The sequence below is a fragment of the Ensifer sp. MJa1 genome (assembly GCF_037026475.1).
GTDB lineage: Bacteria > Pseudomonadota > Alphaproteobacteria > Rhizobiales > Rhizobiaceae > Ensifer.
Genome location: NZ_JAKUMO010000027.1, coordinates 1 through 57671 on the forward strand (window position 1 = coordinate 1; position 57671 = coordinate 57671).

Sequence of the window (57671 nt, forward strand, 5' to 3'; positions counted from 1 at the left end):
GGCGTAAGCCAAGGCCCCCTTCTTTCTCTCCGACAAAACAACCCGAACAAAAATGCCTGCCCCAAAAACAAAAAACCGCCGAAAATATCGACGGGTTTGTCAGCGGTCTGAGGCCGGGACATGATGTCCCGGCCTCTTTCTGTTTGGGCTGTCTTGAGCTCAGGCGAGCAAAATCGGTCCTAACGAGCGATTGCGACCTGTGCGGCCTCTTCGGCCTCATCCTTGCGTTTACGGATCTCGTCCGTCCTGTCGACCAGCTTGCCGACGATGTCATAGAGGGCATCGAGTTCTTCGTCGTCGAGCGCCGAGAAAATCTCTTCGAGCAGTTGCTTGCGTGGGTGCTCCGCAGCCTCGAGCACGATGCGACCCGTTTCGGTAATCGAGACGATCTTGGCGCGTCTGTCTTCGGGATCCGGCTTGCGCATGACCAGGCGGTCACGTTCAAGGCCATCGATGGCTTCAGTGACCGTGCGCGGCGCAAAGTTGAGCGCGCAGGCGATATCGGTCGAGCGACAGGGACCGAGCTTGCTCAGGAAGAAGAGGAACTTGCTGCGGGCAAGCGATACGCCTTCCTCTGTCATCGACTCGTTCACCAGCCGGTGAACCCGGTGGTAAAGCTCGAACAGTCTATCGGAAACTTCGAATGTCTTCTTCATGATCGTCGTTGGAATTTCATGAGGTGCCATGTGAAATGGCAGTAACATTAGTGATAGTTACAATTACCACATTTGTCGACAGAAACCTCGGGCGTTTCACGGTAAGCCCGGTGCCAACAAAGAAACGGCCGCCATTTCTGACGGCCGTTCTCATAGATAATCTCAGATTTTTCTAGCCCGGCGGCGTGCCGGTTGACGTGTCAGGCCGCCCAACGCGACGAGCCCGACGGCGCGTAGCCCTGCCCAGCAGTCTCGACCAGTGTGAAGCGGGCGATCAGTTCGCGCAGACGGCCGGCTTCCTGAGCGAGCGTTGCACTTGCCGCATTGGCTTCCTCGACCATCGCCGCGTTCTGCTGGGTCACCTGGTCCATCTGGTTGACGGCGGTGTTGACCTCGGAAAGCCCGGCGGATTGTTCCTGTGCCGAAACCGCGATCGCGTCCATGTGCTGGTTGATCGTGACGATGAAGCCTTCGATCGTGCGAAGCGCTTCGCCGGTTTCGCGCACGAGCCGCACGCCGCTTTCGACTTCGACGGCGGAGTTGCGGATCAGATCCTTGATCTCCTTGGCCGCATTGGCCGAGCGCTGGGCCAGTTCGCGTACTTCCTGAGCGACGACGGCGAAGCCCTTGCCGGCATCGCCGGCGCGAGCGGCCTCAACGCCGGCATTGAGTGCCAGAAGGTTGGTCTGGAAGGCAATCTCGTCGATGACGCCGATGATGTTCGAGATCTGGTTCGACGAATGCTCGATCCGGCCCATGGCGTCGACGGCACCCGACACGATCGCGCCGGATTTGCGCGCGCTTTCGTTTGCCTGGCCGGCGACGACGCGGGCCTCGTTGGTGCGCTTCGAGGAGTTGCCGACATTGACGGTGATCTGGTCGAGCGCGGCTGCCGTCTCTTCGAGCGACGCTGCCTGCTGCTCGGTCCGACGCGACAGGTCGTCGGCGCTCTGGCTGACTTCGCGGGCGCCGCTGTCGATGCTGCCGGAGCTCGCCGAAACGGCAGCAAGCGTGTCGGCGAGCTGGGCGACGGCCTGGTTGAGGTCGTGGCGAAGCTCCTCGAAATCGAGCGCGAAAGGCTCGTGGAGCTGAAAGGCGAGATCGCCGGAGGCAAGTCGGCGAAGGCCGCCGGCAAGACCCGCCGTCGCCTGTTGGAGGCGACGCTGGGCCGCAGCTTCCGCTTCCTCGGTAACGCGCACGCGCTCGGCTTCCGCCCTGGCGCGCTGCGCCTCGGCATCGGCTTCGAGGTGCTGGTTGGAGATCGCCGCCTGGCGGAAGACTTCGACCGCGCGCGCCATCTCGCCGATTTCGTCCTTGCGGGCACCATAGGGGATGCTGCTGTCGGTGTCGCCTTCGGCAAGCCGGGCCATCGAGCGGGTGATCACCTGGATCGGGCGCGCGATACCACGAACGGCATAGAGGATGGCGCCGAGCACGATGACGGCGGCAAGCGCAATCACGCCAATCTCGATCATGCGGATCTGGTGATGTGTTGCCGAGCTTGCGGCAACGGCTGCGTCCGCACCCGCGACGTTGATCGCGCGCATTTCCTTGATCGCCTCGTCGACTTTCTGCTCGGTCTCGCGCATCTCGACCTTGAAGACGCTCTGTGCCTTCATGTTCTCGAGATTGTTGGAAAGCTTGACCATGCCGTCGGCGACGGAGAGATAGGCTTGATATGTGGCCTGTACCTTTTCCAGCGCCGCCTTGTCGGCATCGGTGACCATCAGGGCCGAATACTCGTCCGCCAGCTTGTTGAAGCCGGCCACGGTATCGCCGATGACCTTTTCCGCCGCCTTCTTCTCGAACGGTGTCAGCGAGATCAGGTGCCGCGCAAACGCCATGCGCGTGTCGGAGAGCTGCGTTTCGAGCGCGCGCGAAAGCGAAACCCTGGGCAGCCAGGTGGTCGCGATCTCGTTGTTGCGCTCGTTCATCATCTTGATGCCGCCGAGCGAGGCGACGGCGAGTGCGGTGACGATGGCAGCCACCACGAGGAAAAGGGCAATGAGCGTGTGCGATATCTTGAGCCGTGACATAGGTTCCCCCCGGAAGGACGGCCGTCCGTAAAACAATACTTGATTGAAGTCGTTCCGGCTCTTGATCGTCATGAAGGAGCGGACGCCGAAGCAGGAATCATTCCGGTGCCTGGATGCGCGTGGAACGCAGCCGGCGAAAACCTAGCGAACAAGATGTTACAAAAGCCCTAATCGATTAAAATGAGTATAATCTGATATTTGCAGGTACTTGAGCGCTCGCGGCGACGACATGATTTCCGAAGTCTCCTTGAGATTTTCTGTATTAGGCTGCGCTTTACTTGCGCGGACTTAAATAACCGGCGGTGTGAAGAGTGCATCCGCACGTGGACGAAGGTCGGTCGCAGATTGACGAGCGGCGATTCGCCGGGCCATGGTCGGCCATGCCTTTCCGCTTCGTCCACACCGCAGACCTTCATCTCGATTCGCCCCTCCGCAGCCTTGCCCTCAGAAATGCCGATCTGGCCGAGATCGTGCGTGGTGCTTCGCGACGTGCCCTGGTCAAGATCGTCGATCTCTGCCTGTCCGAGCAGGTGGACGCGCTGTTGATTGCCGGTGATCTCTATGATGGCAGCCAGACGTCGATGAACACGGCGCTGTTTCTCGGGCGGGAACTGCGCCGGCTCGACGAGGCCGGAATCCGGGTCTTCATCATTCGTGGTAATCACGACGCCCAGTCACAGGTCACCAATGAACTGACGCTGCCACCCTCGGCACATGTCTTCAAGGGCAGGGCCAAGCCGGTTCTCGCCAAGCTGCTCCCAAGCGGTCGTGAGGTCTATGTGCACGGCGTCAGCTTCGCGCAGCCGCACGCGCCGGAAAGCCTGCTGTCTGCCTTCCAGCCGCCCATATTGAGTGCCGTGAACATCGGCATGTTGCATACGAGCCTTGCCGGTGCTTCCGGCCATGATCTCTACGCACCCTGCAGCGTCGCCGACCTTGGCGCGCACGGCTTCGACTATTGGGCACTCGGCCACATCCATCAGCGGCAGGTTCATGCGCTAAGGCCCCTCATTGTCATGCCGGGCATGCCACAGGGGCGCGACATCAACGAAGCTGGCGTCAAGGGTGTCACGCTCGTAACCGTCGAAGACGACGGCCGGATCGGCATTGCCGAGCAACCGATCGGGATTGCCAGCTTCGAGCGCCTCGATGTCGAGCTTTCGGCCTGGTCCGAGTGGCGCGATATGCTCGACGGCGTGAAGCAGGCACTTCTTCGGGTCTGTGATGTGGCGCCTGCCGAAAACGTCATATTCCGCCTGACGCTCAGCGGCGCAACACCGCTCGCCTGGCGCCTGCGCCGCGATGCGGACCTGCTGCGCGGTGAACTCGACAATATCGCGGCCGGCATCGCCGGCTGTTGGATCGAGAAGGTTGAACTCGCCTGCCGGGTGCCGGAGGCGGAACGATCTGGCGCCCTTGATCCAGTCGATGAACTCGCAGCTTTGGTCCAGTCCGACGTCCTGACGGCCCATGGTTTTCGCCAGGAGGTCCGGGCGGCGGTTGAAGATCTGCTGCAGCAATTGCCGCCTGAATTGCGCCAACTGCTTGCACCGGACGAAGAGGCGGTCGAGCGACTGTCCTTCGACGCCGGCGCTTCGGGCAGCGCCGATGTGCTCGCCCATCTCCATGGCGGCGAGGGGACGCATTGATGCGCCTGCGCGTGCTTGACCTCGTTCGCTACGGCAAGTTCACCGACCGTCGCCTCGATTTTGGTGACGCTGTCGCGGGCTTCCCCGATTTGCATATCGTCTACGGGCCGAATGAGGCCGGCAAGTCGACATTGTTTTCGGGCTTCCTCGATTTGCTGTTCGGCATCGAGCATTCGAGCCCCTACGGCTTCCTGCATCCCTACCAGACGATGCGGGTCGGCGGCACGATCGAGGCGGCCGGACGGTCGCATCGGGCGTTCCGGATCAAGCGCAAGACGAACGCCCTCGTTGGCATCGATGAGCAGGTTCTGCCGGACAACCTCTTTTCCGGCGCGCTTGGGGCAATCGATCGCGATACCTACCAGATGATGTTCTCGCTCGATGACGAGAGCATCGAGAAAGGCGGCGAGGCGATCCTGAAAAGTGAGGGTGAGCTCGGGTCGCTCCTGTTTTCCGCAAGCTCGGGCCTCCCGGACAGCGCCGCCATCCTTTCAGGCTTGCGTGCCCAGGCTGACACCTTCTATCGGCCCCAGGCGCGCAAACACCAGCTCGCCGAACTCAAGGCAGAACTGGACGGCCTGAGAGCGCAACGCAATGCGCTCGACGTCAATGCGCGCGAGTACGCTCAACTGCGCAAGACGTGGACGCAGGCGCGTGAACGCCACGAGGAAGCAATTTCGCGCCGGGTCGCGCTCAGGGTCGCGCGCGACCGCTTGCGAGCCGAGATCGAAGCACTACCACACTATGGGCGGCTCAAGGTTCAGCGGGCAGAGCTTGCGAGCGCACCGGCTCTGCCGGCGGCGCCCGACGAATGGATGACAGAGCTGCCGGCGCTGCAACGCCGTGAAGCGGAAATCGAAGTCCGGCTGCGGCAAATCGAGAGCGAGATTGCCCATTGCCGCGATGCGCTGGAAGAGGTGCCGCTCGACAGCGAGGCGCTGTGCCTGGCGGAGCGTTTGGCGGCGCTGCAGGAAAAAGCGCTCGATGCCCGCTACGTCACGGCGGCGCGTGACATGCCATCCAGGCTGGAGGAACTGGCGAGAACGACAACCGAACTGACCGTCTGCCTCTTGCGCCTTGGCGAACCGACTGACCGTGACCCTGTCTCATTGTTGCTGCCGGCGGCGACCGCCGCGCGACTGCAGGACTTGGCCCGGCGGCATTCGGCGCTTGACGAGCGACTGGCGTCGGCACGGCAGGAGGCAGAGCGTGCAGCCGAGGCACGCCGTGAGGCCGAGCGCGAACTGGCGCGTCTGCAGGGGGAAGGCGATGGCGCGGATATTTCCGGGCTTGCCGATCTGCTGCCTCTGCTGCGGCGGAGCGATTGCCTTGTGCGCCAGCAGGCGACCCGCCAGTCGATCGAACGGCTGGAGGCGGATCTAGCCGATAGGCTGCTGCTCCTGAGGCCCTTTGCTGGCAGCGCCGATGATCTCGTTCGGCTTTGCGTTCCGGCGCCCGGCACGCTCGAAGCCTGGCGCAAGACGATCGCGGCCAACGAGGAGCGACAGTCGCGCGTGGCTGACCGCATCGCCAGCGAGAGAGAGCTGCTGGCCGCAGAAGAGGCACGGCTGGCTGAACAAACGCTCGCGGGCAGCGCGCCGGACGACGCGGCGTCGGCAACGTTTCGCCGTCGTCGCGACGAGGCCTGGCTCGAGCACAAACGCCACCTGGACGCTCAGACCGCATCTGCCTTTGAAGCGGCAATGGGCGAAGACGACAGGGCCTCCGCCCTTCGCCTTGCCGACACGGCGCGGCTGGCCGACATGCGTGGCCTGTCCCTTGCGATCGCCGAACGGCGTGCCCGTCTGGAAGTGCTGCGGCAGCAGGAAAGCCAGTGCAACGCCGATGCGTCGAAACAGGCGCAGGCTCTGGAGGCTGCGGCTACGGCGTGCGGCTTACCTAACGTGATGACCTTGCCGCCGCTGGAAGCATGGCTTGCCGCCCGTGTCGTTGCCCTCGATCTTCGCGCACAGTTGCGCAGCCTGCGCCAGGAGTTCGTGCGGGCGCGTGCCGACGAGGCTGAAGCGGTTGATCGACTGCGCGATGAACTGGCCGGCATCGGTGCTCAGGAAAGGCTGCCGGACCGCCTCGACCGCCTTCTGATCGTCGCCGAGCACGCTCTCGCCCAGGCCCAGGCCAATCGCGGTGCGCGCGACGCCGCGGTCGATGTGGCGAAGCGGGCCTCCGTTGTTCTCGAAAGCCGGCGCACGGCCCTGGAGGCAGCCGAGGGTGAAATGACCCTTTGGCAGGCGCAATGGCAGGATCTACTGTCGCGGAGTTGGTTTGGTCAACGTGATGCGGTGTTGGTGCCGGAGCAGGTGGGACCGATGTTGGCCGTGCTGCAGGACCTCGACAAGCTCGCTCAGCGCAAGGCTGACCTCGACTATCGCATCGCCGGCATGCGCAAGGATCAGGCGGCGTTCGAGCAAGCTATTGGAGATCTCGCCGTGGCATCGGCGACGACCGATACACTTGCAATCTTCGCCGCGCTGAGGGCCCGTGTCGAGACGGCGGAGCGACAGGCCGATCGTCGGGCGACTTTCGCCTCGGAGCTTGCGCGCCTGGAGGAAGAGCAGCGCACCGTAAGTGCAGAGCAGGAACGTCACCTGGCGCGACGCCGTCTTGTGATCGAGTTTTTCGCTTGCGAAACGCTCGACGAAGCCATCCGGCAGTTCGAGGTGGCCCGCGAACAGCAACGCCTGCGGCAGAGGATTTCCGAATCGGAGTTGGATCTGGCCGCCCGGCTTGGCCTCGCCGAAATCGGCCACGCAGAAGCCTTGTTAGCGGCGCTCGACGAGGCGGCAGCACGGTTGGAGCTCGCGCGGCTTGAAGCGTCGCTCGAAGAAAGCGACAGCGACGTCAGTGAACTGCATTCGGATATGCGGGAGAAGGAGCGTGCACTCGACGATGTCGAAGGCGAGGACGTCGTCGCCGAGCTTGATCAAAAGCGGCGAACATTGTTGCTCGACATCGAAAGCAGGGCGCTTTCCTATCTCCGGCTGCGCGCCGGTGTGATCGCTGCCGAGACAGCCCTTCGGCTCTTTCGCGAGCGGCACCGCAGCGCCATGATGCGCCGCGCCTCAGAAACGTTCAGCCGGATCAGCGGCGGGGAGTATTCCGGCCTTTCGGCACAAGCGGACAAGGGGCAGGAATTCCTGATTGCCAATGCCGCAGCCGGTGGCTCCAAGCTTGCCAGGGACCTTTCGAAAGGCACGCGTTTCCAGCTTTATCTGGCGCTGAGGATCGCCGGCTATCACGAAATTGCCGCGGCACGCGAATCGCTGCCCTTCATCGCCGATGACATCATGGAGACATTCGACGACGGCCGTGCGGGCCGGGCTTTCGAGCAGATGGCGGAGATGGCCCGCGTCGGCCAAGTGATCTATCTCACCCACCATGAACATCTCTTGGACATTGCCCGCGCTGCCTGCCCGAATGTAATGATCCACAGGCTATGATGGGGCGCGGGGGCGATTGACGGTCTGCCGTTGCCGTCAACGGGCCGTCGAATAGAACCGGAGGAACGAGAGATGGACATCATACCCAGTGGATCGAGACCGTCGATGCGCGCGCCGGCTGAGTACTTCACCGGTTCGGTTCGACAGGATCCGGTGATCGAGGCGGCCGATCCGGCGCGGATCCGTGCTGTCAGCGTCACCTTCGAGCCTGGCGCCCGCACGGCCTGGCATACACATCCGCTTGGCCAGACGCTGATTGTGACTGCCGGGCGGGGCCTGGCCCAAAGCTGGGGCGGCCCGGTGCGTGAGATTCGCGTGGGCGATGTCGTCTGGTTCCCGCCTGGGGAAAAACACTGGCATGGCGCGGCACCGGATACGGCGATGGTTCATCTCGCCATCCAGGAGGCGCTCGACGGCAAGGCCGTGGACTGGCTGGAACACGTCAGCGACGAACAGTATCGCGGCGCCTAGGACACCGGACAGAATCATGCCGACGGCAAATGCGATCGGTTCTTGGTGGAGAAGGCTGGTTGCTGATGCCGGGGTAGAGGAGCCGCTGCCTGCGCGCGACTCGTGCACTGTCAGTGAGGAATGACCTTCGGCAGAGCTGCGAGCTGTTCTCGGGCCAATTCCTGTGGTTGCCGCAAACGCAAAGCGGCTCCGGCGATATGAAGTCGCCATTCTTCAGGATCGATTGAAAGGAGAAGGAAAATGGTGGGCGATGAGAGACTCGAACTCCCGACATCCTCGGTGTAAACGAGGCGCTCTACCAACTGAGCTAATCGCCCTTCCGCGTTTGGACCGGATCAGTCCGCCGCGTCGGTGGCCGTGATCTAGGCGTAACCGAAAAAAACCGCAAGAGCATTTGTATCGTTTTTATGATTTTTTTTGTTGGCCGTCGCGCGACGGCCTGAATTGCCGGGGTTTTGCGCTTGTGGACAAAATGAGCGGATCGCAGGCCGGTGCGGACCGGTGGGGGAGGGAGGGCAAAAGAGATCGGGAATCGGGATGCGTGTACGCGCGCTGGAGATAGGCGTCGATCGGGAAAGGGGAGGTCGAGGTGGTGACGGGGTCGTTGCTCTATTCCGATTTCGATCGTTTTATTTGCCCTGTGGATCAATTTTCATTCCGTCACGGATTTGTCTTCAAACACGCTTGACACCCCAATCCGAACCGCTTAGTTAGCCGCTCATCGAACGGCGCTGCTGCTCGATGCGGGGCGGAAACGCCTCAACCAAGTCAAGATGATGCGGGTGTAGCTCAGTCGGTTAGAGTGCCGGCCTGTCACGCCGGAGGTCGCGGGTTCGAGCCCCGTCACTCGCGCCACTCTTGATCTGGTACTGCCAAGGCATTCTCAATGGAGGCCGATGGTGGTAAAAATGACCATTCGTGGTCAAGATGCGCGGGTGTAGCTCAGTCGGTTAGAGTGCCGGCCTGTCACGCCGGAGGTCGCGGGTTCGAGCCCCGTCACTCGCGCCATTTTCTCTTTTCCTCCTTCTGTTCGTCTGCGATCCGGTGGGTCGCATTGTGCGCTGCGGCAATCTGTCTCGTACCGCATTGTTTTACGGTAAAGTCCACGCCGGCCGGCAAATCCGCGCTTTGTCGTCACCCTCCGTTTGATCCTGCGTCGTGAACCGGTTTAAATGGCCCTTGAAGGCTTGCGCGCGGGCGCGGGCTGCGCTAACCACTCCGGCGTTGCAACATATTTTTCGGCCTGCGAGATTTGTTGTTCTGGCGCTCTCCCATGCGCCCTCCGCAGGCAGGGACGGATAACAATGACTGAACTTCTCGGTTCCTACGTTCCGATCGCGATTTTCATTGGAATCGCATTGGTGATCGGTCTGGCGCTTCTGATTGCTCCCTTCGCCGTCGCCTTCAAGGCACCTGATTCGGAAAAGCTGTCGGCCTACGAGTGCGGCTTCAATGCGTTCGACGATGCCCGCATGAAGTTCGACATCCGCTTCTATCTCGTGTCGATCCTCTTCATCATCTTCGATCTAGAAGTTGCCTTCCTCTTCCCGTGGGCGGTCTCGTTCCATGAACTGGGCTGGTTCGGCTTCTGGTCGATGATGGTCTTCCTCGGCGTGCTGACGATCGGCTTTATCTATGAATGGAAGAAGGGAGCGCTGGAATGGAACTAGCAGCATCCGGCACCACGCTCGTTGCGCCCAAGGCCAAGGGGATCATCGATCCCTCGACCGGCAAGCCGATTGGCAGCAATGACGCATTCTTCGGCGAGATCAACAATGAGCTCGCCGACAAGGGTTTTCTGGTCACCTCGACCGACGAACTCATCAACTGGGCCCGTACTGGCTCGCTGATGTGGATGACCTTCGGTCTCGCCTGTTGCGCGGTCGAAATGATGCAGATGTCGATGCCGCGCTACGACGTGGAGCGCTTCGGCTTTGCGCCGCGCGCCTCACCGCGTCAGTCCGACGTCATGATCGTCGCCGGCACGCTGACCAACAAGATGGCGCCCGCACTCCGCAAGGTCTATGACCAGATGCCCGAGCCGCGCTACGTCATCTCGATGGGCTCCTGCGCCAATGGTGGCGGCTACTACCACTATTCCTATTCGGTTGTTCGCGGCTGTGACCGCGTCGTTCCCGTCGACATCTACGTGCCAGGCTGTCCTCCCACGGCAGAAGCGCTGCTTTACGGCGTGCTTCTGCTGCAGAAGAAGATCCGCCGGACCGGCACGATCGAGCGCTAAGGGCAGGGGGTCTTTGATATGAGTGAAGCCCTGAACGAGCTTGCGTCCTACCTGCGCGAAACGCGCGGTGCGCTGATCTCCGACGCATCACTGAACTATGGCGAACTGACGCTGACGACCACGTCTGCGAACCTCATCGCGCTGCTCACGTTCCTGCGCGACGACGTACAATGCGCCTTCGTCAACTTCGTCGACGTCTGCGGCGTCGACTGGCCGCAGCGGCCGGACCGCTTTGATGTGGTCTACCACCTGCTCTCGCCGCGCCAGAACCTGCGCGTTCGCGTCAAGGTCTCGACCGGCGAGAACGAGCCGGTTCCGTCGGCAACGCCGGTCTATCCGGGCGCCGATTGGTTCGAGCGCGAAGCCTACGACATGTATGGCATCCTGTTTACCGGCCATCCGGACCTGCGTCGCATCCTGACGGACTACGGTTTCGAAGGATACCCGCTACGCAAGGACTTCCCGGTCACCGGTTTCGTTGAGGTGCGTTACGACGACGAAGCCAAGCGCGTCGTCTACGAGCCCGTCGAACTGAAGCAGGAATTCCGCAACTTCGACTTCCTCTCTCCCTGGGAAGGTACGGATTACGTCCTGCCCGGCGACGAGAAAGCGAAAGCACGCTGAGACTTAGTGGCCCGCGGTAGCCGCCCCGAGCGGCTGCCGTCCGGCCTGGAGCAATCGGTATGACCGAACATAACGTCCGCAATTTCAACATCAACTTTGGCCCGCAGCATCCGGCGGCGCACGGCGTTCTTCGTCTGGTGCTCGAGCTTGATGGTGAAATCGTTGAGCGTGTCGATCCGCATATCGGCCTGCTGCATCGCGGCACCGAAAAGCTGATCGAGACCAAGACCTATCTGCAGGCCGTGCCCTATTTCGACCGCCTCGACTACGTGGCGCCGATGAACCAGGAGCATGCCTACGCGCTCGCGATCGAGAAGCTGACGGCAACAGAGGTGCCGATCCGCGGCCAGCTCATCCGCGTTCTTTACTCGGAGATCGGCCGTATCCTGTCGCACCTCCTCAACGTCACCACCCAGGCCATGGACGTCGGCGCGCTGACGCCGCCGCTCTGGGGCTTCGAAGAGCGCGAAAAGCTGATGGTGTTTTATGAGCGTGCCTGTGGCGCGCGCATGCACTCGGCCTATTTCCGTCCGGGCGGCGTCCACCAGGACCTGCCGCATGAACTGGTCGAAGATATCGGCAAGTGGATCGATCCGTTCCTGAAGACCGTCGACGACATCGACGAACTGCTCACCGGCAACCGCATTTTCAAGCAGCGCAACGTCGACATCGGCGTCGTCAAGCTCGACGACGCCTGGGCCTGGGGCTTCTCGGGCGTCATGGTGCGTGGCTCGGGCGCTGCGTGGGACCTGCGTCGCTCGCAGCCCTACGAGTGCTACTCGGATCTCGAATTCGACATTCCGATCGGCAAGAACGGCGACTGCTTCGACCGCTACCTGATCCGCATGATCGAGATGCGCCAGTCGGCGCGCATCATGCGCCAGTGCGTCGATCGCCTGCTCGGCGATGCCAAGGTTGGCCCGGTTTCGTCGCTCGACGGCAAGATCGTGCCGCCGAAGCGTGGCGAGATGAAGCGTTCGATGGAAGCGCTCATCCACCACTTCAAGCTCTACACCGAAGGCTATCACGTGCCGGCCGGCGAAGTGTACGCCGCCGTCGAAGCGCCGAAGGGCGAGTTCGGCGTCTATCTCGTCTCCGACGGCACCAACAAGCCCTATCGCTGCAAGATCCGTGCGCCGGGTTACGCACACCTCCAGGCGATGGATTTCCTCTGTCGGGGACACCAGCTTGCCGACGTCTCGGCCGTGCTGGGCTCCCTCGATATCGTGTTCGGTGAGGTGGATCGCTGATGCGCCTCGCGCCCCTGGCCACGCTCGCCTTCATCGCGCTTGCCTCCACCGCGTCCGCGCAGGAATCGGTCGATAGCAGCACGACGTCGGGCGGTATGCGCGGGGGCTCGATGGCCGAGCTTGTGGCCAAGGGCTACGAGATCAAGGCCGCGGTCGCCAATGGCACGCGCTACATCGTATTTTTGCAGAAAGACCAGTCAGCCTATGCCTGCGAATTCGTCTCGGTGACGAAATCGCGGTGCGGTTCGATTAACTGATAAGGTGTCCACTAGAATGTCCGTTCGTCGACTAGCCGAAGACACTGTCCAGCCGCCAAGCTTTGCCTTCAGCAAGGACAACGCCGCCTGGGCGAAGGAAACGATCAAGAAATACCCCAAGGGCCGTGAGCAGTCCGCTGTCATCCCGTTGTTGATGCGCGCTCAGGACCAGGACGGTTGGGTCACGAAGGCCGCCATCGAGTCGATCGCCGACATGCTCGGCATGCCCTATATCCGCGTGCTCGAAGTCGCGACCTTCTACACCCAGTTCCAGCTGAAGCCGGTTGGCACCCGTGCGCACGTTCAGGTCTGCGGCACGACGCCCTGCATGCTGCGCGGCGCCGAGGACCTGATCAAGGTCTGCAAGAAGAAGATCGCCCACGATCCCTTCACCCTCAACGAGGGCGGCACGCTCTCCTGGGAAGAAGTCGAATGTCAGGGCGCCTGCGTCAATGCGCCGATGGTCATGATCTTCAAGGATACCTTCGAAGACCTGACGCCCGAGCAGCTCGAGCAGATCATCGACCGTTTCGAGGCAGGCAAGGGTGCCGAAGTCACGCCGGGTCCGCAGATCGATCGCATCTATTCCGCACCGGAAGGTGGCCCGACGACGCTCATGATGGCTGATGCGGCACCGGCAAAGACGGCCGCGACGCCAAAGAAGGCGAGCGCCGAGCCGGCCGTTTCCGTTCCGCCGTCGAATGCCGGCCGGGTCAAGACCGCTGCGACCGAGACCAATGCGTCTTTGAAGACGCCGGTGACGGCGAAGGCCGAGGCTGCCGCCAACGCTAAGGTCGAAGGCGACACAGTCGACAAGTCCAAGCCCGCCAAGGCGGCCGCCGTATCCGGCAAGCCGTCGCTCGAGGACAAGAACCGTCCGGCAGGCATCGAGAAGCCGGCAGCTGCCGATGACCTCAAGCTGATCTCCGGCGTCGGTCCGAAGATCGAGGGCACGCTGAACGATCTGGGCATCTACACCTACGCGCAAGTTGCTTCGTGGAAGAAGGCGGAGCGCGAGTGGGTCGACGGATACCTGAATTTCAAGGGCCGCATTGAACGCGACGACTGGGTCAAGCAGGCCAAGGCGCTCGCCAAGGGCGGCGAAGCCGAATACATCAAGGTCTTCGGCAAGAAGCCGCGGTAAAGAGGTGAATTATGCTCAGAGATGAAGATCGCATCTTTACCAACATTTATGGCCTCAAGGACAAGTCCCTGAAGGGCGCCATGGCGCGTGGCCACTGGGACGGCACCAAGCAACTGCTCGAAAAGGGCCGTGACTGGATCGTCAACGAAGTGAAGGCCTCCGGCCTTCGCGGCCGCGGCGGCGCCGGCTTCCCGACGGGCCTCAAGTGGTCCTTCATGCCGAAGGAAAGCGACGGCCGTCCGCACTACCTCGTCGTCAACGCCGACGAGTCCGAACCCGGCACCTGCAAGGACCGTGACATCATGCGTCACGATCCGCACACGCTGATCGAAGGCTGCGTCGTTGCCAGCTTCGCCATGGGCGCGCATGTCGCCTATATCTACGTTCGCGGCGAGTTCATCCGCGAGCGCGAGGCGCTGCAGGCGGCAATCGATGAGTGCTACGAATACGGCCTGCTCGGCAAGAACAACAAGCTCGGCTACGACATCGACATCTACGTGCACCATGGCGCCGGCGCCTACATCTGCGGCGAAGAGACGGCCCTGCTCGAAAGCCTCGAGGGCAAGAAGGGCCAGCCGCGCCTGAAGCCGCCGTTCCCGGCCAACATGGGCCTCTATGGCTGCCCGACGACCGTCAACAACGTCGAGTCGATCGCGGTCACCCCGACCATCCTGCGCCGCGGCGCCGGCTGGTACACGAGCTTCGGCCGCCCGAACAACCACGGCACCAAGCTCTATTCGGTTTCCGGTCACGTCAATCGCCCGTGCACGGTCGAAGACGCGATGTCGATCCCGTTCCATGAGCTGATCGAGAAGCACTGTGGCGGCATCCGTGGCGGCTGGGACAACCTGCTCGCCGTCATCCCCGGTGGTTCGTCCGTTCCTTGCGTGCCCGGCGCGCAGATGAAGGACGCGATCATGGATTTCGACGGGCTGCGCGAGGTCGGTTCCAGCCTTGGAACCGCCGCCGTCATCGTCATGGACAGGTCGACGGACATCATCAAGGCGATCTGGCGTCTCTCGGCCTTCTACAAGCATGAGAGCTGCGGCCAGTGCACACCGTGCCGCGAAGGCACCGGCTGGATGATGCGCGTGATGGAACGCATGGTTCAGGGCCGCGCCCAGAAGCGCGAGATCGACATGCTGTTCGACGTGACGAAGCAGGTGGAAGGCCACACGATCTGCGCGCTTGGCGACGCAGCCGCCTGGCCGATCCAGGGCCTGATCAAGCATTTCCGTCCGGAAATGGAAGCGCGCATCGACGAATACACGCGCAATGCCTCGTCGCATGGCGCGGTTCTGGAAGCTGCGGAGTAACAGGCGATGGCCGGTACGCGCGAGGAGGGACAGATGAAGGGGCAGGCCGAAGCAGGCATTCCATTCGCACGTCCGCTTGGCGGCGATCCGGCCGATCCGTTCGGCATGGCCGCGTGGATGAAGAGCTTGCCGCAGGTGCCGCTGCATCCGCTGATGGCTCATCCGGCGGCCGCCGTTGCTGCGGCAACGGCGATCGGCTTTGGCCTCACCAGCCACTTTGCCGGCGCCATGTTCGGTGCGATGCAGGGAGCGGTCGAGGCCGCGCAGAAGCGGGCCGAACCCGTAGAGCATGCTACGCCGGTTGCGGCAGAAAATGCGCCGCAGGCAGAAGCAGCGGTGCAAACCGCAGTCAAGCCGGCGACGCCGGCAAGGCGCATTGCCTCGAAGCCGGTTGTCGAGAAGGCCGCAATCAGGAAGGTTGCGAAGGTCCGCGCTGGCGCCAAGGCGAAAGCCGCCGACGACCTCAAGCTGATCTCCGGCATCGGACCGAAGCTCGAGCAGGTGCTGAACACCAAGGGCGTTCGCGGCTTTGCCGATATCGCCGCCTGGAGCGAAGCCGACGTTGCCCGTTTCGACGATGAGCTCGGTTTCGGCGGTCGGATCAAGCGGGACGATTGGGTTGGACAGGCCAGGGCGCTGAAAGGCGCGTGAGACAATAGGGGCGGGACCTTAAGACGGTCATCGCCCGCAAGCAGCAAGGCTGTGTTGGAATTGTCTGTCGCCTAAAGGGTCGACGGACGGAAGACAGGATTGAGTACGAAGATGGCAAAGCTGAAAGTCGACGGAAAAGAGATCGAGGTACCGGATCATTTCACGCTGCTTCAGGCGTGCGAAGAGGCCGGAGCCGAGGTTCCGCGCTTCTGTTTCCATGAGCGGCTTTCGGTCGCCGGCAACTGCCGTATGTGTCTGATCGAGGTGAAGGGAGGGCCGCCCAAGCCCGCTGCTTCCTGCGCCATGGGTGTGCGCGACCTTCGTCCGGGCCCGAACGGCGAAGCGCCGGAAGTCTTCACGACCACGCCGATGGTCAAGAAGGCGCGCGAAGGCGTGATGGAATTCCTGCTGATCAACCATCCGCTCGATTGCCCGATCTGCGATCAGGGCGGCGAATGCGACCTGCAGGACCAGGCGATGGCCTTCGGCATCGACTCGTCTCGCTACCAGGAAAACAAGCGCGCCGTCGAAGACAAGTATATCGGCCCGCTGGTCAAGACCGTGATGAACCGCTGCATTCACTGCACGCGCTGCGTCCGCTTCACCACTGAAGTTGCGGGTATCGCCGAGCTCGGCCTGATCGGCCGCGGCGAAGACGCAGAGATCACCACCTATCTCGAACAGGCAATGACGTCGGAATTGCAGGGCAATGTCGTCGACCTCTGCCCGGTCGGCGCACTGACCTCGAAGCCCTTCGCGTTTACCGCCCGTCCGTGGGAACTGAACAAGACCGAATCCATCGACGTGATGGACGCAGTCGGTTCGGCGATCCGCGTCGACACCCGTGGCCGCGAAGTCATGCGCATCATGCCGCGCGTCAACGAAGAGATCAACGAAGAGTGGATCTCCGACAAGAGCCGCTTCATCTGGGACGGCCTGAAGACGCAGCGCCTCGATCGTCCTTACGTCAAGAAGGACGGCCGCTTGCTGCCGGCGACCTGGGGCGAAGCCTTCCAAGCCGTCAAGGCGGCCGTTGCCAAGACCTCCGGCGACAAGATCGGCGCGATTGCCGGCGACCTCGCTTCGGTTGAGGAAATGTACGCGCTGAAGGAGCTGATCGCAGCGCTCGGCTCAGAGAGCATCGACTGCCGCCAGGACGGCGCCGCGCTCAACCCCGCATTCGGTCGCGCCAGCTATATATTCAACCCGACGATTTCGGGCATCGAAAGCGCCGACGCGCTGCTGATCATCGGCTCCAATCCGCGCTTCGAGGCTTCGGTTCTCAACGCTCGCATTCGCAAGCGCTACCGCATGGGCAACTTCCCGATCGCCGTGATCGGCGAACAGGGCGAGCTGCGCTACGAGTACGAATATCTGGGTGCCGGCACCGAAACGCTTGCCGAGCTCGTTTCCGGCAAGGGTAAGTTTGCAGCGACCTTGAAGAAGGCGCAGCGCCCGATGATCATCATCGGCCAGGGTGCTGTTGCAGGGGAGGGCGGTCAAGCCGTTCTTTCCGCCGCCGCCAAGCTGGCTGCTGCTGTCGGTGCGGTGACTGCCGAGTGGAACGGCTTTGCCGTGCTGCACACAGCGGCGTCCCGCGTTGGTGGTCTCGATCTCGGCTTTGTTCCGGGCGCGAACGGCAAGTCGGCAGCCGAGATGGTTGCAGGCTCCGACGTTCTCTTCCTGCTCGGCGCCGACGAACTCGACTTCGCGGCCCGCAAGTCTGGCTTCACGGTCTACATCGGTTCGCACGGCGACAACGGCGCCCATGTTGCCGACGTCATCCTGCCGGGCGCGACCTACACGGAAAAGTCCGGCACCTGGGTCAACACCGAAGGCCGTGTTCAGATCGGCAACCGCGCCGGCTTCGCACCGGGCGATGCACGCGAAGACTGGGCGATCATCCGCGCACTCTCCGACGTTCTCGGCAAGAAGCTGCCCTTTGATTCGCTTGGCGAATTGCGCGCGAAGCTCTATGCCGCACACCCGCATTTCGCTGACGTTGATGCAATCGCGACCGGCAACGGCGACGAAATTGCCGCACTTGGCCAAAAAGCCGGTGAGATGGGCAAATCCGTATTTGCGTCTCCGGTCAAAGACTTCTATTTGACGAACCCGATAGCGCGCGCATCCGCCGTCATGGCCGAATGCTCGGCTTTGGCACGCAACAACTTCAAAGCTGCGGCGGAATGAGCGCGAGGGAATAGAGTATCATGGACGCTTTCGTTTCGACCTATGTCTGGCCCGCGATCATTATGGTCGCCCAGTCGCTGCTGCTCCTGGTCGCGCTGCTGCTTTTTATCGCCTACATTCTGCTCGCCGACCGCAAGATCTGGGCTGCCGTCCAGCTGCGCCGTGGTCCGAATGTGGTGGGTCCCTGGGGACTTTTCCAGTCCTTCGCCGACCTTTTGAAGTTCGTCTTCAAGGAGCCGGTCATCCCGGCCGGCGCCAACAAGGCGATCTTCCTGCTCGCCCCGCTCGTTTCCGTGACGCTGGCGCTCGCCGCCTGGGCGGTGATCCCGCTCAACGCCGGATGGGTGATTGCCAACATCAACGTCGGCATTCTCTTCGTCTTCGCTATATCTTCGCTTGAGGTTTATGGCATCATCATGGGCGGCTGGGCGTCGAACTCCAAATATCCGTTCCTCGGTGCACTTCGCTCCGCCGCACAGATGGTTTCCTACGAAGTCTCGATCGGCTTCGTCATCGTGACAGTTCTTCTCTGCGTCGGCTCGCTCAACCTGACGGATATCGTCAACGCGCAGTCGACCGGTATCGGCACCAACCTCGGTCTGCCGGCATCCTTCCTCGACTGGCACTGGCTGGCGCTGTTCCCGATGTTCGTCGTGTTCTTCATTTCGGCGCTCGCCGAAACGAACCGCCCGCCCTTCGATCTGCCGGAAGCAGAATCCGAACTGGTCGCCGGCTTCATGGTCGAGTACGGCTCCACGCCTTACATGATGTTCATGCTCGGCGAATATGCCGCCATCTGCCTGATGTGCGCGCTGACGACGATCCTGTTCCTCGGCGGCTGGCTGCCTCCGGTCGACGTCTGGTTCCTCAATTGGGTTCCCGGCATCATCTGGTTCGTTCTGAAGGCATCCTTCGTATTCTTCATGTTCGCGATGGTGAAGGCTTTCGTGCCGCGTTACCGCTACGACCAGCTGATGCGTCTCGGCTGGAAGGTCTTCCTGCCGATCTCTCTCGCAATGGTCGTGATCACTGCATTCGTTCTCAAGCTGACGGGAGCCGCATGATGATGGCTTACGTTTGGCAGCATACCGCCGGCCGCTCCCAGGCCGGCAACTCTGGAGGTAAATGATGGCCGGTCTGTCGCAAGCCGTCAGCTCGCTGTTCCTGAAGGAATTCGTCGGCGCGTTCTTTCTGTCGATGCGCTACTTCTTCAAGCCGAAGGCGACCTTGAACTACCCTTTCGAAAAGGGACCGGTCAGCCCGCGTTTCCGTGGTGAGCATGCGCTGCGCCGTTATCCGAACGGTGAAGAGCGCTGCATCGCCTGCAAGCTGTGTGAGGCGATCTGTCCTGCACAGGCGATCACCATCGAAGCCGGCCCCCGCCGCAACGACGGCACCCGCCGCACGGTGCGTTACGACATCGACATGGTGAAGTGCATCTATTGCGGTTTCTGCCAGGAAGCTTGTCCGGTCGACGCGATCGTCGAGGGCCCGAACTTCGAGTTCGCCACCGAAACGCGCGAAGAGCTCTATTACGACAAGGACAAGCTCCTTGCGAATGGCGACCGCTGGGAACGCGAAATCGCACGCAACATCGCAATGGACTCGCCCTATCGCTGAGGCCAAAGCGTAGTACCGCCCCGGGGAGGGCGGTGCATGTGACATAGGTTTGGGCAACGGCCGGACGCCTGTCCGGCTTTGCCTGTGGAGTGGGGCCAAGAGCGCTTCACGCCGTGCAAGACGAAGAAGGCACCGATCATGGGTCTGCAGGTTCTTTTTTTCTATCTCTTTGCCTTCATCGCGGTGGCGTCGGCATTTATGGTCATTGCGGCCAGGAACCCGGTTTATTCGGTTCTGTTCCTGATCCTGACCTTCTTTAATTCGGCGGGCCTGTTCCTGCTGACGGGCGCCGAATTCCTCGCGATGATCCTGCTGGTCGTCTATGTCGGTGCGGTCGCGGTGCTCTTCCTGTTCGTCGTCATGATGCTCGACATCGACTTCGCCGAACTGCGCGCCGGTGTGCTCGAATATGCGCCTATCGGTGCGCTGATCGGTCTGATCCTGGCAGCCGAGCTCATCATTGTCGTCGGTGGCGCAACGTTCTCGCCGGAAATCGCCAAGTCGATCTCGATGCCGATCCCGGCCGTTGCCGACCGCACGAACACGGCCGCCCTCGGCGACGTGCTCTACACCCACTACGTCTACTTCTTCCAGATCGCTGGCCTGGTCCTCTTGGTTGCCATGATCGGCGCCATCGTGCTGACGCTGCGCCACCGCGAAAACATCAAGCGCCAGAGCATCCCGCAACAGGTCGCCCGCACGCCCGAGACTGCCGTCGAGGTGGTCACGGTCAAGCCCGGCCAGGGCATCTAATTCGGACGCGAGGTCGAGGAACAAAAAAATGGAAATCGGAATTTCCCACTATCTCACCGTCAGCGCCATCCTGTTCACGCTGGGCGTCTTCGGCATCTTCCTGAACCGGAAGAACGTCATCGTCATCCTGATGTCGGTCGAACTCATTCTTCTCGCGGTCAACATCAACATGGTCGCCTTCTCGGCGTTCCTGAATGATATCACTGGCCAGGTCTTTGCCCTGTTCATCCTGACCGTCGCGGCTGCGGAAGCGGCCATCGGACTTGCAATTCTCGTCGTCTTCTACCGCAACCGCGGCTCGATCGCTGTTGAAGACGTCAACATGATGAAGGGCTGATTGGGCTATGGATACCATCATCAAGGCTATCGTCTTCCTGCCTTTGATCGGCTTTCTGATTGCCGGCCTCTTCGGTAACTCGATTGGCGCCAAGGCCTCGGAATATATCACCAGCGGTCTGATGATCATCGCCGCTGCGCTGTCCTGGTACGTCTTCTTCGACGTCGCCATTGGCCACCAGGAGATGATCAAGGTTTCGGTGTTGCGCTGGATCCAGTCCGGCAGCTTCGACGTCGAATGGGCGTTCCGCGTCGATCCGCTGACGTCGGTCATGTTCGTTGTCGTCAACACGGTGTCGACGCTCGTGCATGTCTACTCGATCGGCTACATGCACCACGATCCGCATCGTCCGCGCTTCTTTGCCTATCTGTCGCTCTTCACCTTTGCGATGTTGATGCTCATCACGGCGGATAACCTCGTACAGATGTTCTTCGGCTGGGAAGGTGTGGGCCTGGCGTCCTACCTGCTCATCGGCTTCTGGTACAAGAAGCCGTCGGCCAACGCCGCTGCGATGAAGGCCTTCATCGTCAACCGCGTCGGTGACTTTGGCTTCGCGCTCGGCATTTTCCTCGTCTTCGTGCTGTTCGGCTCGGTCAACTTCGAGACGATCTTTGCTGCTGCAAAGACCTACCTGCCGGCAGAAGGTGCCGGAGCAGGGGCAGGGGAAGCCGTCATCACGCTGTTCGGCATGCACCTCGACAAGGCCCACGCGATCACGGCGGCCTGCCTGCTGCTGTTCATGGGCGCTATGGGCAAGTCGGCGCAGTTCTTGCTGCACACCTGGCTTCCGGACGCGATGGAAGGCCCGACACCGGTTTCGGCTCTTATCCATGCCGCAACCATGGTCACCGCCGGCGTCTTCCTCGTCGCCCGCATGTCGCCATTGTTTGAACTTTCGCCGGATGCGCTGACCGTCGTTACCATCATCGGTGCGATCACCGCGTTCTTCGCCGCGACCGTCGGTCTCGTCCAGAACGACATCAAGCGCGTCATCGCCTATTCGACCTGCTCGCAGCTCGGCTACATGTTCGTGGCGCTCGGCGTCGGCGCCTATGGGGCGGCGATCTTCCACCTGTTCACGCACGCCTTCTTCAAGGCGCTGCTGTTCTTGGGTGCCGGTTCGGTCATCCACGCCGTCGACGGCGAACAGGACATGCGTTACATGGGTGGCCTCAGGCCGCACATCAAAGTCACCTACTGGATGATGTTCATCGGCACCATCGCGCTGACGGGTGTCGGTATCCCCGGTACGCCGATCGGCACCGCCGGCTTCTTCTCGAAGGATGCGATCATCGAATCGGCCTTTGCCGCGCACAGCCCGGTGTCCGGCTTTGCCTTCACGATGCTGGTCATCGCGGCGCTGTTCACCAGCTTCTATTCGTGGCGTCTGACATTCATGACCTTCCACGGCCGCCCGCGCGCCTCGTCGGACGTGATGCATCATGTACATGAATCGCCTCAGGTCATGCTGGTGCCGCTCTATATCCTCGGTATTGGCGCGCTCGTTGCGGGCTTCCTGTTCCACGATTATTTCTTTGGCCACGAGTACGCCGAATTCTGGAAGGGTGCGCTGTTCACCTCGGCGGAAAACGAAATCCTCGAGGAGTACCACCACGTACCGCTCTGGGTTAAGTGGAGCCCGTTCTGCGCCATGGCGCTCGGCCTGTTCACCGCCTGGTACATGTATATCCGCCGGCCGGAACTGCCGAAGTATCTGGCCGAGCAGCATCGTGGTCTCTACCAGTTCCTGCTCAACAAGTGGTACTTCGACGAGCTTTACGACTTCCTCTTCGTGCGCCCGGCCAAGTGGCTCGGCACGTTCCTGTGGAAGGAAGGCGACGGCCGCGTGATCGACGGCTACGGCCCGAACGGCATTGCCGCACGCGTGATGAACGTTACTGACCGCGTTGTCCGCCTGCAGACTGGCTACCTCTATCACTACGCGTTCGCGATGCTGATCGGCATTGCCGCGCTCGTTACTTGGATGATGTTCAGGAGTTCCTTCTGATGACCGATTGGCCCGTACTTTCCGCGGTCACCTTCATGCCGCTCGTCGGCGTTCTGCTTCTCTTGCTCGCAAGGGAAGACAGCGCCTACGGCCGACGGAATATCCTGAACGTATCGCTTCTGACGACGATCTTCACCTTCGCCGTGTCGGTCTACATCTGGTTCCAGTTCGACGCGTCGAACCCCGGCTTCCAAATGATCGAAAAGCATGAGTGGCTCGGCACCGGGATTTCCTACCATCTCGGCGTTGACGGCATCTCGGTGCTCTTCGTCGTGCTCTCGGCCTTCCTCATGCCGTTTTGCGTGCTCGCAAGCTGGCTGTCGATCGAGAAGCGCCTGAAGGCCTACATGATCGCGTTCCTTGTCCTGGAAACGTTCATGATCGGCGTCTTCGTGTCGCTCGACATCGTGCTGTTCTACGTGTTCTTCGAAGCCGGCCTGATCCCGATGTTCATCATCATCGGTGTCTGGGGTGGCAAGGATCGCGTCTACGCCAGCTACAAGTTCTTCCTCTATACGCTGCTTGGTTCGGTGCTGATGCTGCTGGCGATCATGGCGATGTACTGGCAGGCCGGTACGACCGACATCACGCAGCTGCTCGCCTACAACTTCCCGCGCCAGATGCAGACATGGCTGTGGCTCGCCTTCTTCGCCTCCTTCGCGGTGAAGATGCCGATGTGGCCGGTGCATACCTGGCTTCCGGACGCACACGTTCAGGCGCCGACCGCCGGTTCGGTCATCCTGGCGGGCGTCCTGCTGAAGCTCGGCGGTTACGGCTTCCTGCGCTTCTCGCTGCCGATGTTCCCGCTGGCGTCCGACTATTTCGCGCCGTTCGTCTTCACGCTGTCGGTCGTGGCCATCGTCTACACCTCGCTGGTGGCGATGATGCAGACGGACATCAAGAAGCTGATCGCCTATTCGTCGGTCGCGCACATGGGCTATGTGACGATGGGTATCTTTGCCGCCAACACCCAGGGCGTGCAGGGTGCGATCTTCCAGATGCTGTCGCACGGCATCGTCTCGGGCGCGCTCTTCCTCTGTGTCGGCGTCGTCTATGACCGCCTCCATACCCGCGAAATTGCGGCCTATGGCGGTCTCGTCAACAACATGCCCAAATATGCCGTCGCCTTCATGGTCTTCACCATGGCAAACGTCGGTCTGCCCGGCACGTCCGGCTTCGTTGGCGAAGTCCTGACCCTTGTCGGAGCGTTCCGCGCCAATACCTGGGTCGCGCTGTTTGCAACCTCGGGTGTGATCCTCTCGGCCGCCTATGCCCTCTGGCTCTATCGCCGGGTGGTCTTCGGTGCGCTGGAGAAGGAAAGCCTGAAGGCGCTGCTCGATCTGTCGCCGCGCGAAAAGGCCATCCTTTATCCGCTGGTGATCCTGACGATCTTCTTCGGCGTCTACCCGGCACCGGTCTTCGATGCGACCGCGGCTTCCGTGGATCTGCTCGTCAACAACTATTCCGCAGCCCTGCAGGCAGCGCAAAACGTTGCGCTTTCGGTGCAATGACCACAGGACGTGATTGGACATGACTGCTGAAACTCTCCTTGCAAGCCTGCAACTCTCGATCCCCGAGTTGATCCTCGCGGTCGGCGCGATGGCATTGCTGATGATCGGCGTGTTTGCCGGCGAAAAATCGGCGTCGACCGTCACCGGCCTTGCGGTTGCGGTACTGATCATTGCCGGTCTGTGGCTCGTGCTGAAGACCGGTGAAGGCTCGGCCTATGGCGGCGCATTCCTCTCCGACCCCTTCGCCAAGTTCATGAAGGTGTTGGCATTGATCGGCTCGATCACCGCCCTGGTGATGACGGTCGGCCATGCGCGCTCCGCCCAGATCGATCGCTTCGAGTTCCCGGTGCTCCTGGTCCTGGCGACGCTCGGCATGCTCTTGATGATCTCGGCCAACGACCTGATCTCGCTCTACCTCTCGCTGGAACTGCAGTCGCTGGCGCTCTACGTCGTTGCCGCGATAAACCGCGACAGCATCCGCTCGACGGAAGCTGGCCTGAAGTACTTCGTGCTCGGCGCCCTGTCCTCCGGCATGCTGCTCTATGGCATGTCGCTGGTCTACGGCTTCACCGGCCACACCGGCTTCACCGAGATCGCTGCCGCTCTTACGGCTGAGGGCCGTTCCCTCGGCCTGATCTTCGGCCTCGTCTTCGTGCTTGCCGGCCTTGCGTTCAAGATCTCGGCCGTGCCGTTCCACATGTGGACGCCTGACGTGTACGAGGGCGCACCGACCCCGGTCACCGCCTTCTTCGCCGCCGCGCCGAAGGTTGCCGCCATGGCGATCCTCGTGCGCATCGTCATCAACGCCTTCGAGCCCGTGGTCGCCGACTGGCAGCAGATCATCGTCTTCATCTCGATCGCCTCGATGCTGCTCGGTTCCTTCGCCGCAATCGGGCAGAAGAACATCAAGCGCCTGATGGCCTATTCTTCGATTGGCCACATGGGCTACGCACTGGTTGGCCTTGCCGCCGGTTCGATGGCTGGCGTGCGCGGCGTTCTGCTCTACATGCTCATCTACATGGTCATGACGCTCGGCACCTTTGCCTGCATCCTGGCGATGCGGCGCAAGGAGGGCGAAAACGTCGAAAACGTCGACGATCTCGCCGGCCTGTCGCAGACCAACCCCTTCATGGCGACTGTGCTCACCATCCTGATGTTCTCGCTCGCCGGCATTCCGCCGATGGCCGGTTTCTTCGGGAAGTACTTCGTGTTCATGGCGGCGATCGAAGCGCAGCTCTATGCACTGGCCATCATCGGTGTTCTCGCATCTGTCGTCGGCGCCTACTACTATCTACGCGTCATCAAGGTGATGTGGTTCGACGATGCCAAGGGTGAATTCGCCCGTACGGCTGGCGAACTGCGCCTGGTGTTTGGTCTGTCGGGCCTGTTCGTTCTCGGATACGTCCTGATCGGTGGTCCGCTTGGAAGTGCCGCTGAAGTCGCGGCGCGGACCTTCTTTTGATCGCCCCTGAAAGCGGCGGCCGAATCTCGCTCGACGATTTCCGGCACGTCGCTCTCCATGCGGTCGGGTCGACAAACAGCGAATGCCTGGCGCGTGCGCGCCAGGGTGACCAGGGCAATCTCTGGGTCACGGCTGTCCGCCAGACGGGTGGTCGCGGCCGCCGCGGCCGCGCCTGGTTTTCGGAGCCCGGCAATCTCTACGCCTCTCTTCTGCTCATCGATCCGGCACCCGCCGAGCATCTGCACTCGTTGCCGCTTGCCGTTGCCGTTGCCGTGCACCGGGCGGTCCGCCAGGTGATGCCGCCGGGTACGGCTCCGGTGGAAATCAAATGGCCGAACGACATTCTGATCGACGGCAAGAAGACCTGCGGCATCCTGCTTGAAGGCGAAATGCTGTCAGACGGCCGCCGGGCGCTTGTCATCGGTTGCGGCATCAACATTGCCGTCCAGCCTGACGAAGCGCTTTATCCCGTGACATCGCTCGCCAAAGAAGGTGCTTCGGTCTCGCCGGACGAATTGTTCGCGCGGCTGTTTCTGACGATGGCTGAGACGTTGGCGCTTTGGGATCGGGGGCAGGGCATCGCTCAAACGATCGAGCAATGGCGGGCAGCGGCCCGTGGCATTGGTGAAACGATAACCGTGAATTTGCCGGACCGGTCGCTTTCGGGCCGCTTTGCCGGTATTGATGAAGCCGGACGATTGATGCTCGACACCGGCTCGGGCACGATGCAGGCGATCGCCGCCGGCGACGTATTTTTCGGATAATTTTTGAGATAAGGGCGCACCACGATATGGCGCAAGAAGAAGAACTGGTGTTCTTGCCGCTCGGCGGCGTCGGCGAAATCGGTATGAACCTCGGCCTTTACGGCTACGGACGGCCCGGAAACCGCCAATGGATCATGGTCGATTGCGGCGTAACCTTCCCGGGCCCGGAGCTTCCGGGCGTCGAGCTTGTCCTGCCCGATATAGGCTTCCTCGCCGAAGAGCGCCGTAATCTCAAGGCGATCATCATCACCCACGCTCACGAGGATCACTACGGGGGCTTGAATGATCTGTGGCCGGGTCTGAACGTCCCGGTCTACGCTTCGCCCTTCACCGCTGGCATGCTTGAAGCCAAACGCGATTTCGAAAAGAGCCGCGGCGAAATACCGGTGACGATCTTCAAGCAGGGCAACCGCATCAATGTGGGTCCCTTCGAGATCGAAGCGGTCGGGGTCAACCACTCGATCCCCGAACCGATGTCGCTGATCATCCGCACACCGCTCGGCACCGTCGTTCATACCGGTGACTGGAAGATCGACCTGCATCCGTCGCTCGGACCATTGACCGACGAAAATCGATTCCGCCAGATCGGCGAAGAGGGCGTGCTGGCGCTTGTCTGCGATTCCACCAACGCACTGCGTGACGGCGTTTCGCCTTCCGAGCAGGAGGTTTCCGCGAGCCTGGCAAAGATCATCGCCAATGCCGAAGGCCGCGTCGCGATCACCACCTTCTCGTCGAATGTCGGCCGCATCCGCTCGATCGCTGAAGCCGCGGAAGAGGCGGGGCGGGACGTGCTGCTGCTCGGCAGCTCGATGCGCCGTGTTGTTGCCGTTGCTCAGGATCTGGGGCTGATGGAAGGGATCAAGCCTTTCCTTGCCGAAGACGAGTTCGGCTACGTTCCGCGCGACAAGGTCGTGGTCATCCTGACCGGCAGCCAGGGCGAGCCGCGGGCTGCCCTTGCCAAGATCGCGCGCGACGAGATGCGCAATGTGGCCTTCTCGGCCGGCGATACGGTTGTCTTTTCCTCGCGCACGATCCCGGGCAACGAGAAGGCGATCAACGATATCAAGAACGGCCTGGTCGAGCAGGGCATCCACATCATTACCGACAATGAAGCGTTGGTGCACGTATCTGGTCATCCGCGGCGCACCGAACTGCAGCAGATGTACCAGTGGCTGCGGCCGCAGATTCTCGTTCCGGTTCACGGCGAGGCCGCGCATCTGACGGCGCATGCGGAACTCGGCGTGCAATCGGGCATCGGCAGCGTTCCGCGTCTCAGGAACGGACAGATGCTGCGGCTTGCGCCAGGTCCGGCAGAGGTCGTCGACGAAGCGCCGCATGGCCGGATCTACAAGGACGGATCGCTGATTGGCGATTTCGAGGAGATGGGCATCGGCGAGCGCCGCAAGCTGTCTTTCGCGGGCCATGTTGCCGTCAACGTCGTTCTCGACAGCCGCTACGATTTCCTCGGCGATCCGGACATCGTGGCGATCGGCCTGCCGGAGTTCGACGACGAGGGCGAGGATATGGAGGATACGCTCTATGATGCCGTGCTCGGCGCTGTCGAGAGCATCCCGCGCGCGAAACGCAAGGATCTGGCGATGCTGCAGGAGGCCGTCCGCCGCGCCGTTCGCAGCACCGCCAACCAGATCTGGGGCAAGAAGCCGATCGTGACGGCCTTTGTCACCAAAGTCTGATTGGCTGCCACTACCCGGCCCTGTAAGCGGTATGGCCACGGGAGTTCACCCGTAGCGGGAGGATTGCAATGCTTGGAAGAGTGAACCACATCGCCATCGCCGTGCCGGATCTCGCTTCGGCTTCGGAAAGCTACCGCTCGACGCTTGGAGCGTCGGTGACCGCGCCGCAGGCCTTGCCCGAACACGGCGTGACCGTCGTGTTCGTCACGCTTGCCAACACCAAGGTCGAACTACTGGAACCGCTCGGTGAGGGGTCGCCGATTGCGGCCTTTCTGGCAAAGAACCCGTCGGGCGGGATGCACCACATCTGCTACGAAGTTGAAGATATCCTGTCGGCGCGGGACGCGCTCAAGACCGCCGGTGCACGGGTGCTCGGCGACGGCGAGCCCAAAATCGGCGCACACGGAAAGCCGGTGCTTTTTCTGCACCCCAAAGATTTTCAGGGCACCCTGATCGAGCTTGAACAGGTGTGACAGTTGACCGCGCGATGGCCGTTTGTGTGATGCGGCCGACGGCGGTATAAGGCGGGCAGAATGTCGCGGCGAAACGGCCCGTGGCCGTTTGGCAGAGCGTCTTCACCGGGAGTTTGAAATGCCGATTTTTTCGATCTTCGCGATCTACTTCATCATCTGGTGGATAACGCTTTTTGCAGTCCTGCCATTGGGAGTGCGCACGCAGGCCGAAGAAAACAGCGTCGTGCCGGGAAGTGTTGAAAGCGCTCCGGCAAAGTTCAACGCAAAGCGGGTCGTGGTTCTGACCACCATCATCGCTGCAGTCATTCAGCTCGCCTGGTACGTCGTTTCCGTGCGCCTTGGTTACGGCATTGACTCCATCCCGCGGTTCTACCCCAAGTTCTATTGAGCGTTTTGGCCGACGATATCGGTCTAGTCTCTTCGTTGCGCGCCGGTTGAGCAAAAACGTTGAGGGAACCAAAGCCCAAAGTTCTCGAGGGTATTTTCGCCCTGTCGACTGCCCTTTCATCGAGCGGCGGCAAGAACCAGGGCAATTCCTGGATTGACCGCCGCCAAATTGACATAGTTCAAGAAACGAATACTGCTTCGCGACTGCCAAGGTTGGTGAAAAGCAAAAAAAAACAAGGCTAAAAGCCTTGTTTTTCAAGTTTCGCGTGATCCTAATCCGTTTCCGGCGGCAGCGACTAAGCGCGCCTAAGATCTTATCCTCCCAAGACTTGACCGCGAAAGTCGGCAAGAATTTAGTCTTCATGCCTGTTTTGTGAGCCGAAATTAGCCCAAACATTGGGCGCTGTCATCCTGTTTTTTTGCATTTTTGCTACAGTCGGGTAAAATATTCCCGTTGACAATTCCTGTCGCAATCCTGTTACTACCGTGCTCTTTTGCCGCAGGAATGACGCGGCCCTTTCCCCTCAATTTCAGTGGCTATGAACTGTGCGGCAACGGCCGCGTGCAGGGTTTTCATCCGCTTGCGAAGCAGCTATGAACGCAAGGCTCATTGAGGTTCCCGCTGACCGATGCCGGCGGTGGAAAACATGAGCCGACCCGAGAAGCGACGGTCGCCCTTGCCTGTCTATTGGCGAAGCCGGCGACCGAGCTCAACGTCATTTTGCCCGAATCCGCCGATAGTGCGACGTTCGTCAACTCTGGAACCCGTCATGCGCCTGTCCCGCTTTTTCATGCCCATCCTGAAGGAAAATCCCAAGGAAGCGGAAATCGTTTCCCACCGCCTCATGCTCCGCACGGGCATGATCCGGCAGCAGTCTTCGGGCATCTACACCTGGCTGCCACTGGGCAAGCGCGTTCTCGACAAGGTCAACGGCATCATTCGCGAGGAACAGAACCGTTCGGGCGCCGTCGAACTCTTGATGCCGACGCTGCAGTCTGCCGAGCTTTGGCAGGAGAGCGGCCGCTACGATGCCTACGGCAAGGAAATGCTGCGCATCAAGGATCGCCAGGACCGGCCGATGCTCTACGGCCCGACGAATGAGGAAATGATCACCGACGTCTTCCGTTCCTACGTGAAGTCCTACCGTGATCTGCCGCTCAATCTCTATCATATCCAGCTGAAGTTCCGTGACGAGATCCGTCCGCGCTTCGGCACCATGCGCTCGCGCGAGTTCCTGATGAAGGACGCCTATTCCTTCGATCTCGATCGGGAAGGGGCCGAACACGCCTATAACCGCATGTTCGCCGCCTATCTGCGCACTTTCGCGCGTATGGGCCTTCGCGCCATTCCGATGCGTGCCGACACTGGCCCGATCGGCGGCAACCTCAGCCACGAGTTCATCATCCTTGCCGACACCGGCGAATCCGAAGTGTTCTGCCACAAGGACTTCCTCGGCTTCGACATTCCCGGCGAAGACACGAACTTCGACGATGTCGCCGGCCTGAAGGCGATCTTCGACAAGTGGACCTCGCGCTATGCCGCAACGTCGGAGATGCACGACGAGGCTGCCTTCAATGCGGTGGCCGAAGGCGACCGTCTGTCGGCGCGCGGCATCGAAGTCGGCCACATCTTCTATTTCGGCACCAAGTATTCCGAAGCCATGGGCGCCAAGGTTCTTGGCCCGGATGGCAAGGAACATGCGGTGCACATGGGCTCCTACGGCATCGGCCCGACCCGCCTCGTACCGGCGATCATCGAAGCCTCGCATGACGACAATGGCATCATCTGGCCAAAGTCTATCGCTCCCTTCGATGCCGTGATCATCAACATGAAAGCGGGCGACGCGGCTTGCGACGGCGCCTGCGAGGCGCTCTACTCGAAGCTTGGCAATGCCGGATTCGACGTGCTTCTCGACGATCGCGACGACCGTGCCGGTGCGAAGTTCGCAACGGCCGATCTGATCGGCGTGCCGGTGCAGGTGATCGTCGGTCCGCGCTCGATCGCCAATGGCGAAGTCGAGCTCAAGGATCGCAAGACCGGCGAGCGCGAGACCATGACGGTCGAAGCTGCGATCAACAAGCTGATCGCAACGAAGTAATGAGGCGAGGGAAGGCAGGATGACCGCCGTGGTGCAAGATCAGGTGCAGGCCGCAGTGCAGCCTGAAAAGTCCTCCAGCCGTCCCTTTTCCGCCTTCGAGCGCATGGTGGCCTGGCGCTACCTGCGTTCGAGGCGCAAGGAAGCCTTTATCTCGGTGATCGCCGGCTTCTCCTTCATCGGCATCATGCTCGGCGTCGCGACGCTGATCATCGTCATGGCCGTGATGAACGGCTTCCGTACCGAGCTCATTTCCCGCATCCTCGGCATCAACGGTCATATGATCGTCCAGCCGATCGATGGCCCGCTCAATAACTATGCGGAACTGGCGACCAAGTTCTCGGGCGTCAAGGGCGTCACGATGGCGATCCCGATGGTCGAGGGCCAGGTCTTGGCGCAGGGCATCGGCGACAGCTCGACGGGCGCGCTCGTGCGTGGCATTCGCGCCGACGATCTGAGCAAGATGGGATCGGTCTCCGACCATGTCCAGTCCGGCGATCTCGTCGGCTTTGCCTCTGGCTCCGGTGTGGCGATCGGCTCGCGCATGGCCGAACAGCTCGGCATCCGTGTTGGTGGGACGATCACCTTGACGTCGCCCAACGGCGACGTGACGCCGCTCGGCATGAACCCGCGGGTCAAGGCCTATACCGTTTCGGCGATCTACGAGATCGGGATGTCGGAATACGACGCGACGATCATCTTCATGCCGCTTGAAGAGGCGCAACTGTTCTTCAATGCGGAAGGACTTGTGCAATCGATCGAGCTCTTCGTCGAGCACCCGGATGTGGTCGACGAATTGCGCCAGCCGATCGAGGATGCTGCGGGGCGACAGATTTTCATCACCGACTGGCGTGATCGCAACAAGACCTTCTTTTCCGCGCTTGAAGTCGAGCGCAACGTGATGTTCATGATCCTGACGCTGATCGTTCTGGTCGCGGCGCTGAACATCATTTCCGGCCTGATCATGCTGGTGAAGGACAAGGGCAGCGACATTGCGATCCTGCGAACAATGGGCGCGACGTCGGGGTCGGTGATGCGTATCTTCTTCATGACGGGTGCCGCGATCGGCGTTGCCGGAACGGTCGCGGGCGTGGCGCTCGGCGTCGTCGTCTGCCTGAACATCGAATCCATCCGGCAGTTCTTCTCCTGGATTTCCGGAACGACGCTGTTCAGCCCCGAGCTCTATTTCCTGAGCCAGCTGCCGGCGGACATGAACGCCGACGAGACCGCGCTCGTCATCGTCATGGCGCTCACCCTTTCCTTCCTCGCCACGATCTTCCCCGCCTGGCGTGCCTCGCGCCTCGATCCGGTGCAGGCCCTGCGTTACGAATGACAAGGACAACAGCTGAATGAATGCGCGCGTGGCACTGCAGCTTTCCGGCGTCGAGCGACACTATGGCGAGGGCGAGACGTATCTTTCCATTCTCAAGGGCGCGGATTTCACGCTGAGAAGCGGTGAGACCGTAGCGCTGGTCGCTCCTTCAGGGACCGGAAAGTCGACCTTGTTGCATGTCGCCGGTCTCTTGGAACGTCCCGATGGCGGTGAGGTGCTGGTCAACGGCGTTTCCTGCGGCGACCTCAACGACGACCGGCGGACTGCGATCCGCCGCAATGAGATCGGCTTCGTCTATCAGTTTCACCACCTGCTTCCGGAGTTCACGGCGCTTGAGAACATCATGATGCCGCAGCTGATCGGCGGGCTGCCGAAGAAGGAAGCCTCGGAACGGGCAAAGGCTCTGCTCGATTACATGCGCATCGGCCACCGCGCCGACCACCGCCCGGCGGAGCTTTCCGGCGGTGAGCAGCAGCGTGTCGCGATCGCGCGTGCGGTCGCCAATGCGCCGCTCGTGCTGCTTGCCGACGAGCCGACCGGAAACCTCGATCCGGAAACCGCCGGTTACGTCTTCGAGGCGCTGGAAGCGCTTGCCCGCCAGTCCGGCTTGGCCGCCTTGATCGCGACGCACAATCATGAACTGGCCGGTCTGATGGATCGCCGCGTGACGATCGAAGACGGCAAGGTCATCGAGTTGAAGTGACATTGCCGCGGCCGCGGAAGCAAGCGCTTGGTTGTCCCAGTGCTGCTTTCCGTAAGGCTGCTTCCGGGCTCGGGGCCACTTCTCGAAACTGTGTTCAGCGTTTGATCAGACCGCCGCGATATTCCAGTTCGTAGGCTTCCTCGCCATCGACGAAGATCGTCTCGTGGCCTGAAAAGTGGCCGGTGTCACCGCGGCTGCTATCGATATAATAGCCGTGGGCGTGTCGCAACTCCATGCCGCCGAGAAAATGGCGCTTCTCGCGATACATTGCCTGCAGCGCTGCCTTGATGACCACTCCGGCCTTCTCAGCATTGATAAGATCGGGACGGATGATGCGGCCAAAATAGTTCATCGCCCAATGCGGTTCTCCATCCAGCCACACGGCCTCCTGTCCGGCGAAGTCAGTTCCGCCGAAGTAGCTGTCGAGATAGCGCCAGTTGTCTTTCTCATAGCCGATATCGTGTGAGCCCGGGCGGGACGAAGGGCGTGGCATGCCGTCGCCGACATAGGTGTTCGCTTTGGCTTCGACGATGAAGTCCTTGAGGCGTTCGAGCGCGATCATGATCGTTCCTCTTATGTTCCGAAAGAAGATGGCGTGATCCATGGCTTCTGTAAAGAACAAAAAGCGAACAGGTGATTGATTATTGCAGGACGCACGCCTTCTGGCCGCGGTCGTCGTTCCAGTCCTTGAGAAGAACGAGTTCGCCCTTGGTGGCGACGGGCTTGTCGTTGGAATTGCCTTTGCCCGTCAAAACGTTGAGGTCGCACTGCGCGGTGTTGTCGGGATCGAGCGTATCGTAGGACGAGTAGGTATAGCCTGCGACGACGAACTCGAAATTGCGATAGGCGACCGTCAGTTTCTGCTCCCAGCGGTCGCGCCCGACCGAATCGTTGTGGCTGATGATCAGCAAGGAACCGCTCGGCAGCGCCTCGATCGACGGCGTCTGTCCGGCAACCTCGACGCGGCCCCAGACCTTGTTCGGGATCGCCGACTTCAGCTCCAGGGCGCCATTCTTACCCGCGAGATAAAGATAGATGCCGTTGTCCTCGTCACTTCCGTCGGCGGGACGCACGATCAAGGCAAGGTCCGCGTCGCCGTCCTTGTTCCAGTCGCCGGTCGTGGCCGAAACAATGTGGGCTGGATCGATCGCTTCTGCCGCGGAGGCAAAGGTCGGGAGCAGGAACAGCATCGGGAGAAGCAGGCGGCGTGTAGGCATGTCGAAACACTCCACGTGGTTGTTCCTCTTGATAGGCGGGCGCGGCGCTTTCCTCAAGCGGCTTCCTCATTGATTAACCTGCGTTCGCCCACCGGGTTAACCATCGTGAATAGAACGCCTGTGGGTCGCTTGACGAGAGAACAAAAATGGAACAAAGTAAAAACATAACGGAAAAGGAGCCATGTTATGACTGATTTTGTTCGTGACCTCGCCGCCTTCACTTCGATGGGCCTGTTCATCGCAAGCATCTCCTTCATTGCGCTCGGCCTCTGAGGCGGGCGCCGACATTCATCCCAAGCACCTCCGCAACTGCCTTTCCCCGGTTGAATAACGGGATGACATGTCAGGTGAAACTGGACATGTCGGGTGATAAGCGGGATATCCTGCCAGCCAGACAGGAATCAGGGTGCGACAATGGCAGACGACGGCAAGACAGTATCGAGTGAGGCGCTCGGCACGGATCCGCAGTTTGTGCATCTGCGTGTCCACTCGGCCTTCTCGTTGCTCGAGGGCGCGCTGCCCTTGAAGAAGGTTATCGGCAAGGCCGTTGCCGACGATCAGCCGGCGATCGGGATCGCCGACACCAACAATCTATTCGCCGCGCTCGAGTTCTCGCAGAAGGCGGCCAGTGACGGGTTGCAGCCGCTTACCGGCTGCCAGCTTTCCATCGACATGGAGGATGAGACGGAAGGCGATCGGCGCGGTCATGCGCAACAGCTCGCCAAGCTTCCGGCGATCGTGCTGATTGCAGCCACCGACGATGGATACACTCGGCTCGTGGACCTGGTGAGCCGCGCCTATCTCAGTGGCGAGGGCAGCCAGGCGACGCGGATCACTCGCTCCTGGCTGGCCGAATGCGGTACCGAGGGCTTGATCGCGCTGACTGGCGCGTCCACTGGCCCTGTGGACATGGCTCTTAAGGCGGGATCGACGGCCTTGGCCGAGGCGCGCCTTGAAGCCCTGCATGATCTTTTCGGCGACCGACTCTATATCGAGCTGCAGCGCCATGGTGGCTACGATCGCCGCCATGAAAGCCGGATGATCGACCTTGCCTACAAGTTCGATGTTCCGCTGGTGGCCACCAACGAAGCCTTCTTCCCGTCGCCGTCCGACTATGAGGCGCATGACGCGCTGATGGCAGTTGCGCACAATGCCATGGTCTCGGACGACAGCCGCTTCCGTCTGACGCCCGATCATTACCTGAAGAGCCGCAAGGAAATGGCGGCGCTGTTTGCCGACCTGCCCGAGGCGTTGCAAAACACCGTCGAGATTGCCCGGCGTTGCTCCTTCATGCTGAAGACCCGCGGGCCGATCCTGCCGCGGTTCACCGGAGCCACCGCGGATCCGGAGGAGGCCGAGCGCGCCGAGGCAAACGAACTGCGCCGCCAGGCGGAGGAGGGGCTCGAGGAACGTCTGGCTCGGCTTGGCATGGCGACCGGCTACAGCGAACAGGACTATCGTGAGCGGCTGGCCTTCGAGCTCAGCGTTATCGAGCGCATGAAGTTCCCCGGCTACTTCCTGATCGTTGCCGACTTCATCAAATGGGCAAAGCAGCATGACATTCCCGTCGGCCCGGGCCGCGGTTCGGGCGCGGGCTCGCTCGTTGCCTATGCGCTGACGATCACCGACGTCGATCCGATGCGCTTCTCGCTGCTGTTCGAGCGCTTCCTCAATCCCGAGCGCGTCTCGATGCCCGACTTCGATATCGACTTCTGCCAGGATCGACGTGAAGAGGTGATCCGCTACGTCCAGCGCAAGTATGGCCGCGAGCAGGTGGCGCAGATCATCACCTTCGGTTCGCTGCAGGCGCGCGCGGCCCTGCGCGACGTCGGCCGCGTGCTGGAAATGCCCTATGGCCAGGTCGACAAGATCTGCAAGCTGGTGCCCAACAATCCGGCCAACCCGACGCCGCTCTCCAAGGCGATCGAGGAGGAGCCGCGCCTGCAGGAAGAGGCGGAGAAGGAGCCGGTCGTCGCACGCCTTCTTGATATCGCCCAGAAGATCGAAGGTCTCTATCGCCACGCCTCGACCCATGCCGCCGGCATCGTGATCGGCGACCGGCCGCTGTCGCAGCTCGTGCCGATGTATCGCGATCCGCGATCGGACATGCCGGTCACTCAGTTCAACATGAAGTGGGTGGAGCAGGCGGGCCTCGTCAAGTTCGACTTCCTCGGCCTGAAGACCCTGACCGTGCTGAAGGTCGCGGTCGAATTCGTCAGGCAGCGCGGCATCGAGGTCGACCTGGCGAGCATTCCGCTCGACGATGAGAAGACCTACGAGATGCTGTCACGCGGCGAAACGGTTGGCGTGTTCCAGGTGGAAAGTGCCGGCATGCGCAAGGCGCTGATCGGCATGCGGCCCGACTGCATCGAGGACATCATCGCGCTGGTGGCGCTCTATCGTCCGGGCCCGATGGAGAACATCCCTGTCTATAACGCCCGCAAGCATGGCGAAGAGGAGATCGAGTCGATCCATCCGAAGATCGACCATCTGCTGAAGGAAACACAGGGCGTTATTGTCTACCAGGAACAGGTGATGCAGATCGCCCAGGTGCTCTCGGGCTACTCGCTCGGCGAGGCCGACCTTCTGCGCCGCGCCATGGGTAAGAAGATCAAGGAGGAAATGGACAAGCAGCGTGCCCGTTTCGTCGACGGCGCCGTGAAGAACGAGGTGTCGAAGCCGCAGGCCGACCTGATTTTCGACCTGCTCGCCAAGTTCGCCAACTACGGCTTCAACAAGTCGCACGCCGCAGCCTACGCCATCGTCTCCTACCAGACCGCCTTTATGAAGGCGCATTATCCGGTCGAGTTCCTGGCCGCGTCGATGACGCTCGACATGTCCAACACGGAAAAGGTCAACGATTTCCGCCAGGATGCCAATCGCCTCGGCATCCAGGTGATCGCACCATCGGTGCAGACCTCGTTCCGGCAGTTCCAGACGGGTGAGAATCGGATCTACTATTCGCTTGCCGCCATCAAGGGCGTCGGTGAATCGGCGGTCGAGCACATCGTCGAAGTTCGTGGGGACCGCACCTTTGCGAGCCTCGAAGACTTCTGCCTGAGGATTGATCCGAAGCTTCTCAATCGTCGCGTCTTCGAAAGCCTGATTGCCGCCGGCGCCTTCGATTGTTTCGGCTATGACCGGGCGGAGCTGGTCGGCGGCCTCGACCGTATCCTCGGCTTTGCCCAGCGTGCCCAGGAAAACAAGACGAGCGGCCAGAGCGACATGTTCGGCGCGGGGGCTGCCACCGGGCCGGAACGCATCGCGCTTCCGACCTATACGCCCTGGCTCGCTTCGGAGAAGCTGCACCGCGAGTTCCAGGTGCTCGGCTTCTACCTCTCCGCTCACCCGCTCGACACCTACAATGCGTTGCTCGCCAAGATGCGCGTGCAAACCTTTGGCGATTTTGCCGGCGCGGTCAAAAAAGGGGCGACCGCCGGACGGCTCGCCGGCACCGTGACCTCCAAGCAGGAGCGCAAGACCCGCACGGGCAACAAGATGGGCATCGTCGCTTTCTCGGATTCTTCCGGCCAGTTCGAAGCGGTGCTGTTTTCCGAGATGCTGCACCAGTATCGCGACCTGCTCGAGCCGGGCAAATCGCTGGTCATGACGGTTGCCGCCGAGGAGCGGCCGGAAGGCATTGGCCTGCGCATCCAGACGCTGCGCTCACTCGAAGAGGAATCGCTACAGCTGCAGAAGGCCCTGCGGGTCTACGTGCGCGATTCCGGCCCGCTGAAGTCGATCGCCTCCCATCTCAACACCCGGGGTGACGGTCTCGTTTCCTTCGTCGTCATCAAGGACAATGGCCAGCGCGAAATCGAGGTCGAGCTCAGCGAGAAGTTCCGGATCTCGCCGGAGATCGCCGCAGCGCTCCGTTCAGCACCGGGCGTGGTCGACGTCGAACTGGTCTGATCGCGTCCCGCAACGTCACCGTTTCGTCTCGCCGGCGAAAGACCGGCGAGCGTGGTGATTCAATTGCCAGGGAAGGAGAACCGCGCCGAGCACTTGCCCTGCTCGGCATCAGCCAGCGGGACGAGGCCGCGTGATGGTGATGAAATCGGTGCCCTGGCCGGTTTCCAGTCCGCTATCCATATCGGCGATCGACAGCGACGACCCTTCAGTCAGGAGATCTTCGACCCGCCTGCGAACATCGTCCGCTATCGTCAGTCGCGCCAGCGTGCGCTGTATGCCGTTAAACGCAAAGGGGTCGGCGTCGATGGTGATGCCAAGCCGCTTCATTGTCGAAGCGGTCAGGTGATTTTCGAGCGAGGCGCCGAACCACTTGCCTTCAGCGCCTTCCTCTTCATTGTGCCGGAACTGCAGAAAATGCGTTCCAAGCGCCTCTTCCGGCTTGTCGATGGTGAGGCCTGCCTCAAAGAGCGGCTTGAATCCCTGCCGCACGAGCAACTTGCCGTTCTGCGGCGGCGTGCGTCCCGCTTTGCGCAGGAGCCGCTCGGTCAGCTCCGGCGTCAGCTTGCCGTCGCTCTCAAGGCCCTCGCTCGCCTGAAATGCTTTGAGTGCTGCAATCGTCGCGGGCCCGGCGTGGCCGTCGATCGTCCCGGGCCCATAGCCGAGAGCCTCTAGCGATGTTTGCACCTCGCGCATGCCGTCGCGCGCGTCACTGCGCGTGATCAGGATGCGGATGGGTTCGCCCAGGGCTGTGGCCGTACCGGTCGCGCCGCCTGGCGGTTCTGTCATGGCGATTTCGACGGGCGCATCGCCGACCTGGCTGATGGCTGGCCGAAGCGGCACGTCGGAAAGCGGCGGCAGGGCTTCCGTCGGCGCCGGTCGGAAGAGCAGGGCGCTTTTCACCTCGCTTGGTGTTATCTGGCGGTCGGAGATCAGCACATGCACACCACGCTCGGTCATCTTGTAGAGCGTAGCGGCAAAGCTGCCCGGAAGCCGCACGCAGCCATGCGAGGCCGGGTAATCCGGCACGTGGTTTGATCCGTGCAGCGCGATGCCCGACCAGGTCAGCCGCTGCATGAACGGCATTGGCGCGTTCGAATAGATGTTCGACTTATGGTGGCGCCGCTTTTCCAGGATCGAGAAGATGCCTGATGGCGTCGTATGCCCGGCCTTGCCGGTCGACACAGGCGACGTCGCAATCACCGCGTCGCCGTCATAGACGACGAGCGACTGCTGGTCTTTCGACACAATGATCTGTAGCGGCCCGCGACTGCCTGCAAACCCGGTGGCCGGTGACAACAGCAGAGCAACGAAGCTGGCGGTGAGAGCGAAACGCGATACCATACACTCAACCCAACACGTGACTTGGCGCTCGAGCCTAGTCTGCAAACTTTAAGGAATTCATCCAGGTGCCGTGTGGGGTTCATCAAGCTTGCGTGATCCGAGCGGACCAAGCGCGTGGGCGGGCTGTTGGCGCAAGGTCTCAGGGATCGCGTTTCCTGGTCCCAAACGTGTAGCCGGTCTCCACGCTTGCCTTGCCGAACTTGTCGCGCAGCCTGTTCATGGCGTCTTCGGCCGCGGCGCGGCGCGTTGCCGCCGGATCGACCAGATCGGGTGGGTCGGCGAGATCCGGATTGGAGAGATCGCTGACGCCGATGCCGATCAGCCGGTACTTCGTGCCATCCGTTTCCTTTTCCAGAAGCTGCAGGCCGGTGCGGAAGATCCGGTCTGCCAGCCGCGTGGGACTGTCGAGACGCCGGTTACGCGTACGCAGCTTGAAATCTGCCGTTTTCAGTTTCAGGACGACGGTCTGGCCGGCGAGCTCAGATTTGCGCAACCGATGCGCCACCTGCTCGCTGAGCCGCCTGAGGTGAACGACGAGGTCGTCGTACCGCGAAAGGTCGTCATTGAAGGTGGTTTCGGATGATACACTCTTGGCTTCACCGTCGATTTCGACCGCCCTTTCGTCGAGCCCGCGCGATAGGCGAAAGAGCCGCTGCCCCATCGTGCCGTAGCGGCGCATGAGGTCGCCTTCCTCCATCGTCTGCAACTGGCCGATCGTGCGGATCCCGTCGCGCTCCAGTGCCGTGGCAAAGGCCTTGCCGACCCCCCAGATGAGCGTGACCGGCTTTTCCCGCAGGAAGTCCAGCGCCTCGGCTTGGCCGATGACGGAGAAACCGCGTGGCTTCTGCAGATCGGAGGCGACCTTGGCGAGGAACTTGCAGTAGGAGAGGCCAACCGAAACGGTAATGCCGATCTCCTGTTCGACGCGGCGGGCGAAGCGGGCAAGCGTACGGGCCGGCGGATCGTGGTGCAGGCGTGCAGTGCCCCGCAACTCCAGGAAGGCCTCGTCGATCGACAGCGGCTGCACCAGCGGTGTCAGTTCCTGCATCAGCATGCGCACTTCGCGGCCGACGCGGACGTATTTTTCCATGTCGGGTTTGACGACAACCGCCTGCGGGCAGGCCTCCAGCGCCTTGAACATCGGCATAGCCGAACGCACGCCATGGATGCGGGCAATGTAGCAGGCGGTGGAGACCACGCCGCGTTTGCCCCCACCGATGATCACCGGCTTGTCGGCAAGCTCGGGATTGTCGCGTTTCTCGATCGACGCATAAAACGCGTCGCAATCGATGTGAGCCAATGTCAGATCATAGAGCTCCGCATGACGCAGAATGCGCGGGCTGCCGCAAGCGACGCAACGCCGCACGGACGCTGCCTGTTCCTTAAGGCAGTCGCGGCAGAAACCTGGAATGAGAGGAGCGCTTTCGACCATGCCTGGAACAAATGTTGAACATTGCGACCTTACGCTCTAGGCTAGCGAGTCTCAAGGGAGGCGCGGTTGGAAATCACACTCCAGTTCACACCGGTGACGGAGGATCGCTGGGCGGATTTCGAGCGGCTTTTTGAGCCGAATGGCGCCTATGGCGGTTGCTGGTGCACCGCGCTGCGCCTGCCACATTCTGCGCGCAAGGCGATGTCGGCAGCCGGGAACAAGGCCTTTATCAGGACGCGGATCGGCCTGGGGCCGCCGCCGGGCATCCTCGGCTATTTTGAGGGAGCGCCCGTCGCTTGGGTTCAGGTTGGTCCGCGCCACGATATCCCGCAGTTCAATTCGCCGCGCACGGTCGCGCGGCCACTGGAGGAGCGTGAGGCAACCGATCCGAAGATTTGGGCGCTGAGCTGCCTGTTCATGCAGTCGAAGCTCAGGGGCAGGGGCCTTAGTCATCAGCTTGTAAGCGGTGCGGTCGCATTCGCCAGGGCGAGCGGCGCCCGCTATCTCGATGCCTGTCCGATCGACCACGCCAAACAACCGAAGTCGGTTGCGCTATGGGTCGGTCCGACATCCGTGTTTGAAGCCGCAGGCTTCGAAGTCTTGGCGCGTCGCAAGGACAGCAGGCCGTTGATGCGATTGGATTTGGGCCAATGATCAACGCGATTGGGTCAGTTGTCGAAATGGGCGCGAATGGCCGCGGCCGCCTCCGCCCAATTGGAAACAAGGCGGATGCCGGGATCGGGCGCAGGCGCAAGTGCGCGAAACTCGACGTTAACCATCAGGTTGATCAGCAGGCAGGACGGGACATGACGCTGGACCGACTGCAGGTTGCGAAGGATATCATCGACAAAGACCAGCGGAACGGCGCGCCCTGCGTGCAGCTCTTGGACGATCGGTCCTTTCGGCTCCTCGGTCGCAAGCAACGGATAGGGAAGGCCGAGGCGATCGAGCAAAGCGCGCCGGACGGCGGCATGATGCGGCGGCATTGCGGTCAGAAAGACGATGTCAGCTTCTTCGGACAGTGCGGCGAGCGTATCGACCACCTGGACGGCCGGCGTCTGCCAGCGATCCTGCGAACCGTAGAAGGCATCGAGAAGGGCTTTGACCTCTGCCTCCGTCACCGGTTGATCGTCGGTGCGGTTGACGATGTTGCCGGTCAGACGGAAGGAACGCGGAAGCAGAGCGTGGTCGCAGCTGTCAAGAAAGGCTCTGAAGGGGTTGATGAATTCGAGAACGACTTCATCGATGTCGCTGACGATCAGTGGTCGCGGGCGAAGTTGGATCTGACCGACTGTCGACATATCCCGCGCGCTCAATCTTCAAAACCGGAATGGCCTGACAGCTCCATGTGGGCGCGCACAACATCCTGCGGTGCCGTCCCGGTCGCCTCGCAGAATGCAAGCAGCGTCGGCTCATGCTCCATGAGAAACGCGGTGATGCCGCCCATGAAGCCGGGCTCAGCAATGGCCGTTCGCAGTGAGCCGGGCTCGGTGCCGGTCAGCGCCAGGAAGCGGGACAAAAGCTCAGGTTCTCCGGCGAGCCAGGCAAGAATGTCGATGGCGATTTCTTCGGCACTTTTCATTGGTTCGTCCCCGTATGGTTTTTACGCCCGGAGTTACCTATTTTTCAACCAAATAGGCCTATCTCTGAAGTTGAGGAAATGGGTCGAGTCGTCGGCTCCGCAAGTTAAATGTCCTGAGGAGACTTGCAAGGTGACGACGGACAGCAAGGGATCGACATGCCCAAACAGGTAATGATTGTTGAAGACAACGAGCTGAACATGAAGCTGTTCCGCGACCTGATTGAGGCCTCCGGCTATGCGACGATCCAGACGCGCAACGGCATGGAGGCGCTCGAGCTTGCGCGCAAGCACCGGCCCGATCTCATTCTGATGGATATCCAGTTGCCGGAAGTATCCGGCCTGGAAGTGACGAAATGGCTGAAGGAAGACGACGAATTGCACGTCATCCCGGTCATCGCCGTCACCGCCTTTGCCATGAAGGGAGACGAGGAGCGCATCCGCCAGGGTGGATGCGAAGCCTATGTTTCCAAACCGATCTCCGTACCGAAGTTCATAGAAACGATCAAAACCTACCTGGGCGATGCCTGAGCGGCGGGAAAAATTGATATGACTGCGCGTATTCTTGTTGTCGATGATGTGCCGGCCAATGTGAAGTTGCTCGAAGCCCGGCTCCTTGCCGAATACTTCGATGTGTTGACCGCCAATGACGGGTACGCGGCGCTGGCGCTGTGCGAGAAGACGCCGATCGATCTCGTTCTTCTCGACATCATGATGCCGGGCCTTGACGGATTTGAAGTCTGCGAACGGTTGAAGGCGAGCCCGAAGACGGCGCATATCCCCGTTGTCATGGTGACGGCACTCGACCAGCCGTCGGATCGCGTGCGTGGCCTGAAGGCCGGCGCCGACGACTTCCTGACGAAGCCCGTCAACGATCTGCAACTGATGTCGCGCGTGAAGAGCCTCGTACGGCTGAAGAACGTGAGCGACGAACTGCGCCTGCGCGCCCAGACGGCGCAGACCATCGGCCTTGAGGATGTTGGCCGTGCCGATCGTCCTGACGAACCCGGCAACGTCCTGCTCGTCGACGGCCGCGGTTCTTCGCAGGAGCGCCTGCAGCGCGCCCTCAAGCCGATCGCCGATGTCTCGGTCATCTCCGATCCGCAAGCAGCACTTTTCGAAGCTGCCGAGAACAATTTTGATCTCGTCATCGTCAACGCGAACTTCGATGACTACGATCCCTTGCGGCTGTGCTCGCAGTTGCGTTCCCTTGAGCGCACACGCTTCATTCCGATCCTTTTGATCGCGGAGCAGGGCAGCGACGAGATGGTGGTGCGCGCGCTCGACCTTGGCGTGACCGACTACTTGATGCGGCCGGTCGACCCGAATGAACTGATCGCCCGGTCGATGACCCAGATCCGGCGCAAGCACTGCAATGACAGGCTGCGCGCGAGCGTGCAGCAAACCATTGAACTGGCTGTCACCGACGGCCTTACCGGAATGTACAACCGGCGTTATTTCGATACCCATCTGAAGTTGCTGATGGATCGCGCGGCTGCGCGCGGCCGGCCGTTGTCCATCTGCATGACGGACATCGACCGTTTCAAGCAGGTCAACGATACCTATGGCCATGACGTCGGAGATGACGTTCTGCGCGAATTTGCCAACCGGATCCGCACCACGGTGCGCGGCGCAGACCTTGCCTGCCGTTTCGGCGGCGAGGAGTTTATCGTGGTGATGCCGGATACTTCGGCAGAAATGGCGGCTGGTGTGGCCGAGCGCCTGCGCACGATCATCGAAAGCTTGCCTTTCCCGATCGCACAAGAAGACGGGCCGTTGAAGATAACCGCCTCCATGGGCATTGCGACCCTGAGGCCGGGCAGCGACACGGCGGAGGCTCTCTTGAAACGGGCCGATACTGCGCTCTACCAGGCCAAACACGAGGGCCGCAATCGCGTGGTCGCCGCAGCGGCCTGAGCGTAGCTCCGGCTGGCCGCTGCCGATCCGGCCCCCGGCGATTTGCCAGGGCCACCTCTTGCAGGTTGCATTTAAAGTTGTATTCTCGCCGTGGCCGATGCTACCGGGGAGTTTGAGTGGCAACGGCTGCCATGCATTTCGCCTGTCTTACTCTGATACACAATTAACCATGTGCTGAGCGACGCCGCTTTGCGCATTAAGAATTCGTTGATTTTTTTCCATTTTCAGGTGATGCTGATGAACAAGGAGGCATCCCCTCCAGAGATTTTGGTTACCCCATGATGCTCAGGTCCGCCGCATCTCCTGGGTCGTGGGGTTGGTCGGTTGGCTTTTGACCTCTGCGGAATCCTCGTGCCGCAGTCAGATGCCAGCCGACCCCCTTTTAAAAACGCCGTCCCGGCTCGGGGCGGCGTTTTTGATTCTGCCTGCAAGCAAGCGCACGGCCCGTCGGGGAAGGGGAGGCGGAGCATGGCCAAGGTCCGGCGAGGGATCGAGTCTGTAGCCGGCGCCGAAAAAGGAAAGGGCGCCAGACCCAGGAGGTCGGCGCCCTTTAATTCCGCAGAAACGTTCGATCTTACTTGATCTTGGTTTCCTTGAATTCAACGTGCTTCTTGACGACCGGGTCGTACTTGGTCTTGGTCATCTTTTCCGTCATCGTACGGCTGTTCTTGGTGGTGACGTAGAAGAAACCCGTGTCGGCTGTCGACAGCAGCTTGATCTTGATGGTGGTGGCTTTTGCCATGGTCGTCCTGCCTTTATGAAAATGAAAGCCGTGGACAACCGGTTGCGGGCCACGGGCAAGGTTGGCGCGAAACTACAAATCGCGGCCGAAAAGTCAAGGCCGTTTTGGATTCAAAACGATCCTGACCACGGAAAGCGCGACATAGAGGCCGAAAAAGCCGGCAATTGCCCAGGCAAAGCCGTTGTTTCCGGTGACATCCATGGCTGCTCCGATGGCTTGAGGTCCCGCAACAGTTCCGACGGCATAGGAAAACACGAAGGCTGCGTTTGCCGCAGCTAGGTCTGCACCCTGCAGCCGTGAACCCAGATGGCTAAGGCCAACCGTGTAAAGCCCGGAAACACAACCGCCCCAGAACAAAAGCACGACCGCCATCAGGAACCAGCTTTCGGCGAGCATCGGCAGACAGAGCGCGCCGATCAGGCCAATCACCGTCATGGCCGACAAGAGCGTGCGGCGGTCTTTCACGCGGTCGGACAGCATGCCGAGCGGGATCTGGAAGATGAAGTTGCCGATTCCCATCACCGTCAAAAGCAGCGCGGCCTGCGATTCGGTAAAACCGGATCGGGTGCCGAACACCGGGAACAGCGAAAGACCGCCCGATTCGACGGCGCCGAAGATGAACACCGCCGCGGTCGCCGTCGGCACGAGGAACACATAGCGCATGAAATGGCGCTCTGGCTTCTCGTCGATGACGGGGCTTTCGTCGCGCGCCAGGAAGATCGGAACGGCCGCAAGCAGGATGACGCCGGCGCCCACGACGAAGGGAAGAATGCCTTCGCTGCCGAGGATAGAGAACAGCAAGGGACCGGTGGCAAAGCCGAGTGAAAGCACGGTACCGTAGATGCCGAGCACGAAGCCGCGCTTTGCCGGCGGGGCCGTCGCGTTGATCCAGAATTCCGAGAGGATGAAGAGCACGGTGATCGCACCGTGGAACACCACACGCAGCGGAAACCAGAGCCAAAAGTTGGTGATGTAGTAGAACCCGAAGGCGCTGACAGCGGCAAGCAGCACGGCCCACAGCATGGTTGGCGCGACGCCGTGCCGGTGGGCGAACTTGGTGGTGAAGGGCGCTGCCGCCATCGACGCCAGGCCAGCCATCGCCGAGTTGAGGCCGATGAGCGTCGACGAGATTCCGCGCTTTTCCATGATGATGGAGAGCAGCGGAAGCCCGAGCCCTATCGCGATGCCGACGGCGCTGATGGCGGCAACAGCCGCGATCAGCGATCGCCAGTGAATTTCCTCAACCGGTGCAATTGTACCGGACGACGGCTGTGACATCTAACGAGGGTCCTTAGAGCAATGTGCGGACGAATCGCCCACGGCGCGTGGTGTAGAGTGGCACTGGACGCTCACAGGGAAGCGACGGATCGGAATCAAGGCCGCTTTTGAGGTCCGCCAGAATGACGGCGGTGATGTCAGGTATCCGTACCGACGGAGTAACGTCCACATCGATCCACTGCAAATCCTGAAGCTCCCGACTGTCCAGGAAACGCGTCGGGTCGATGCCGGCCTCATCCACAAACAGGGCGAAGAAGCGCGTGTCGAACCGCCTCGCGTGGCCTGGAGGGGTGATGGCCCGTGCCATATAGCGCAAGTTCGCGAGATCGGGAAGGAACGGAACTGGGGCTGCCTGCGCAGGCGAGGGCTTGCCGACGGCGATGCCTGCCTCCTCGTAGAGCTCGCGCAGGCCCGCCAATGCCAGCGCGCGGGCGCGGGCGTCCGTGAGGTTGCGGCCGCCCGCCGTCTTTAAGGCGCGCAGCACGGTCGGATGAAGATCGGAAGCAAAGCCGAGGCGATGGTCCCCGGCATCGCGGCGCCCGCCCGGGAAGACATAGACATCGGGCATGAAGACGTGGGCGCTGTGCCGCCGGCCCATCAGCACCCTTACCCGTGCCCCGTCGCGGTCAAGCAGCATCACGGATGCCGCATCGCGTGGTCTGACGGTTGCGGAACGTTGGCGCGTGACCTCGTCGCCTGGGCTCCGCTGCGACATCATGCCCTGTCGTCTCGTGAGGGTAGCACGTCTTCGGGCGCATCTTCGTGGCCCCCGAAGCCATGCATCTTGAGCGCCCACTGCAGGCCGATGACGGCACCCTTGACGGGCTGCAGCAGCGCCAGGGAACTGACGACGGTGATCGGCGCCCAGATGGCCAGGTGCTGCCATGTGGTCAGCGGCAGGATGAGGTCGGTCATCATGTAGCCGGCAAGCACGAGGTGGCCGACGATCGTCACGACGATGTAGGGTGGAAAATCATCGGCGCGGTGATGGTCCATGCGTTCGCCGCAGGCCGCACAGGCGTCCACGGACTTGACGTAAGCGCGAAAGAGCTTGCCGCTGCCACAGGCTGGGCAGCGCCCGAGAAAGCCGCGTTTCATCGACCGGCCGACCGGCCGCTCGTCGCTTTGACTGCCGCCCAGGTGAAGCGTTTCGCCTACCGCTGCTTTCATGCTCATTCCTCTACCCTGACAGGGATCTATCGCCGTCCTCTCGGCGGCCGCGTTCCCGGCTTCTTGCGCGCCCCGGTGCGGTCCCGCCGGCCCGACTTGTGGAAGGAGCGCGTCGCCGTCGGCATCTTGCGCCCTTCACTCAGCATCTCAAACCGCAATGCCCCTGCAAGCGGCACCGCTTCGACGAGCTTGACGCGGACCGGATCACCGAGCCGATAACCGAGGCCGGTCTTCTCACCGGAGAGCGCTTGATGCGCCTCATCATAGATGAAGTAGTCGCGCCCGAGCGTAGATATAGGAACGAAGCCGTCGGCACCATAGGCGGGCAGGGTGACAAAGAGTCCCGCCTTGGTGACGCCGGAAACCCGGCCGTCGAATTCCTCGCCGACGCGACCGTTGAGGTGGTGGGCGATCAGGCGGTCGACAGTGTCGCGTTCCGCTGCCATGGCGCGACGCTCGAAGGTCGAGATCTCGGCGGCGATGTCGTCGAGCACCGCCTCTTCCTGCGGCGTCAACCCGCCTTCGCCGAGTCCGAGCGAGGCAACCAGCGCCCGGTGCACGATGAGGTCGGCATAGCGGCGGATCGGCGAAGTGAAATGCGCATATTTCAGCAGATTGAGACCGAAGTGCCCGATGTTCTCCGGGCTGTAGATAGCCTGGCTCTGGGAGCGCAGCACCATCTCGTTGACCATGGTTTCGAACGGCTTGCCCTCGGCCTTGGCGAGGACGCCGTTGAAATGGTTCGAGCGCATGTTGCCGCCCTTGACGAGCGAGATGTCGAGGGTGGCCAGGAACTCGCGCAGGCTTTCCTGCTTGGCAAGCGACGGCTGGTCGTGCACGCGGTAGATCAAGACCTGGCGCTTCTGCTCCAGCGTCTCCGCCGCAGCGACGTTAGCCTGGATCATCATCTCTTCGATCAGCTTGTGCGCGTCGAGGCGTTCAGGAACGAAGACACGATCCACCGTGCCATCCGGCTTCAGGATGATCTTGCGCTCGGGCATGTTGAGCTCGAGCGGCTGACGGCGGTCGCGACCGCGCGTGAGAATGCGGTAGCCTTCCCAGAGCGGCTTCAGGATCGTCTCGAGGATCGGACCGGTCTTGTCGTCGGGGTTGCCGTCGATCGCTGCCTGCGCCTGCTGGTAGGAGAGCTTCGCCGCGCTCTTCATCATGACGCGGTGGAAGGTGTGGCCGGCCTTGCGGCCTTCCTTGGAGAAGCGCATGCGTACGGCGAGCGCCGGGCGGTCGACGCCTTCTTTCAGCGAGCAGAGGTCGTTTGAGATGCGTTCGGGTAGCATCGGCACGACGCGGTCGGGGAAATAGACCGAATTGCCACGCTTCAACGCCTCGAGGTCCAGTGCCGATTTCGGCCGGACATAGTAGGAGACATCAGCAATGGCGACCGTGACGATGACGCCGCCCGGATTGTCCTCGGACGGATCCGGTTCGGCATGAACAGCGTCGTCGTGGTCCTTGGCGTCAGCCGGGTCGATGGTGATGAGCGGCAGCGCACGCCAGTCCTCGCGGTGTGCCATGGTGGCCGGACCGGCAGCGTTCGCCTCCTCGATCACCCGCTCCGGGAAGACATGCGGAATGCCGTGCGCGTGGATCGCGATCATCGAGATCGCCTTCTCGGAGGCAACCGAGCCTATGACGGTCTGCACCTGCGCCCGCGGCAACCCGTAGCGGCCGAGCCGCGAGAGCTGCACTTCGACCAGATCGCCGTCCTGGGCGTTGCCGGTAAACTCGGGATCAACCAGTACTTCCTCGCCGCGCTTCTCGATCGGCATCAGGCGACCACCGCCGCCGGGCGTTGAGCGGAAGACGCCGAGTACGGCATCCTTTCGCTTGTCGAGCACCTTGATGATGCGCGCCGTATAGGCAGGGCCGCCACGCTCCTTGGCCGGGAAGATCTTGGCGAGCACCCGATCGCCGAGACCGCCGACCGGCACCTTGCCCTTGGCCTTGCCGACCGCCGACTGCTTGATCAGCACCGCCGGCGCGACGCCGTCATCGTCGAGCCATTCGGCCGGACGACCGATCAACTCGCCATCGACATCGCGGATGGTGATGTCGAGCACGGTGACCGGGGGCAGGGCCCCTGGGCGCACGAGCGACTTGCGCTTCTTCTCGACCAGGCCGTCGACTTCGAGCGACTTCAGCAGCGCCTTGAGTTCGACGCGGGTCTCACCCTTGAGGCCAAAGGCCTTGGCGATCTCACGCTTTGAGGCACGGTCCGGGTTTTCGGCGATGAAGCGCATCAGCACGTCGCGCGGCGGAACCGCGCCGTGGATGATGGGTTCGCTTGGCTGGGCCGATCCGGCCTTTGCCGCGCGTGCAGGCTTCCTGCCCAGGCTTCTTTTGCCGGACTGTTCGGTGGGATCGCGCGGTATTCTGGTCAAGATCAGTCCTTCTTGGCCTTGGCGGCCGTCTTTGTCTTGCTCTTGGCAGGTGCCTTGGCCTTCGCCGGCTTGGCGGCACCGTCCTCGGACTTGGCCGCAGCCTTCGTGGTCTTGGCCTTGGCTGCCTTGCCCTTGGTCGTTCCACCCTTGGCAGCGCGCTCTGCAATGAGCGCCAAGGCCTCCCCGACCGTCACCGACTGCGGATCCTTGCCCTTCGGCAGGGTGGCGTTGACCTTGCCCCAGTTGACATAGGGACCGTAGCGGCCGTCACGAACCGTGATGGCGCCACCTTCCGGATGATCGCCGAGCTCCTTGAGCGACGCGGCGGCGGTGCGGCCACGGCCGGCACCGGCCTTCGACTGCTTGTCGGCAAGCACGGAGACGGCACGGTTGAGGCCGATCGAGAAGACGTCCTCGATCGATTCGAGATTGGCATATGTGCCATCGTGCAGCACGAACGGTCCATAGCGACCAAGACCGGTGGAGATCATCTTGCCGGTTTCCGGATGGGCGCCGATGTCGCGTGGCAGCGACAGCAGCGCCACGGCCTTCTCGTGGTCGATCGTTGACGGCGTCCAGCCCTTGGGCAAGCTCGAGCGCTTCGCTTCCTTGCCATCGCCACGCTGGACATAGGGGCCGAAACGGCCGCTGCGCAGCGTGATTTCTTCGCCGGTGTGCGGGTCCTTGCCAAGCGCCTGCGGTTCGTTCGAGACCGCGGCTTCCTCGCCGTTGCTCTCGGAGGAAAGCTGGCGGGTGAAGTTGCACTCCGGATAGTTGGAGCAGCCGACGAAGGCGCCGTACTTGCCGAGCTTCAGCGACAGCTTGCCGGTGCCGCAGACCTGGCAGGTGCGCGGGTCGCCGCCGTCTTCGCGCTTCGGGAAGACCAGCGGCGCCAGTTCCTCGTTCAGCGCGTCGAGCACGTTGGTGACGCGCAGTTCCTTGGTTTCCTCGATCTGGGCGAAGAAATCCTTCCAGAAGTCGCGAAGCACGTCCTTCCAGTTGACTTCGCCGGCCGAGACCTGGTCGAGCTTTTCTTCGAGCGACGCGGTGAAGTCGTAGCCGACATAGCGCGTGAAGAAGCTCTCCAGGAACGCCGTCACCAGACGCCCCTTGGCCTGGGGCACGAGCTTGCGCTTGTCGTTGGTGATGTAGTCGCGGTCGAGCAGCGTCGTGACCGTCGCGGCATAGGTGGAGGGACGGCCGATGCCGAGCTCTTCCATCTTCTTGATCAGGCTTGCTTCCGAATAACGCGGCGGCGGCTCGGTGAAGTGCTGCGAGGCGTTGATCTTCTGCTTGGCGAGGTTTTCGCGGGCATTGATCTCCGGCAGGCGGCCGTCCTCGTCGCCATCATCGGTCTGCTCGCCGTCTTCCTTGGCGTCCGTATAGGCGGCGATGAAGCCGTCGAAGCGGATGACGGAACCGGTCGCGCGCAGGCCGGCCTTCTGGCCACCGTTGTCGGCGGTGATTTCAGCGGTCGTGCGCTCGATCTCGGCCGATGCCATCTGGCTGGCGATGCCGCGCTTCCAGACGAGGTCGTAGAGCCTCAGCATGTCTCCGTCGAGGAACTTGCGAACCTGGTCCGGCGTGCGGTTGAAATCGGTCGGCCGGATCGCTTCGTGCGCTTCCTGGGCATTCTTCGCCTTGGTTGAATAGAAGCGCGGTTTTTCCGGCAGGTAACGGTCGCCGAACTGGCTGGCGATCGCCTTGCGCGATGCCTCGATGGCTTCCGGTGCCATCTGCACGCCGTCGGTACGCATATAGGTGATGAGGCCGACGGTCTCGCCGCCGATATCGACACCTTCATAGAGCTTCTGCGCGACCTGCATGGTGCGAGACGCGGAGAAGCCGAGCTTCGAGGAAGCGGCCTGCTGCAGCGTCGACGTGGTGAACGGCGGCGACGGATTGCGCTTGACCGGCTTGGCCTCGATGCTGTCGACCACATAGGCCGCACCTTCGAGCAAAGTCTTCAGGCGGTTTGCTTCCTCGCCGTTGCCGACAGCCCTCGGGGCGAGGCGCTTGCCGTCAGCCGAAACGAGACGAGCTTCGAACTCGTCGCCGCGCGGGGTCTTCAGAAGGGCGGAAATGTTCCAGTATTCTTCAGAGATGAAGCGTTCGATCTCGCTTTCGCGGTCGCAGACGAGGCGTAGGGTGACGGACTGCACCCGTCCGGCCGAGCGGGCGCCCGGCAGCTTGCGCCAGAGCACCGGCGAAAGATTGAAGCCGACGAGGTAGTCGAGAGCGCGGCGCGCCAGATAAGCGTCGACCAGCGAGATGTCTATGTCGCGCGGATGAGCGATCGCTTCGAGAACGGCCTTCTTGGTAATGGCGTTGAACGCCACGCGCTTGACCGGCTTGTCGCCGAGCACTTTCTTTTTCTTCAAGAGGTCGAGCACGTGCCAGGAAATCGCTTCGCCTTCGCGATCCGGGTCGGTTGCCAGAATGAGGCCGTCGGAGGATTTGACCGCGTCGGCGATATCCTTCATGCGTTTCGCCGAGGCGCCATCGACCTCCCAGGACATCTCGAAGTCTTCATCCGGACGGACCGAGCCGTCCTTTGCCGGCAGATCGCGCACATGGCCGAACGAAGCCAGCACCTTGTAGCCAGGCCCCAGGTACTTGTTGATCGTCTTTGCCTTGGAAGGCGATTCCACCACTACAACATTCATCGTCATTTTCTGAGACAACCGGTTCTGGTTCGGGCGTCAGCGCCGCTTGCGCCATGGTTCGCCTGATATCGACGCCCCGAAATGGACAGGGATTCGTGCGGGGTCAAGAGGGTTCACCCAAAATAACGACGAGAGGGCGTTGCGCAACTCACGCAGGATTGCCGGCCGGGCGCACTCTGCAACAACTCGTTCGCCGCGGATTTGCGCCGTGGGATTGTCGGCATCCGTCATTCCGGGCTCGCCAGCGACACGCGGCCGCCCGCGTGACGTTCAAGGCGGCCCGCAAGATCGAGCTCCAGCAGAAGCAGGTAGACCTGCGCCGGCGAGAGGCCCGTGTGCCGGACGATGTCGTCGATTTCCGCCGGCGTCGGGCCAAGGGCATCGGCGAGTGCGGAACGGTCATGGTCGCTGGTCGTGGTCGGGCCGTCCGGCCGAACGTTGTTGTCCGGCTCTCTGATCGCGGCAGGCAACGGCAGTTCCAATTGGCTGAGCGGCGCCAGCGCCTCGGTGATGTCCTCGGGCGAGGTCGTAACGATTGCGCCCTGCTTCAGCAAGTCGTTGGTTCCGTGGCAGCGCGGATCGAGTGGCGATCCGGGAACGGCAAAGACGAGCCGACCGAAGTCGGCGGCATAACGTGCCGTGATCAGCGAACCGGAACGGTGCGCCGCTTCGACGATTGCGACGCCGAGGCCGACGCCGGCAATCAGGCGGTTGCGCCGAGGAAAATCGCGCGCGCGCGGCTCCCAGCCGAAGGGCATCTCGCTGATCGCCAGGCCGCGACCCGACGTGATCTCCTCAAGCAGGCCGATATTCTCCGGCGGGTAAGGCCGGTCGAGACCACCGGCGAGCGCGGCGATCGTGCCGGTTCCAAGGCTTGCGCGGTGGGCGGCCGTATCGATGCCGCGGGCAAGGCCGGACGCGATCACATAGCCGGCGCGGCCGCTCTCGCGAGCGATCATGGCGGCGAATTTGGCGCCGCTGATCGAGGCATTGCGTGAGCCGACGATCCCAAGCGACGGCCGCGTCGCTGCGTCGAGGTCGCCTTTCATCGCCAGCAGCGGCGGAGCGCCATCGATCTGCCGTAGTGCGGAGGGGTATCCGGGCTCGCCAATACCGACGAAGACGGCGCCGTGCCGTCGCGCAGCTTCCAGTTCCCTTTCGGCCTCGTTTACGGAGGCGATGCGATAGGCCTGTTGCTTGCCGCCGCGTCTCGACAGTTCGGGAAGGGCATCGAGCGCGTTTTCCGCGGTGCCGAAGTGATTGATCAGGTCCCTGAAGGCGACGGGACCGACGTTGTCGCTGCGGATCAGCCGCAGCCAGGAGATCTTCTGTCGTTCGGTCAGCGCAACTCCGGTTCGTCCTGCGCTGTCCTTCGACATTATCCCTTGTCTCCGATCTTGCTTTCCGTGCCGGCAAGCAGCCGCTGGATATTGGCGCGGTGCTTCACCCAGCTAATGACGGTCATCACCGCGAAAAGGAGGGCGACCTTTGCGTCACCTACTGCGTAGAGTAGAGCAGGAATGATAGCTGTTGCAACCAGGGCGGACAATGACGAGTAGCGGGTGATTTTCGCCAACGCGAGCCAGATGGCTGCAAAGGCGAGCACCATCAGCGGCGCAAGACCAAGAAGCACGCCGATATAGGTAGCGACACCCTTGCCGCCCTTGAAGCCGAGCCAGACCGGGTAGAGATGGCCAATGAAAGCCGCGAAGCCGGCGGCGATGCCTGCTTCGACACCCCAGCGGGCGGCGATAGCCGCCGCAGCCGTCCCTTTTAGCGCATCCAGCAGCAATGTTGCCGCCGCCAGCTTCTTGTTGCCGGTTCTGAGCACGTTGGTCGCGCCGATGTTGCCCGAGCCGATCTTGCGCACATCGCCGAGGCCGGCCATGCGGGTGAGAAGCAGGCCGAATGGAATCGAGCCGAGCAGATAGCCGAAGCCAAGGCTCAACAGCGTCAAGGGCAGCCCGAGCTGCCAGGAAAGTATATCCACCGGTTCCCCTCCCGCGTGACCGCTTGCGGCTTATGCAGAATGCACAAGCTTGCCGGCAACATAGGTTTGCACAACCCGTCCGGTAAAGCGTGCATTTTCAAACGGCGTGTTCTTGGAGCGGGAGACGATCGCTTCCTTATAGAGAACCCACGGTTCGTCGAGATCGATGACGGCGATATCGGCCTTGGCGCCCGGCTTGAGCGTGCCGGCGTCGAGCCCGAAGATTTGAGCCGGGCGCGTCGACATGGCATCGATCAGCCGCATCAAGGGTACCTGGCCACTGTGGTGGAGGCGAAGGGCGGCAGCGGCAAGCGTCTCAAGTCCGATGGCGCCATCTTCCGCATCGGCAAACGGCAGGCGCTTGGTGTCGACGTCCTGCGGGTCATGCGAGGAGACGATGATATCGATGGTGCCGTCGGCGAGCGCCTCGGCCATGGCGACCCGGTCGTCTTCGCTGCGCAAGGGCGGCGAAAGCTTGAAGAAGCTCCGGTACTCGCCGATGTCGTTCTCGTTGAGCGCCAGGTTGTTGATCGAGATGCCACAGGTGACATTGGCGCCACGCTGGCGCGCCAGGCGGACGGCATCGGCCGACTCGGGAACCGAGAGTTGCGCGGCGTGGTAGGCGGCCCTCGTCAGTCCGGCGATGCGCAGGTCGCGCTCGAGCGGAATGATCTCTGCCTCACGCGGGATCCCGGAGAGGCCAAGCCAGCTGGCAAGCAGGCCCTCATGCATGACGCCGTTGGCGCCGAGATACTTGTCGCGGGTCTCAAGGGCGATGACTGCGCCGAACTCGCGCGCATAGGTCATGGCGCGGCGCAGTACCAGCGTGTCGTGGATCGACCGGCGGCCATTGGTGAAGCACACGGCACCAGCTTCGCGCAGCAGACCGAACTCGGTCATCTCCTCGCCGGCCAGCCCCTTGGTGAGTGCGGCTGCGGGATGGACATTGACGAGCGCCTTGTCGCGCGCCGTCTTCTTGACGAACTCGACCAGTGCGATGTCGTCGATCACGGGGTCGGTATCGGGCATGGCGATGAAGGTGGTGACACCACCGGCCGCTGCTGCGCGCGATGCGGACTCGAAGGTCTCGCGGTGCTCGCTGCCCGGTTCGCCGACGAAAACACGGGCATCGACAAGGCCCGGAACCGCCGTGAGACCGGCGCAGTCCTTGACGAAGGCACCATCAGGCGCGCCCTGGTTCTGCGCGTCGGCACCGGCGGCAACGATGCGGCCGTCGTTTCCAACGATGACGGTGCCGACCTCATCGAGATTACGCGAGGGGTCGATGATACGCAGGTTCTTCAGAACGAGTGGTCTGGTCATAGGCGCGGCCCCTGGTTCTGCGAGAGAAGCAGCGTTTCCATCACCGCCATGCGCACGGCAACGCCCATCTCGACCTGCTGTTCGATTACGCTCTGCGGGCCGTCGGCGATTTCCGAGGCGATCTCGACGCCGCGGTTCATCGGCCCGGGATGCATGACGAGTGCATCCTCCTTGGCCGCCTTCAGCTTCGCCGCATCAAGCCCGTAATAGTGGAAGTATTCGCGCACCGAAGGCACGAAGGAGCCGGCCATGCGCTCGCGCTGCAGGCGCAGCATCATCACGACATCCGCATCCTTCAGGCCCTCAGCCATCGAATGATAGACCTCGACGCCCATGTCGGCGATACCGGAGGGAAGCAGCGTCGCGGGTGCTACGACACGGACGCGGGCGCCCATCTGGTTCAGGAGCAAGATGTTGGAGCGGGCCACACGCGAATGCAGCACGTCGCCGCAGATAGCGACGATGATGCGCGAGAGCTTGCCCTTGGCGCGGCGGATCGTCAGCGCATCGAGCAGTGCCTGCGTCGGATGCTCGTGCTGGCCGTCGCCGGCGTTGACGACCGAGCAGGAGACCTTCTGCGCCAGAAGGGCTGCAGCGCCGGCCGAGGAGTGACGCACGACCAGCACGTCCGGGTGCATGGCGTTGAGCGTCATCGCCGTGTCGATCAGCGTTTCGCCCTTCTTCACCGACGAATTGCCGACCGACATGTTCATGACATCGGCGCCAAGCCGCTTGCCGGCGAGTTCGAACGAAGACTGTGTGCGGGTGGACGCTTCAAAGAAGAGGTTGATCTGCGTCAGCCCCCGAAGCGTCGACGTTTTCTTCTCTCTCTGACGGGAGATTTGGACGGCTTCATCGGCGCGGTCGAGCAGATAGGTGATATCCTGCTCCGTGAGCCCCTTGATGCCGAGCAGGTGGCGATGCGGGAAAGTGATCATGGGCCGCCCTTGCGCTCTTTAAATTGCGTCGCTCTATAAGACCTGCCCCCCGGCACGGCAAGGCTTGGCGGCGCCCTTCCGCAGAAAACTTGCAACGGTCATTCTATCTTTTCGGCGCCCCGTTTCGTGGTTGCGAAACTTGCGCTAGAACCGGCCCATGAATCAGATGAACCGGACCGAACAGAAACTCGCCGAGCTGAACCAGCCAAAGCCCTGGTCCGGTATCAACGCCTACCGCTCCGACCCGCTCGTGGTGGACATTACGTCCGGTATGCCGAAGGCGGTCCGCGATGACTTCGACGGGCTCGGCCGCTATGTGACCGCGCCGGAGACGCAGGAACTGGCGCGCATGGCGAACGAGGGGCCGCCGAAGCTGAAGACCCACGGTCCGCGCGGCGAGCGCCTCGACGTGGTCGAATTCCATCCGGCCTGGCACGCGCTGATGCGCCGCTCGATGACGTCGGGACTGCACTCGTCTGCCTGGGAAAACCTGGCCGACGAGCGCAACCAGTCGCACAAGATGCGGGCGATCCGCTTCTATCTCATGGCGCAGCTCGAATGCGGCCACCTCTGCCCGTTGACGATGACCAGCGCATCGCTGGCAGCGATCACCGCTTCGCCGGCCGTGCAGAAGGAATGGGCGCCGAAGATCCTGTCGCGCAAGTACGATTCCACCAAC

General features: G+C 62.0%; 49 protein-coding genes and 3 tRNA genes (1 of these 52 running past the window's edge). 33 read left to right on the forward strand and 19 right to left on the reverse strand.

Translation table 11 applies throughout. The features are described from left to right. Positions 1-179: 179 nt before the first annotated feature. Positions 180-656, reverse strand: coding sequence for a MarR family winged helix-turn-helix transcriptional regulator (locus MKZ91_RS26870; RefSeq protein WP_043611481.1), 477 nt, complete (start codon positions 654-656; stop codon positions 180-182). 200 nt (positions 657-856) lie between these two features. Then, the gene (locus MKZ91_RS26875) at positions 857-2692 is read right to left on the reverse strand and encodes a HAMP domain-containing methyl-accepting chemotaxis protein (RefSeq protein WP_336174100.1); all 1836 of its coding nucleotides are present in this window, start codon (positions 2690-2692) and stop codon (positions 857-859) included. Between the two features lie 380 nt (positions 2693-3072). On the opposite strand from MKZ91_RS26875, the gene MKZ91_RS26880 reads away from it, so the two are divergent. From MKZ91_RS26880 to MKZ91_RS26890, 3 genes are all read left to right on the forward strand, one after another. Continuing rightward, entirely contained in the window at positions 3073-4341 is a 1269-nt protein-coding gene (locus MKZ91_RS26880) for a metallophosphoesterase family protein (RefSeq protein ID WP_336174101.1), read from the forward strand. Continuing rightward, positions 4341-7799 carry an ATP-binding protein gene (locus MKZ91_RS26885; RefSeq protein WP_336174102.1) on the forward strand — a complete coding sequence of 1153 codons (3459 nt, stop codon included), beginning with the start codon at positions 4341-4343 and terminating at the stop codon, positions 7797-7799. The genes MKZ91_RS26880 and MKZ91_RS26885 overlap by 1 nt, the downstream gene beginning before the upstream one ends. A 72-nt stretch (positions 7800-7871) precedes the next feature. Continuing rightward, positions 7872-8270: a (R)-mandelonitrile lyase gene (locus MKZ91_RS26890; RefSeq protein ID WP_336174103.1), complete on the forward strand. Its 399-nt coding sequence runs from the start codon at positions 7872-7874 to the stop codon at positions 8268-8270. A 241-nt stretch (positions 8271-8511) separates the two neighbouring features. Here MKZ91_RS26890 and MKZ91_RS26895 read toward each other — a convergent pair. Beyond that, positions 8512-8587: transfer RNA gene (locus MKZ91_RS26895), tRNA-Val, on the reverse strand. Positions 8588-9048: 461 nt separating this feature from the next. Here MKZ91_RS26895 and MKZ91_RS26900 point away from each other — a divergent pair. The 25 genes from MKZ91_RS26900 to MKZ91_RS27020 all read left to right on the forward strand — a co-directional run bounded on the left by MKZ91_RS26900 (position 9049) and on the right by MKZ91_RS27020 (position 33088). Beyond that, positions 9049-9125, forward strand: a tRNA-Asp gene (locus MKZ91_RS26900). A gap of 76 nt (positions 9126-9201) precedes the next feature. Next, positions 9202-9278, forward strand: a tRNA-Asp gene (locus MKZ91_RS26905). Positions 9279-9574: 296 nt separating this feature from the next. Beyond that, positions 9575-9940, forward strand: coding sequence for an NADH-quinone oxidoreductase subunit A (locus MKZ91_RS26910; RefSeq protein WP_077961570.1), 366 nt, complete (start codon positions 9575-9577; stop codon positions 9938-9940). Then, complete coding sequence (locus MKZ91_RS26915) at positions 9931-10512, forward strand: NuoB/complex I 20 kDa subunit family protein (RefSeq protein WP_336174104.1); 582 nt, start codon at positions 9931-9933, stop codon at positions 10510-10512. Before MKZ91_RS26910 ends, MKZ91_RS26915 begins: the two co-directional genes overlap by 10 nt. Positions 10513-10530: 18 nt before the next feature. Further along, entirely contained in the window at positions 10531-11136 is a 606-nt protein-coding gene (locus tag MKZ91_RS26920; RefSeq protein ID WP_336174105.1) for an NADH-quinone oxidoreductase subunit C, read from the forward strand. Positions 11137-11195: 59 nt separating this feature from the next. Then, complete coding sequence (locus MKZ91_RS26925) at positions 11196-12386, forward strand: NADH-quinone oxidoreductase subunit D (protein ID WP_060522193.1); 1191 nt, start codon at positions 11196-11198, stop codon at positions 12384-12386. Further along, positions 12386-12643, forward strand: coding sequence for a hypothetical protein (locus tag MKZ91_RS26930; RefSeq protein WP_336174106.1), 258 nt, complete (start codon positions 12386-12388; stop codon positions 12641-12643). The genes MKZ91_RS26925 and MKZ91_RS26930 overlap by 1 nt, the downstream gene beginning before the upstream one ends. Positions 12644-12659: 16 nt before the next feature. Further along, entirely contained in the window at positions 12660-13787 is a 1128-nt protein-coding gene (locus tag MKZ91_RS26935; protein ID WP_336174107.1) for an NADH-quinone oxidoreductase subunit E, read from the forward strand. Positions 13788-13798: 11 nt separating this feature from the next. Then, a complete protein-coding gene (nuoF, locus tag MKZ91_RS26940; protein WP_336174108.1) occupies positions 13799-15103 on the forward strand; it encodes an NADH-quinone oxidoreductase subunit NuoF in 1305 nt (434 codons plus the stop codon). Between the two features lie 6 nt (positions 15104-15109). Then, entirely contained in the window at positions 15110-15754 is a 645-nt protein-coding gene (locus MKZ91_RS26945) for an NADH:ubiquinone oxidoreductase (protein WP_336174109.1), read from the forward strand. A 111-nt stretch (positions 15755-15865) separates the two neighbouring features. Beyond that, on the forward strand, positions 15866-17947 hold the full coding sequence (nuoG, locus tag MKZ91_RS26950; protein WP_336174110.1) for an NADH-quinone oxidoreductase subunit NuoG: 2082 nt from the start codon (positions 15866-15868) through the stop codon (positions 17945-17947). A gap of 20 nt (positions 17948-17967) precedes the next feature. Further along, positions 17968-19011, forward strand: coding sequence for an NADH-quinone oxidoreductase subunit NuoH (nuoH, locus tag MKZ91_RS26955; protein ID WP_336174111.1), 1044 nt, complete (start codon positions 17968-17970; stop codon positions 19009-19011). Positions 19012-19075: 64 nt separating this feature from the next. Beyond that, positions 19076-19567, forward strand: coding sequence for an NADH-quinone oxidoreductase subunit NuoI (gene nuoI, locus MKZ91_RS26960; RefSeq protein ID WP_025426590.1), 492 nt, complete (start codon positions 19076-19078; stop codon positions 19565-19567). A 138-nt stretch (positions 19568-19705) separates the two neighbouring features. Further along, positions 19706-20320 carry an NADH-quinone oxidoreductase subunit J gene (locus MKZ91_RS26965; RefSeq protein WP_336174112.1) on the forward strand — a complete coding sequence of 205 codons (615 nt, stop codon included), beginning with the start codon at positions 19706-19708 and terminating at the stop codon, positions 20318-20320. Between the two features lie 28 nt (positions 20321-20348). Further along, a complete protein-coding gene (gene nuoK / locus MKZ91_RS26970) occupies positions 20349-20657 on the forward strand; it encodes an NADH-quinone oxidoreductase subunit NuoK (RefSeq protein WP_034803568.1) in 309 nt (102 codons plus the stop codon). A 7-nt stretch (positions 20658-20664) separates the two neighbouring features. After that, a complete protein-coding gene (nuoL, locus tag MKZ91_RS26975) occupies positions 20665-22665 on the forward strand; it encodes an NADH-quinone oxidoreductase subunit L (protein ID WP_336174113.1) in 2001 nt (666 codons plus the stop codon). Beyond that, positions 22665-24176 (forward strand): NADH-quinone oxidoreductase subunit M, encoded by a 1512-nt coding sequence (locus tag MKZ91_RS26980; RefSeq protein WP_336174114.1) that lies wholly within the window; start codon positions 22665-22667, stop codon positions 24174-24176. The genes nuoL and MKZ91_RS26980 overlap by 1 nt, the downstream gene beginning before the upstream one ends. 19 nt (positions 24177-24195) lie before the next feature. Continuing rightward, positions 24196-25638, forward strand: a complete 1443-nt coding sequence (nuoN, locus tag MKZ91_RS26985; protein ID WP_336174115.1) for an NADH-quinone oxidoreductase subunit NuoN — start codon at positions 24196-24198, stop codon at positions 25636-25638. Continuing rightward, the gene (locus MKZ91_RS26990; protein WP_336174162.1) at positions 25638-26402 is read left to right on the forward strand and encodes a biotin--[acetyl-CoA-carboxylase] ligase; all 765 of its coding nucleotides are present in this window, start codon (positions 25638-25640) and stop codon (positions 26400-26402) included. Before nuoN ends, MKZ91_RS26990 begins: the two co-directional genes overlap by 1 nt. 26 nt (positions 26403-26428) lie before the next feature. Then, the gene (locus tag MKZ91_RS26995) at positions 26429-28096 is read left to right on the forward strand and encodes a ribonuclease J (protein WP_336174116.1); all 1668 of its coding nucleotides are present in this window, start codon (positions 26429-26431) and stop codon (positions 28094-28096) included. A 68-nt stretch (positions 28097-28164) separates the two neighbouring features. Continuing rightward, on the forward strand, positions 28165-28569 hold the full coding sequence (gene mce, locus MKZ91_RS27000) for a methylmalonyl-CoA epimerase (RefSeq protein WP_336174117.1): 405 nt from the start codon (positions 28165-28167) through the stop codon (positions 28567-28569). A gap of 118 nt (positions 28570-28687) precedes the next feature. Beyond that, positions 28688-28957, forward strand: coding sequence for a DUF1467 family protein (locus MKZ91_RS27005; protein WP_336174118.1), 270 nt, complete (start codon positions 28688-28690; stop codon positions 28955-28957). A 769-nt stretch (positions 28958-29726) separates the two neighbouring features. Next, positions 29727-31055, forward strand: coding sequence for a proline--tRNA ligase (gene proS / locus MKZ91_RS27010; RefSeq protein ID WP_336174119.1), 1329 nt, complete (start codon positions 29727-29729; stop codon positions 31053-31055). Between the two features lie 19 nt (positions 31056-31074). Next, on the forward strand, positions 31075-32385 hold the full coding sequence (locus MKZ91_RS27015; RefSeq protein ID WP_336174120.1) for a lipoprotein-releasing ABC transporter permease subunit: 1311 nt from the start codon (positions 31075-31077) through the stop codon (positions 32383-32385). Between the two features lie 16 nt (positions 32386-32401). After that, positions 32402-33088: an ABC transporter ATP-binding protein gene (locus tag MKZ91_RS27020; protein ID WP_336174121.1), complete on the forward strand. Its 687-nt coding sequence runs from the start codon at positions 32402-32404 to the stop codon at positions 33086-33088. Positions 33089-33182: 94 nt separating this feature from the next. On the opposite strand, the gene MKZ91_RS27025 is transcribed toward MKZ91_RS27020, so the two are convergent. Both MKZ91_RS27025 and MKZ91_RS27030 read right to left on the reverse strand, forming a co-directional pair. After that, the gene (locus MKZ91_RS27025; RefSeq protein WP_336174122.1) at positions 33183-33650 is read right to left on the reverse strand and encodes a DUF5680 domain-containing protein; all 468 of its coding nucleotides are present in this window, start codon (positions 33648-33650) and stop codon (positions 33183-33185) included. A gap of 79 nt (positions 33651-33729) precedes the next feature. After that, positions 33730-34305, reverse strand: coding sequence for a hypothetical protein (locus MKZ91_RS27030; protein WP_336174123.1), 576 nt, complete (start codon positions 34303-34305; stop codon positions 33730-33732). A gap of 414 nt (positions 34306-34719) precedes the next feature. On the opposite strand from MKZ91_RS27030, the gene dnaE reads away from it, so the two are divergent. Further along, positions 34720-38217 (forward strand): DNA polymerase III subunit alpha, encoded by a 3498-nt coding sequence (gene dnaE / locus MKZ91_RS27035; RefSeq protein WP_336174124.1) that lies wholly within the window; start codon positions 34720-34722, stop codon positions 38215-38217. A gap of 108 nt (positions 38218-38325) precedes the next feature. Here the strand turns inward: dnaE and MKZ91_RS27040 are convergent, their stop codons facing one another. Together MKZ91_RS27040 and MKZ91_RS27045 are read right to left on the reverse strand one after the other, a co-directional pair. Next, entirely contained in the window at positions 38326-39558 is a 1233-nt protein-coding gene (locus MKZ91_RS27040) for a L,D-transpeptidase family protein (RefSeq protein WP_336174125.1), read from the reverse strand. A gap of 139 nt (positions 39559-39697) precedes the next feature. After that, positions 39698-40990, reverse strand: coding sequence for a DNA polymerase IV (locus MKZ91_RS27045; protein WP_336174127.1), 1293 nt, complete (start codon positions 40988-40990; stop codon positions 39698-39700). Positions 40991-41056: 66 nt separating this feature from the next. Here MKZ91_RS27045 and MKZ91_RS27050 point away from each other — a divergent pair, with 66 nt between their 5' ends. Beyond that, positions 41057-41644, forward strand: a complete 588-nt coding sequence (locus MKZ91_RS27050) for a GNAT family N-acetyltransferase (RefSeq protein WP_336174128.1) — start codon at positions 41057-41059, stop codon at positions 41642-41644. A gap of 14 nt (positions 41645-41658) precedes the next feature. Here the strand turns inward: MKZ91_RS27050 and MKZ91_RS27055 are convergent, their stop codons facing one another. Continuing rightward, positions 41659-42291, reverse strand: a complete 633-nt coding sequence (locus MKZ91_RS27055; protein WP_336174129.1) for a hypothetical protein — start codon at positions 42289-42291, stop codon at positions 41659-41661. An 11-nt stretch (positions 42292-42302) separates the two neighbouring features. After that, entirely contained in the window at positions 42303-42572 is a 270-nt protein-coding gene (locus tag MKZ91_RS27060; protein ID WP_336174130.1) for a DUF3572 domain-containing protein, read from the reverse strand. A 156-nt stretch (positions 42573-42728) separates the two neighbouring features. On the opposite strand from MKZ91_RS27060, the gene MKZ91_RS27065 reads away from it, so the two are divergent. Together MKZ91_RS27065 and MKZ91_RS27070 are read left to right on the forward strand one after the other, a co-directional pair. After that, a complete protein-coding gene (locus MKZ91_RS27065; protein WP_003537642.1) occupies positions 42729-43100 on the forward strand; it encodes a response regulator in 372 nt (123 codons plus the stop codon). Positions 43101-43118: 18 nt separating this feature from the next. Beyond that, on the forward strand, positions 43119-44486 hold the full coding sequence (locus MKZ91_RS27070; protein ID WP_336174131.1) for a PleD family two-component system response regulator: 1368 nt from the start codon (positions 43119-43121) through the stop codon (positions 44484-44486). Positions 44487-45060: 574 nt separating this feature from the next. Here MKZ91_RS27070 and rpmG read toward each other — a convergent pair. From rpmG to MKZ91_RS27120, 10 genes are all read right to left on the reverse strand, one after another. Next, positions 45061-45228, reverse strand: a complete 168-nt coding sequence (gene rpmG, locus MKZ91_RS27075; RefSeq protein WP_034795357.1) for a 50S ribosomal protein L33 — start codon at positions 45226-45228, stop codon at positions 45061-45063. Between the two features lie 93 nt (positions 45229-45321). Further along, positions 45322-46506 (reverse strand): MFS transporter, encoded by a 1185-nt coding sequence (locus MKZ91_RS27080; protein WP_336174132.1) that lies wholly within the window; start codon positions 46504-46506, stop codon positions 45322-45324. 13 nt (positions 46507-46519) lie between these two features. Continuing rightward, positions 46520-47224: an NUDIX hydrolase gene (locus tag MKZ91_RS27085; protein ID WP_336174133.1), complete on the reverse strand. Its 705-nt coding sequence runs from the start codon at positions 47222-47224 to the stop codon at positions 46520-46522. Beyond that, the gene (locus MKZ91_RS27090) at positions 47221-47676 is read right to left on the reverse strand and encodes a DUF983 domain-containing protein (RefSeq protein WP_336174134.1); all 456 of its coding nucleotides are present in this window, start codon (positions 47674-47676) and stop codon (positions 47221-47223) included. The genes MKZ91_RS27085 and MKZ91_RS27090 overlap by 4 nt, the downstream gene beginning before the upstream one ends. 26 nt (positions 47677-47702) lie before the next feature. Next, positions 47703-50075, reverse strand: coding sequence for a ribonuclease R (rnr, locus tag MKZ91_RS27095; RefSeq protein ID WP_336174135.1), 2373 nt, complete (start codon positions 50073-50075; stop codon positions 47703-47705). Between the two features lie 2 nt (positions 50076-50077). Further along, positions 50078-52741, reverse strand: coding sequence for a type I DNA topoisomerase (topA, locus tag MKZ91_RS27100; RefSeq protein WP_336174137.1), 2664 nt, complete (start codon positions 52739-52741; stop codon positions 50078-50080). A gap of 227 nt (positions 52742-52968) precedes the next feature. Further along, the gene (gene dprA, locus MKZ91_RS27105; RefSeq protein ID WP_336174138.1) at positions 52969-54120 is read right to left on the reverse strand and encodes a DNA-processing protein DprA; all 1152 of its coding nucleotides are present in this window, start codon (positions 54118-54120) and stop codon (positions 52969-52971) included. Continuing rightward, positions 54120-54731 carry a glycerol-3-phosphate 1-O-acyltransferase PlsY gene (gene plsY, locus MKZ91_RS27110; protein ID WP_336174139.1) on the reverse strand — a complete coding sequence of 204 codons (612 nt, stop codon included), beginning with the start codon at positions 54729-54731 and terminating at the stop codon, positions 54120-54122. The genes dprA and plsY overlap by 1 nt, the downstream gene beginning before the upstream one ends. Positions 54732-54761: 30 nt before the next feature. Further along, positions 54762-56054 (reverse strand): dihydroorotase, encoded by a 1293-nt coding sequence (locus tag MKZ91_RS27115; RefSeq protein ID WP_336174140.1) that lies wholly within the window; start codon positions 56052-56054, stop codon positions 54762-54764. Beyond that, positions 56051-56992: an aspartate carbamoyltransferase catalytic subunit gene (locus MKZ91_RS27120; RefSeq protein ID WP_336174141.1), complete on the reverse strand. Its 942-nt coding sequence runs from the start codon at positions 56990-56992 to the stop codon at positions 56051-56053. The genes MKZ91_RS27115 and MKZ91_RS27120 overlap by 4 nt, the downstream gene beginning before the upstream one ends. A gap of 157 nt (positions 56993-57149) precedes the next feature. On the opposite strand from MKZ91_RS27120, the gene MKZ91_RS27125 reads away from it, so the two are divergent. After that, positions 57150-57671, forward strand: partial view of an acyl-CoA dehydrogenase family protein gene (locus MKZ91_RS27125; protein ID WP_336174143.1) — the 5' portion only. The gene runs 1131 nt beyond the window's last position; the window shows 522 of its 1653 coding nt (coding positions 1-522); its start codon is at positions 57150-57152; its stop codon lies beyond the right edge, outside the window.

What these genes read in the sequence shown, in the direction of transcription:
- proS (WP_336174119.1), top strand. Translation starts at nt 29,727, where the DNA reads ATGCGCCTGTCCCGCTTTTTCATGCCCATCCTGAAGGAAAATCCCAAG.
- nuoK (WP_034803568.1), top strand. Translation starts at nt 20,349, where the DNA reads ATGGAAATCGGAATTTCCCACTATCTCACCGTCAGCGCCATCCTGTTC.
- topA (WP_336174137.1), bottom strand. Translation starts at nt 52,741, where the DNA reads ATGAATGTTGTAGTGGTGGAATCGCCTTCCAAGGCAAAGACGATCAAC.
- MKZ91_RS26920 (WP_336174105.1), top strand. Translation starts at nt 10,531, where the DNA reads ATGAGTGAAGCCCTGAACGAGCTTGCGTCCTACCTGCGCGAAACGCGC.
- nuoF (WP_336174108.1), top strand. Translation starts at nt 13,799, where the DNA reads ATGCTCAGAGATGAAGATCGCATCTTTACCAACATTTATGGCCTCAAG.
- MKZ91_RS26880 (WP_336174101.1), top strand. Translation starts at nt 3,073, where the DNA reads ATGCCTTTCCGCTTCGTCCACACCGCAGACCTTCATCTCGATTCGCCC.
- MKZ91_RS27040 (WP_336174125.1), bottom strand. Translation starts at nt 39,558, where the DNA reads ATGGTATCGCGTTTCGCTCTCACCGCCAGCTTCGTTGCTCTGCTGTTG.
- MKZ91_RS26935 (WP_336174107.1), top strand. Translation starts at nt 12,660, where the DNA reads ATGTCCGTTCGTCGACTAGCCGAAGACACTGTCCAGCCGCCAAGCTTT.
- nuoH (WP_336174111.1), top strand. Translation starts at nt 17,968, where the DNA reads ATGGACGCTTTCGTTTCGACCTATGTCTGGCCCGCGATCATTATGGTC.
- MKZ91_RS27090 (WP_336174134.1), bottom strand. Translation starts at nt 47,676, where the DNA reads ATGAAAGCAGCGGTAGGCGAAACGCTTCACCTGGGCGGCAGTCAAAGC.
- MKZ91_RS27020 (WP_336174121.1), top strand. Translation starts at nt 32,402, where the DNA reads ATGAATGCGCGCGTGGCACTGCAGCTTTCCGGCGTCGAGCGACACTAT.
- MKZ91_RS27045 (WP_336174127.1), bottom strand. Translation starts at nt 40,990, where the DNA reads ATGGTCGAAAGCGCTCCTCTCATTCCAGGTTTCTGCCGCGACTGCCTT.
- MKZ91_RS27070 (WP_336174131.1), top strand. Translation starts at nt 43,119, where the DNA reads ATGACTGCGCGTATTCTTGTTGTCGATGATGTGCCGGCCAATGTGAAG.
- MKZ91_RS27005 (WP_336174118.1), top strand. Translation starts at nt 28,688, where the DNA reads ATGCCGATTTTTTCGATCTTCGCGATCTACTTCATCATCTGGTGGATA.
- MKZ91_RS27065 (WP_003537642.1), top strand. Translation starts at nt 42,729, where the DNA reads ATGCCCAAACAGGTAATGATTGTTGAAGACAACGAGCTGAACATGAAG.
- nuoL (WP_336174113.1), top strand. Translation starts at nt 20,665, where the DNA reads ATGGATACCATCATCAAGGCTATCGTCTTCCTGCCTTTGATCGGCTTT.
- MKZ91_RS27030 (WP_336174123.1), bottom strand. Translation starts at nt 34,305, where the DNA reads ATGCCTACACGCCGCCTGCTTCTCCCGATGCTGTTCCTGCTCCCGACC.
- MKZ91_RS26925 (WP_060522193.1), top strand. Translation starts at nt 11,196, where the DNA reads ATGACCGAACATAACGTCCGCAATTTCAACATCAACTTTGGCCCGCAG.
- nuoN (WP_336174115.1), top strand. Translation starts at nt 24,196, where the DNA reads ATGACTGCTGAAACTCTCCTTGCAAGCCTGCAACTCTCGATCCCCGAG.
- MKZ91_RS27120 (WP_336174141.1), bottom strand. Translation starts at nt 56,992, where the DNA reads ATGATCACTTTCCCGCATCGCCACCTGCTCGGCATCAAGGGGCTCACG.
- MKZ91_RS27025 (WP_336174122.1), bottom strand. Translation starts at nt 33,650, where the DNA reads ATGATCGCGCTCGAACGCCTCAAGGACTTCATCGTCGAAGCCAAAGCG.
- MKZ91_RS26910 (WP_077961570.1), top strand. Translation starts at nt 9,575, where the DNA reads ATGACTGAACTTCTCGGTTCCTACGTTCCGATCGCGATTTTCATTGGA.
- MKZ91_RS27060 (WP_336174130.1), bottom strand. Translation starts at nt 42,572, where the DNA reads ATGAAAAGTGCCGAAGAAATCGCCATCGACATTCTTGCCTGGCTCGCC.
- MKZ91_RS26870 (WP_043611481.1), bottom strand. Translation starts at nt 656, where the DNA reads ATGAAGAAGACATTCGAAGTTTCCGATAGACTGTTCGAGCTTTACCAC.
- MKZ91_RS26965 (WP_336174112.1), top strand. Translation starts at nt 19,706, where the DNA reads ATGGGTCTGCAGGTTCTTTTTTTCTATCTCTTTGCCTTCATCGCGGTG.
- MKZ91_RS26980 (WP_336174114.1), top strand. Translation starts at nt 22,665, where the DNA reads ATGACCGATTGGCCCGTACTTTCCGCGGTCACCTTCATGCCGCTCGTC.
- MKZ91_RS26885 (WP_336174102.1), top strand. Translation starts at nt 4,341, where the DNA reads ATGCGCCTGCGCGTGCTTGACCTCGTTCGCTACGGCAAGTTCACCGAC.
- MKZ91_RS26890 (WP_336174103.1), top strand. Translation starts at nt 7,872, where the DNA reads ATGGACATCATACCCAGTGGATCGAGACCGTCGATGCGCGCGCCGGCT.
- nuoG (WP_336174110.1), top strand. Translation starts at nt 15,866, where the DNA reads ATGGCAAAGCTGAAAGTCGACGGAAAAGAGATCGAGGTACCGGATCAT.
- MKZ91_RS27085 (WP_336174133.1), bottom strand. Translation starts at nt 47,224, where the DNA reads ATGATGTCGCAGCGGAGCCCAGGCGACGAGGTCACGCGCCAACGTTCC.
- dnaE (WP_336174124.1), top strand. Translation starts at nt 34,720, where the DNA reads ATGGCAGACGACGGCAAGACAGTATCGAGTGAGGCGCTCGGCACGGAT.
- MKZ91_RS26945 (WP_336174109.1), top strand. Translation starts at nt 15,110, where the DNA reads ATGGCCGGTACGCGCGAGGAGGGACAGATGAAGGGGCAGGCCGAAGCA.
- MKZ91_RS27015 (WP_336174120.1), top strand. Translation starts at nt 31,075, where the DNA reads ATGACCGCCGTGGTGCAAGATCAGGTGCAGGCCGCAGTGCAGCCTGAA.
- dprA (WP_336174138.1), bottom strand. Translation starts at nt 54,120, where the DNA reads ATGTCGAAGGACAGCGCAGGACGAACCGGAGTTGCGCTGACCGAACGA.
- MKZ91_RS26995 (WP_336174116.1), top strand. Translation starts at nt 26,429, where the DNA reads ATGGCGCAAGAAGAAGAACTGGTGTTCTTGCCGCTCGGCGGCGTCGGC.
- MKZ91_RS27080 (WP_336174132.1), bottom strand. Translation starts at nt 46,506, where the DNA reads ATGTCACAGCCGTCGTCCGGTACAATTGCACCGGTTGAGGAAATTCAC.
- MKZ91_RS26875 (WP_336174100.1), bottom strand. Translation starts at nt 2,692, where the DNA reads ATGTCACGGCTCAAGATATCGCACACGCTCATTGCCCTTTTCCTCGTG.
- mce (WP_336174117.1), top strand. Translation starts at nt 28,165, where the DNA reads ATGCTTGGAAGAGTGAACCACATCGCCATCGCCGTGCCGGATCTCGCT.
- nuoI (WP_025426590.1), top strand. Translation starts at nt 19,076, where the DNA reads ATGGCCGGTCTGTCGCAAGCCGTCAGCTCGCTGTTCCTGAAGGAATTC.
- MKZ91_RS27115 (WP_336174140.1), bottom strand. Translation starts at nt 56,054, where the DNA reads ATGACCAGACCACTCGTTCTGAAGAACCTGCGTATCATCGACCCCTCG.
- MKZ91_RS26915 (WP_336174104.1), top strand. Translation starts at nt 9,931, where the DNA reads ATGGAACTAGCAGCATCCGGCACCACGCTCGTTGCGCCCAAGGCCAAG.
- MKZ91_RS27055 (WP_336174129.1), bottom strand. Translation starts at nt 42,291, where the DNA reads ATGTCGACAGTCGGTCAGATCCAACTTCGCCCGCGACCACTGATCGTC.
- rpmG (WP_034795357.1), bottom strand. Translation starts at nt 45,228, where the DNA reads ATGGCAAAAGCCACCACCATCAAGATCAAGCTGCTGTCGACAGCCGAC.
- MKZ91_RS26930 (WP_336174106.1), top strand. Translation starts at nt 12,386, where the DNA reads ATGCGCCTCGCGCCCCTGGCCACGCTCGCCTTCATCGCGCTTGCCTCC.